Source organism: Pseudomonas sp. USTB-Z (assembly GCF_019691255.1).
GTDB classification, from domain to species: domain Bacteria; phylum Pseudomonadota; class Gammaproteobacteria; order Pseudomonadales; family Pseudomonadaceae; genus Aquipseudomonas; species Aquipseudomonas alloputida.
Genome location: NZ_JAECZP010000005.1, coordinates 171,246 through 228,916 on the forward strand (window position 1 = coordinate 171,246; position 57,671 = coordinate 228,916).

Annotated in this window: 49 protein-coding genes and 1 riboswitch (2 of these 50 cut by a window edge); of the genes, 32 read left to right on the forward strand and 17 right to left on the reverse strand. The window is 64.3% G+C overall.

All coding sequences use genetic code 11. From position 1 onward, the window contains the following. The 4 genes from I8746_RS08240 to I8746_RS08255 all read right to left on the reverse strand — a co-directional run. On the reverse strand, window positions 1-380 hold the start of the coding sequence (locus I8746_RS08240; RefSeq protein WP_012052130.1) for a helix-turn-helix domain-containing protein. Its footprint begins 577 nt before the window's first position; the window shows 380 of its 957 coding nt (coding positions 1-380); it begins with the start codon at window positions 378-380; the stop codon falls past the left edge of the window. 148 nt (window positions 381-528) lie between these two features. After that, entirely contained in the window at window positions 529-2,613 is a 2,085-nt protein-coding gene (locus I8746_RS08245) for a hydantoinase/oxoprolinase family protein (RefSeq protein ID WP_221100442.1), read from the reverse strand. A gap of 13 nt (window positions 2,614-2,626) precedes the next feature. Continuing rightward, entirely contained in the window at window positions 2,627-4,372 is a 1,746-nt protein-coding gene (locus I8746_RS08250; RefSeq protein ID WP_221100443.1) for a hydantoinase B/oxoprolinase family protein, read from the reverse strand. A 154-nt stretch (window positions 4,373-4,526) separates the two neighbouring features. After that, on the reverse strand, window positions 4,527-5,381 hold the full coding sequence (locus tag I8746_RS08255) for a LysR family transcriptional regulator (RefSeq protein ID WP_017148300.1): 855 nt from the start codon (window positions 5,379-5,381) through the stop codon (window positions 4,527-4,529). Window positions 5,382-5,473: 92 nt separating this feature from the next. Here I8746_RS08255 and I8746_RS08260 point away from each other — a divergent pair, with 92 nt between their 5' ends. Then, window positions 5,474-5,902: a multidrug/biocide efflux PACE transporter gene (locus I8746_RS08260; protein WP_221100444.1), complete on the forward strand. Its 429-nt coding sequence runs from the start codon at window positions 5,474-5,476 to the stop codon at window positions 5,900-5,902. A gap of 113 nt (window positions 5,903-6,015) precedes the next feature. On the opposite strand, the gene I8746_RS08265 is transcribed toward I8746_RS08260, so the two are convergent. From I8746_RS08265 to I8746_RS08280, 4 genes are all read right to left on the reverse strand, one after another. Next, window positions 6,016-7,035 (reverse strand): branched-chain amino acid aminotransferase, encoded by a 1,020-nt coding sequence (locus tag I8746_RS08265; RefSeq protein ID WP_003247906.1) that lies wholly within the window; start codon window positions 7,033-7,035, stop codon window positions 6,016-6,018. Window positions 7,036-7,171: 136 nt separating this feature from the next. Then, window positions 7,172-8,749: an ATP-binding cassette domain-containing protein gene (locus tag I8746_RS08270; RefSeq protein WP_221100445.1), complete on the reverse strand. Its 1,578-nt coding sequence runs from the start codon at window positions 8,747-8,749 to the stop codon at window positions 7,172-7,174. Window positions 8,750-8,920: 171 nt separating this feature from the next. After that, window positions 8,921-9,283 carry a hypothetical protein gene (locus I8746_RS08275; protein WP_014753366.1) on the reverse strand — a complete coding sequence of 121 codons (363 nt, stop codon included), beginning with the start codon at window positions 9,281-9,283 and terminating at the stop codon, window positions 8,921-8,923. After that, complete coding sequence (locus I8746_RS08280) at window positions 9,280-9,432, reverse strand: hypothetical protein (RefSeq protein ID WP_004577132.1); 153 nt, start codon at window positions 9,430-9,432, stop codon at window positions 9,280-9,282. The genes I8746_RS08275 and I8746_RS08280 overlap by 4 nt, the downstream gene beginning before the upstream one ends. A 100-nt stretch (window positions 9,433-9,532) precedes the next feature. Next, window positions 9,533-9,750: riboswitch (cobalamin riboswitch) on the forward strand. Window positions 9,751-9,849: 99 nt separating this feature from the next. Between I8746_RS08280 and cobW the strand changes: the two genes are divergently transcribed. The 4 genes from cobW (at window position 9,850) to I8746_RS08300 (ending at window position 16,365) form a co-directional block, all read left to right on the forward strand. Continuing rightward, complete coding sequence (cobW, locus tag I8746_RS08285) at window positions 9,850-10,917, forward strand: cobalamin biosynthesis protein CobW (RefSeq protein ID WP_221100446.1); 1,068 nt, start codon at window positions 9,850-9,852, stop codon at window positions 10,915-10,917. 3 nt (window positions 10,918-10,920) lie between these two features. Next, window positions 10,921-14,682 carry a cobaltochelatase subunit CobN gene (gene cobN / locus I8746_RS08290; protein ID WP_221100447.1) on the forward strand — a complete coding sequence of 1,254 codons (3,762 nt, stop codon included), beginning with the start codon at window positions 10,921-10,923 and terminating at the stop codon, window positions 14,680-14,682. A gap of 1 nt (window position 14,683) precedes the next feature. After that, the gene (locus I8746_RS08295; protein WP_088512696.1) at window positions 14,684-15,697 is read left to right on the forward strand and encodes an ATP-binding protein; all 1,014 of its coding nucleotides are present in this window, start codon (window positions 14,684-14,686) and stop codon (window positions 15,695-15,697) included. A gap of 77 nt (window positions 15,698-15,774) precedes the next feature. Continuing rightward, a complete protein-coding gene (locus tag I8746_RS08300; protein WP_012052138.1) occupies window positions 15,775-16,365 on the forward strand; it encodes a VWA domain-containing protein in 591 nt (196 codons plus the stop codon). 106 nt (window positions 16,366-16,471) lie between these two features. Here I8746_RS08300 and I8746_RS08305 read toward each other — a convergent pair whose 3' ends face one another. Next, window positions 16,472-16,738: a hypothetical protein gene (locus I8746_RS08305; RefSeq protein ID WP_003247923.1), complete on the reverse strand. Its 267-nt coding sequence runs from the start codon at window positions 16,736-16,738 to the stop codon at window positions 16,472-16,474. Window positions 16,739-17,079: 341 nt separating this feature from the next. On the opposite strand from I8746_RS08305, the gene I8746_RS08310 reads away from it, so the two are divergent. Continuing rightward, window positions 17,080-18,405 (forward strand): sigma-54 dependent transcriptional regulator, encoded by a 1,326-nt coding sequence (locus I8746_RS08310; RefSeq protein WP_010954363.1) that lies wholly within the window; start codon window positions 17,080-17,082, stop codon window positions 18,403-18,405. A 335-nt stretch (window positions 18,406-18,740) separates the two neighbouring features. Here the strand turns inward: I8746_RS08310 and I8746_RS08315 are convergent, their stop codons facing one another. Continuing rightward, a complete protein-coding gene (locus I8746_RS08315) occupies window positions 18,741-20,741 on the reverse strand; it encodes a U32 family peptidase (protein ID WP_003247926.1) in 2,001 nt (666 codons plus the stop codon). Between the two features lie 214 nt (window positions 20,742-20,955). After that, window positions 20,956-21,336, reverse strand: coding sequence for a RidA family protein (locus tag I8746_RS08320; RefSeq protein ID WP_004577524.1), 381 nt, complete (start codon window positions 21,334-21,336; stop codon window positions 20,956-20,958). A gap of 136 nt (window positions 21,337-21,472) precedes the next feature. On the opposite strand from I8746_RS08320, the gene I8746_RS08325 reads away from it, so the two are divergent. After that, window positions 21,473-22,165, forward strand: coding sequence for a tRNA (adenine(22)-N(1))-methyltransferase TrmK (locus I8746_RS08325; protein WP_060538852.1), 693 nt, complete (start codon window positions 21,473-21,475; stop codon window positions 22,163-22,165). 1 nt (window position 22,166) lies between these two features. Here I8746_RS08325 and I8746_RS08330 read toward each other — a convergent pair whose 3' ends face one another. Next, window positions 22,167-22,427 carry a DUF2790 domain-containing protein gene (locus I8746_RS08330; RefSeq protein WP_003247932.1) on the reverse strand — a complete coding sequence of 87 codons (261 nt, stop codon included), beginning with the start codon at window positions 22,425-22,427 and terminating at the stop codon, window positions 22,167-22,169. Between the two features lie 124 nt (window positions 22,428-22,551). Between I8746_RS08330 and I8746_RS08335 the strand changes: the two genes are divergently transcribed. Next, window positions 22,552-23,484 (forward strand): LysR family transcriptional regulator, encoded by a 933-nt coding sequence (locus I8746_RS08335; RefSeq protein WP_003247933.1) that lies wholly within the window; start codon window positions 22,552-22,554, stop codon window positions 23,482-23,484. Between the two features lie 101 nt (window positions 23,485-23,585). Here the strand turns inward: I8746_RS08335 and I8746_RS08340 are convergent, their stop codons facing one another. Both I8746_RS08340 and I8746_RS08345 read right to left on the reverse strand, forming a co-directional pair. Further along, window positions 23,586-24,737: an acyl-CoA dehydrogenase family protein gene (locus I8746_RS08340; RefSeq protein WP_014756960.1), complete on the reverse strand. Its 1,152-nt coding sequence runs from the start codon at window positions 24,735-24,737 to the stop codon at window positions 23,586-23,588. Between the two features lie 16 nt (window positions 24,738-24,753). Next, window positions 24,754-25,827, reverse strand: coding sequence for an enoyl-CoA hydratase/isomerase family protein (locus I8746_RS08345; protein WP_221100448.1), 1,074 nt, complete (start codon window positions 25,825-25,827; stop codon window positions 24,754-24,756). A 328-nt stretch (window positions 25,828-26,155) separates the two neighbouring features. On the opposite strand from I8746_RS08345, the gene mnxG reads away from it, so the two are divergent. The 24 genes from mnxG to I8746_RS08465 all read left to right on the forward strand — a co-directional run bounded on the left by mnxG (window position 26,156) and on the right by I8746_RS08465 (window position 53,822). Next, complete coding sequence (mnxG, locus tag I8746_RS08350) at window positions 26,156-31,999, forward strand: manganese-oxidizing multicopper oxidase MnxG (RefSeq protein WP_088512693.1); 5,844 nt, start codon at window positions 26,156-26,158, stop codon at window positions 31,997-31,999. Window positions 32,000-32,017: 18 nt separating this feature from the next. Then, the gene (locus tag I8746_RS08355; RefSeq protein ID WP_012052144.1) at window positions 32,018-33,994 is read left to right on the forward strand and encodes a cytochrome D1 domain-containing protein; all 1,977 of its coding nucleotides are present in this window, start codon (window positions 32,018-32,020) and stop codon (window positions 33,992-33,994) included. After that, a complete protein-coding gene (locus I8746_RS08360) occupies window positions 33,991-34,647 on the forward strand; it encodes an SCO family protein (protein ID WP_004577519.1) in 657 nt (218 codons plus the stop codon). Before I8746_RS08355 ends, I8746_RS08360 begins: the two co-directional genes overlap by 4 nt. Continuing rightward, a complete protein-coding gene (locus I8746_RS08365; RefSeq protein WP_012052145.1) occupies window positions 34,644-35,309 on the forward strand; it encodes an SCO family protein in 666 nt (221 codons plus the stop codon). The genes I8746_RS08360 and I8746_RS08365 overlap by 4 nt, the downstream gene beginning before the upstream one ends. A gap of 194 nt (window positions 35,310-35,503) precedes the next feature. Next, complete coding sequence (locus I8746_RS08370) at window positions 35,504-36,994, forward strand: ABC transporter substrate-binding protein (RefSeq protein WP_259674097.1); 1,491 nt, start codon at window positions 35,504-35,506, stop codon at window positions 36,992-36,994. A 12-nt stretch (window positions 36,995-37,006) separates the two neighbouring features. Further along, window positions 37,007-37,648: a SurA N-terminal domain-containing protein gene (locus I8746_RS08375; protein ID WP_004577516.1), complete on the forward strand. Its 642-nt coding sequence runs from the start codon at window positions 37,007-37,009 to the stop codon at window positions 37,646-37,648. A gap of 249 nt (window positions 37,649-37,897) precedes the next feature. Further along, on the forward strand, window positions 37,898-38,431 hold the full coding sequence (locus I8746_RS08380) for a response regulator (RefSeq protein WP_017148304.1): 534 nt from the start codon (window positions 37,898-37,900) through the stop codon (window positions 38,429-38,431). A 60-nt stretch (window positions 38,432-38,491) separates the two neighbouring features. Then, the gene (locus I8746_RS08385) at window positions 38,492-40,279 is read left to right on the forward strand and encodes a GspE/PulE family protein (RefSeq protein WP_227743092.1); all 1,788 of its coding nucleotides are present in this window, start codon (window positions 38,492-38,494) and stop codon (window positions 40,277-40,279) included. Then, window positions 40,263-41,042, forward strand: a complete 780-nt coding sequence (locus tag I8746_RS08390; protein WP_004577514.1) for a hypothetical protein — start codon at window positions 40,263-40,265, stop codon at window positions 41,040-41,042. Before I8746_RS08385 ends, I8746_RS08390 begins: the two co-directional genes overlap by 17 nt. A gap of 1 nt (window position 41,043) precedes the next feature. Then, window positions 41,044-41,586, forward strand: coding sequence for a pilus protein (locus I8746_RS08395; RefSeq protein WP_012052149.1), 543 nt, complete (start codon window positions 41,044-41,046; stop codon window positions 41,584-41,586). Then, window positions 41,573-42,136, forward strand: coding sequence for a type 4a pilus biogenesis protein PilO (pilO, locus tag I8746_RS08400; protein WP_014756951.1), 564 nt, complete (start codon window positions 41,573-41,575; stop codon window positions 42,134-42,136). Before I8746_RS08395 ends, pilO begins: the two co-directional genes overlap by 14 nt. Beyond that, complete coding sequence (locus I8746_RS08405; protein WP_017148307.1) at window positions 42,136-42,642, forward strand: hypothetical protein; 507 nt, start codon at window positions 42,136-42,138, stop codon at window positions 42,640-42,642. The genes pilO and I8746_RS08405 overlap by 1 nt, the downstream gene beginning before the upstream one ends. Beyond that, entirely contained in the window at window positions 42,639-44,504 is a 1,866-nt protein-coding gene (locus I8746_RS08410) for a secretin N-terminal domain-containing protein (RefSeq protein ID WP_012052152.1), read from the forward strand. The genes I8746_RS08405 and I8746_RS08410 overlap by 4 nt, the downstream gene beginning before the upstream one ends. After that, window positions 44,501-44,980, forward strand: a complete 480-nt coding sequence (locus tag I8746_RS08415; protein ID WP_003247963.1) for a type II secretion system protein — start codon at window positions 44,501-44,503, stop codon at window positions 44,978-44,980. Before I8746_RS08410 ends, I8746_RS08415 begins: the two co-directional genes overlap by 4 nt. Window positions 44,981-44,985: 5 nt before the next feature. Beyond that, window positions 44,986-45,360 (forward strand): type II secretion system protein, encoded by a 375-nt coding sequence (locus I8746_RS08420; RefSeq protein WP_003247965.1) that lies wholly within the window; start codon window positions 44,986-44,988, stop codon window positions 45,358-45,360. Next, window positions 45,335-45,862, forward strand: a complete 528-nt coding sequence (locus I8746_RS08425) for a type II secretion system GspH family protein (RefSeq protein WP_221100450.1) — start codon at window positions 45,335-45,337, stop codon at window positions 45,860-45,862. Before I8746_RS08420 ends, I8746_RS08425 begins: the two co-directional genes overlap by 26 nt. Continuing rightward, window positions 45,859-46,260 (forward strand): curli production assembly/transport protein CsgE, encoded by a 402-nt coding sequence (csgE, locus tag I8746_RS08430; RefSeq protein ID WP_003247969.1) that lies wholly within the window; start codon window positions 45,859-45,861, stop codon window positions 46,258-46,260. Before I8746_RS08425 ends, csgE begins: the two co-directional genes overlap by 4 nt. Continuing rightward, entirely contained in the window at window positions 46,257-46,670 is a 414-nt protein-coding gene (locus I8746_RS08435; protein WP_003247970.1) for a curli assembly protein CsgF, read from the forward strand. The genes csgE and I8746_RS08435 overlap by 4 nt, the downstream gene beginning before the upstream one ends. A 34-nt stretch (window positions 46,671-46,704) precedes the next feature. Then, window positions 46,705-47,556: a CsgG/HfaB family protein gene (locus tag I8746_RS08440; protein WP_012052154.1), complete on the forward strand. Its 852-nt coding sequence runs from the start codon at window positions 46,705-46,707 to the stop codon at window positions 47,554-47,556. A gap of 68 nt (window positions 47,557-47,624) precedes the next feature. Further along, window positions 47,625-47,861 carry a hypothetical protein gene (locus I8746_RS08445; protein WP_012052155.1) on the forward strand — a complete coding sequence of 79 codons (237 nt, stop codon included), beginning with the start codon at window positions 47,625-47,627 and terminating at the stop codon, window positions 47,859-47,861. A 342-nt stretch (window positions 47,862-48,203) separates the two neighbouring features. Next, window positions 48,204-50,114, forward strand: coding sequence for a sigma-54-dependent Fis family transcriptional regulator (locus I8746_RS08450; protein ID WP_012052156.1), 1,911 nt, complete (start codon window positions 48,204-48,206; stop codon window positions 50,112-50,114). A 1-nt stretch (window position 50,115) separates the two neighbouring features. Next, window positions 50,116-51,849, forward strand: coding sequence for an ABC transporter ATP-binding protein (locus I8746_RS08455; RefSeq protein WP_014756945.1), 1,734 nt, complete (start codon window positions 50,116-50,118; stop codon window positions 51,847-51,849). Next, window positions 51,839-52,516 (forward strand): S8 family serine peptidase, encoded by a 678-nt coding sequence (locus I8746_RS08460; protein ID WP_014756944.1) that lies wholly within the window; start codon window positions 51,839-51,841, stop codon window positions 52,514-52,516. The genes I8746_RS08455 and I8746_RS08460 overlap by 11 nt, the downstream gene beginning before the upstream one ends. Next, on the forward strand, window positions 52,509-53,822 hold the full coding sequence (locus tag I8746_RS08465; protein WP_088512692.1) for an NAD(P)/FAD-dependent oxidoreductase: 1,314 nt from the start codon (window positions 52,509-52,511) through the stop codon (window positions 53,820-53,822). The genes I8746_RS08460 and I8746_RS08465 overlap by 8 nt, the downstream gene beginning before the upstream one ends. Window positions 53,823-53,879: 57 nt before the next feature. Here I8746_RS08465 and I8746_RS08470 read toward each other — a convergent pair whose 3' ends face one another. From I8746_RS08470 to I8746_RS08480, 3 genes are all read right to left on the reverse strand, one after another. Beyond that, a complete protein-coding gene (locus I8746_RS08470; protein WP_060544951.1) occupies window positions 53,880-54,836 on the reverse strand; it encodes an RHS repeat-associated core domain-containing protein in 957 nt (318 codons plus the stop codon). 389 nt (window positions 54,837-55,225) lie between these two features. Beyond that, window positions 55,226-56,539, reverse strand: coding sequence for an alginate export family protein (locus tag I8746_RS08475; RefSeq protein ID WP_221100451.1), 1,314 nt, complete (start codon window positions 56,537-56,539; stop codon window positions 55,226-55,228). Window positions 56,540-56,678: 139 nt separating this feature from the next. Beyond that, window positions 56,679-57,671, reverse strand: the 3' portion of a protein-coding gene (locus tag I8746_RS08480; protein WP_161774042.1) for an aldehyde dehydrogenase. 501 nt of this gene lie beyond the right edge of the window; 993 of the gene's 1,494 nt are visible here — the last part of the coding sequence; its start codon lies off the right edge, out of view; its stop codon occupies window positions 56,679-56,681.

Sequence of the window (57,671 nt, forward strand, 5' to 3'; positions counted from 1 at the left end):
CACAAGTCGTTCTGCGTGCCGTAGTGGAAGCGGTAGGGTGCATCGCCGCGCTCGACGATGAAACCGCCCGGGCTGCAACTGATCGGGTGGCCGTCCTGTTCGAAGTGCACCTCGCTGCCATGCGGCACGGTCACCAGGTAGAACGCTTCATGGTCCTGGCCGATATGCGCGTTGCTGCGCGAGTAACCCAGCTGGCTGGACCGCAGGCGCGACAGGCTGAGCGGCGTGCTCGGCGTACTCCAGCGCTGCAGGTGGCCATCGAATGGCTGTCCGGCAGCAAATTCAAGGCTCAATGGGAAATAGGTGTCACTGATGGCTTCGGCCCAGCGTGCCTGGCGTTCAGGCTGTGGCCAGCCGTGGGTCGAGAGTTCTGTGGGCATGGTGGGTCCTTTTTCAAAGAGGGCAGCATTGAAAAAAGGAACTGCAGGCAAGCTACTCAAGCAGCTCTTGTTATTGTAAAAACCGCCCGGCAGCGCAAAACTGCCGGGCGGTTGTCAGGCCCATGATCGGCGCGCGCCGACCGCAAGATCAACCCCCGCGTGTCACTCGGTAGGTGGCCGAAGGCTCCAGGCGAGCCTGCCAGCCGGGTGGCAGGACAATGTTGGTGGTGTCTTCCTCGATCACACAGGGGCCATGCACGGTCTGCCCTGGCAACAGGTGGTTACCGTTGAACACCGGTGTGGGCTGCCATTCACCGTCGGCACTGAACAGCATCGGGCGGACGGATTGCGCGGTGGGGGCGGGGGGCTCGGCCGGTCCCTGCAGCTCGGGTTGCGGCGGGCGTGGCAGGTGGCCGATCACCGAGCACTCCAGGTTCACCAGCTCCACCGGGCTGTCGGGTTCGCTGTACGAGTACAGGGTCTGGTGGCGGCTGTGGAAGCGGCTGACCAGCGCGGCCAGCCCTGCCTCGTCCAGGCTGTGCTGCTGCAGGTCCACACTGCACTCATGAATTTGCCCCAGGTAGCGCATCTCCAGGGTGTAGTGACAGCTGCTGGCCTGGTCGCCAAAACCGTCTTCGCGCAGGTTGGCCAGGCCTTGCTCACGCAGTTCGGTGAGGGTCTGGTTGAGTTGCGCCAGGTCGACGTGCCCGGCGTCCAGGCGCATCGACAGGCTGGTGAGCTGGTCGTAGCGCACGTCGGACAGGATCTGGCCGAACGCACACAAGCCCGAGGCCACTTTGGGGATCAGCACGGTGTGCATGCCGATTTCTTCGGCCAGGCGCACCACGTGCATGCCCGCCGCACCGCCTGCGCCGATCAGGGCGAAGTCACGCGGGTCGTGACCGCGCTCGATCGATACGCGGCGGATGCCGTTGACCATGTTCAGGTTGACCAGGGTGGTGATGCCGAATGCCGCGCGTTCCACACTGATGCCCAACGGTTCGGCGATCGTGCTCCGGATGGCGTCCAGCGCGGCCTGGCGGTTCAGGCGGATACTGCCGCCCAGCAGTGCGCCGTCGGGCAGGTAGCCAAGTGCCAGGTTGGCGTCGGTGACCGTGGGTTCGCGGCCACCCTTGCCGTAGCACACCGGCCCAGGCATGGCGCCGGCGCTGCGCGGTCCGACCTGGAGCATGCCAAACTCGTCCAGGTGGGCGATGGAGCCACCGCCGGCACCCAGGGTCTCCGCCTGGATCATCGGCACGCCGATGCGCTGGCGCAGGAAGTCCACGTCCTTGCTGAAGTTGGTGCGTCCGGCGTTGGTCAGGGTGATGTCGAACGAGGTGCCGCCCATGTCCACGGTAATGACGTTGTCGATACCGAACGGCTTGGCTACTGCCAGCCCGGCTTGTGGCGCTGAGGCCGGACCAGAGTTGATCGCGTTGACGGCGCGCTCACGCATCAGGTGCCCGGGCGCCAACCCGCCGTTGGACTGGAAGTAGCGTACCGGCTGCTGTGCGCCAAGTGCCTGGAACAGGCTGTCGATGCGCGCCACGTAACGTGCCATTACCGGGCTGAGGTAGGCATTGACCACGGTGGTGGAGGTGCGGGTGTATTCGCGAATCTGCGGGAACACCTCGCAGCCGGTGCAGACGAACACCTCGGGCAGGGCAGCCCGTACCAGTTCGGCGGCCCGTTGTTCGTGGCTGGGGTTGCGCACCGACCATAGGAAGGAAATGGCCACGGCCTGCACGCCTTCTGCACGGAAGTAGTCGATGGCGGCATGGATGGCGGCTTCGTCCAGCGGGCTGTGCTCACGGCCATCGCCAAGGATTCGGCCACCGATCGGCCGGCGCAGGTGGCGTGGGGCAAGCATGTGTGCCGGCGGGTAGTGTGCGTCGTAGCGGTGGCCCTCTTCCTTGTGGCCCAGGCGGATTTCCAGGCTGTCCTCGTGCCCCTCGGTGCACAGCAGGCCCACCTTGACCCCGGTGCGCTCGATCAGCGCGTTGAGGGCCACGGTGGTGCCGTTGATGCACAGGTCACAGTTGGCGATCAGTTCGGCCGGACTGCGCCCGGTGGCGTCGGCGATCTGTGCCAGGCCGGCGCGAATGGCCAAGGTGCCGTCCTGCGGCGTGGAGGGGGCCTTGAACAGCTGCACGCCGCCGTCGCGATCGGCCAGGATGAAATCGGTGAAAGTGCCGCCGGCGTCTACGCCCAGGCGATATTGGTTACGCATGCGTGTTCTCCGGTTAGCGCGGGGCGCGGGCAAGGCGGGTGGCTGTTTCGTCCAGTTGGCCATCGGCATCGAGGACCACGCCATATTCCAGGGCTGAGCCTTGTGGCGAGACCAGGCCGTTGCGCACGTCCTCCAGTACTGCTGCGACCCGACGGCGCAGTGGGTCGCCGTAGCCACCACCCCCTGGGTTGATGTTGATGATGCGTTCGCCGGGCTGCAGGGTGAGCATGGGGTTCTGCGTGTAGTGGTCTTCGCGGCGATCGGCATGGCGATGGATCAGCCGGCCCAGTTTGGGCTCGAGCAGGGCATTGCGAGCCCCGGCGGCACCAGCGGTGGGCAACTGGCGGCCCTCGCCGAAGCCGACCACGGTCATGGCGTGGTCCAGGGGCTCGATCTCCAGGCGGGTGCCCGAACCACCGCGCAACTCACCGGCGCCACCACTGTCGGCCATCAGGCTGTAGCGGTGGATCAGCACCGGATAAGCGTGTTCGAGCAGCTCGATGTCACCGCTCATCAGCGCCCCGAAGCAGCACAGCGGGCCGCAGGCGTGCCAGCCATCCATCACCTTGTTGGCACCGGCACCGGAAATGATCGAGGCCAGCACCATCGTCACGTACTCGCTATTGCCGTTGCGCGGGTCGCGGCCGGCAATGTTGATGCCGCTGGTATGCCCCCAGGAGGCCGTTACCCGCTGTGGCGAGGCCTGTTCCAGTGCCGTGCGCACGGCATCGGCGAGGGTTTCCATCGGCGTGGTGGTGCAATTGACGTGAGGCGCGGGTTCCTCGGCATTGCACAGCGTACCCCTGGGGCCGACATCGACCGTTACGCAGCGATACAGGCCTTCGTTGTAAGGCGGCGCCACCTGGGCGAACATCATCAGCCCCAGGTAAACCCCGGATACCGAGTTGCCCTCATAGGAATTGATGAAGTACGGCACCTGCGGCGGGCTTTCGATGCGCACATGGGCCTGGTCGCCACGGATCTGCACATGGGCGGTGATGGCCAGTTCACCCAGGCCGTGGCCGGCATCTTCGAGCACGGCGGTGCCGCTGTAGTCACCATCCGGCACATCGCGCAACAGCGCCCGCATGTGTCGGTCGGCCATGTTCTTCAGTTCGGCGATGCAGGCACGCACCTGTGCCACGCCGTACTTGTCCAGCAGCTCCAGCAGGTGCCGCTCGCCGACCTTGCAGGCACCATACTGGGCATTGAGGTCGCCTTCCTGATAAGGGCGGGCGCGCATGTTGGTGAGCATGAAGTTGATCACGTCCTCACGACGCTTGCCCTTTTCCCACAGCTTGACCGGTGGAATGCGCAGGCCCTCGGCATAGATCTCCTTGGCATCGGGGTTGTAGCCCGCCGGCACCGGGCCGCCGATGTCGGTCAGGTGGCCCTTGCAAACGGTCCAGAACACCAGCTCGCCCTGGTAATACACCGGTTTGTACATGCAGCAGTCGAGAATATGGCTGCCCTTGTAGGCGGGGTCGTTGTGGTAGATCACGTCGCCTTCGGCGATGTCGTCGCCGAAGAACTCGGCCACGCATTTCATGGCCGGTATCAGCGAGCCCAGGTGGATGGGAATGTCCTGGCCCTGCAGGATCATTTCCGGCAAGTGGTCGAACAGCGAGTTGGAATAGTCGTGTGCCAGGTTGAACACACTGGAGCGCCCGGTCTTTTCCAGGGTCAGGGTCATTTCGCGTTGCGCTGTCTCCAGCGCACCCCGGACAACCGCAAGGGTGATCGGATCTACTGTCTGCATAGGTCACCAACGTTTGTTCTTGTGCTTTTTGGGTGCGTGCCGCAGCGGGGCGGCGCGTGGTGACAGGCTAAGGGGCGGGGTGGGGGGAAGGCTTGTCGCTGGGTGTACCGGTTGTTGTGTCTGGGCGCACTTCAAGTTCGGGCAGGCGACACAACTATTGCCCCAACATCTGTCGCACCAGCCATTGCCCGGCCGGCCCCAAGGCACGCCGGCTCGACCAGGCCACATCCATATCCACCCGTCGGGGGTAACCCGCTATCTGCAACTCCACCAGCTCGTTGCCAAACCGTTTTACCAGCGCCCTGGGCAGCTCGGCCCAGCCAAACCCGCGCACGGCGAACTCCAGCAGGGTAAGGTAATCCGGTGCCGACCACGCTTGGCCACGGCCATGGTGCAGGCTGGGGGCATAGGTCTTGATATACAGCTGTCGTGCGTTCTCCAGATGCTGCGCCTTTACCTGCGCCAGGCTTGCCAACGGATGCTCGCTGGCGACATACACGCCGAACTCTGCCTGCTCCGGCAAGCGCGCCACGGCCACGTCGGCGGGGTAGCCGGGCTGTGTGGCAAGGATGCCGACATGGGCCAGGCCCTGCTGGATCATCTCGATTACATCAGCGTCCTCCGCCGGGCCGCAGCGTAGCTCGGTATGGGGGTAGTGCTGGGCGAAGCGAGTCATCACCGCCCCCTGGAACGTTACGCTGTAGCTGTCCGACATCACCACAGATACCAGCGCCTCGACATTTTGCGCCAGTCGCACTGCCAGCGCATCGAGCTGGGCGCTGGCCTCGAGAATTGCTTCGACATGGCTCAGCACCTGCCTGCCCGCCTCATTGAGCGTGGGGTGGCGGCCATTGCGGTCAAACAGTGGGCAGCCGATATCGGCCTCGAAATTGGCGATGGCGATGCTGACAGTGGACTGGCTTTTGCGCAGCTTGCGCGCCGCCGCAGAAAACGAACCGAGTGAGGCGGCTTCGGTAAAGGCGACCAGAGCTTCGGGAGAGTAACGCATGGTATTGATAAAACCGATGGTAGCTATGTCGCGAGTATCAGTTCTATCAAAGAAAATGGGAAGCACGACTCCCGCAATGGATGGAATGTGCAATGAAAAACGTGTCTTTCACCGAACGCCTGGTCCACGCTGTTGGCTATGAAGTGTTTGCGGTACTGCTGTGTGCGCCGCTGCTGTCCTGGTTCATGGGCAAGTCGTTGGCAACGGCGGGCGCGCTGGCGGTGACCCTGTCGGTGATCGCCATGCTGTGGAACATGGTTTACAACGCACTGGTTGATCGCTGGGTGCAAACCGAACGCATCAACTGGAAGGCCAGTACGCGTTTCGTGCACGGTCTTGGCTTCGAAGCCGGCCTGGTGGTGTGGTGCCTGCCGGTGGCGGCTTGGATGCTGGAGATTTCGCTGCTGCAGGCGTTCATGGTGGAGCTGGGCTTCTTCGTGATCATCCTGCCCTACACCGTGGTCTACAACTGGGCGTTCGACAAAGCCCGGCACCTGCTGGTGCAGCGGCGCCTGGCATGAATGCCCCGCGTCGCCTGCTTTGCGGGTACAACCGCCCAAGGTGACCGTATAAACCCATGAAAAACGGGGCATGCCATCGCTGGCATGCCCCGTTTTCATACAGCTGATGCGCCTCAGGCGACCTTGACGATCCAGCCTGCCGGTGCCTCTACATCGCCGCTCTGGATACCGGTCAGCTCGTTGTAGAGCTTCTGGGTAACCGGGCCGACCTTTTCCAGGTCGTGGAACACGTGCAGCTTGCCGTTGTACTCGATGCCGCCGATCGGGGTGATCACGGCTGCGGTACCGCAGGCACCGGCTTCGACGAAGCGGTCCAGCTTGCTGATCTCGACATCGCCTTCGATCACGGTCAGGCCCAGACGCGATTGCGCCAGTTCCATCAGCGAGAGGCGGGTGATGCCTGGCAGTACCGAGGCCGATTTCGGGGTGACGAACTCGTTGTTGGCGGTGATGCCGAAGAAGTTGGCCGAACCGACTTCCTCGATCTTGGTGTGGGTCAGCGGGTCGAGGTAGATGGCGTCGGCGAAGTTGGCCTTCTTCGCTTCAGCACCCGGCTGCAGGCTGGCAGCGTAGTTGCCACCGACCTTGGCCGCGCCGGTGCCCTGTGGGGCAGCACGGTCGAAGCTGGAAATCTGGAAGTTGTGCGGCTTCATGCCGCCCTTGAAGTACGAACCAACCGGGATGGCGAACACCGAGAAGATGAACTCGGGGGCGGTGCGCACGCCAATGTTGTCGCCGGTGCCGATCACGAACGGGCGCAGGTACAGGGCGCCTTTGCCGTGCGGTGGCACGAACTTTTCATTCGCCTTGACCACTTGCTTGCACGCTTCGATGAACACATCGGTCGGCACGTGCGGCATCAGCAGGCGTGCGCAGCTGCGCTGCATGCGGGCCGCGTTCTGGTCCGGGCGGAACAGGTTGATCGAGCCGTCCTTGCAACGGTAGGCCTTCAGGCCTTCGAAGCACTGCTGGCCGTAGTGCAGGGCCGTGGAGCCTTCACTGATGTGCAGTACGTTGTCTTCGGTCAGGGTGCCCTTGTCCCACTCGCCATTGCGCCATACGGACAGGTAGCGTTTGTCGGTCTTGATGTAGTCGAAACCCAGCTTGTCCCAATTAATGCTTTCGTTGCTCATGACACCCTCATTGTCTTGCAAGTGCCCGATCGCTCGGGCTGCTGTTATATGCGCACCATGCCACCTTAAACCATCCTTGGCGGATCGGGAACGGCCAGTCACGAATTGATAGGCTGCGATGCTTTTTTTTCGGTGTCTACAACAGCAAGTACTCATCCAGCGCCAGGTTTTCCAGCAATACCGCATCATGGGACGCCACTATCAGCGCCCCGCGAAACTGCCCAAGCATACCTTCCAGGGCTGTCAGCGATGGCAGGTCCAGGTGGTTGCCGGGTTCGTCCAGCAGCAACAGATCGAGCGGCCGTTCGCGGTACAGCACGGCGGCCAGCGCCGCCTTCATACGCTCGCCGCCGCTCAGCAGGCTACTGGGCAGTTCGATACGGGCTGCATCCAGGCCCAGTTGCGCCAGGCGGCTGCGCAATTTTCCCTGGTCCAGCGTCGGGTTGGCTTGGTGCAGGTGTTCGAGCACGCTGCGGTTGCCTGCCAGTGTGCTGCAGTGCTGGTCGAGTAGGGCGGTCTCGCCACTGAGGCGCACATTGTCGGGCGATGCTGGCAATTCCCCATTCAGCAGCCTGAGCAGGGTGGACTTGCCACTGCCATTGGCGCCGATCAGCCCTACGCGCTGGCCCAGGCACAAGCGCAGGTCAAGCGCTTTGCGGGTGCCATGGGGCAAGCAAAGTGCCTGCAAGGCCAAGACCTCTCGGCCCGGATGACGCTGAGGAGTGGGCGCGTGCAAGGTAATAGCGCTGTCTTGCTCCACCTCGCGGGCGGCGTCACGCACTTTGCCCAGTAGCGTTTGCCGAGCATCGCGATGGTCGCGGCGCTGCTTGCCAGCAGTGGCCTGGCTGCGCTCCTGCTTGCGGTCGACCAGAATCTTGGCCTGGTTGGCGTGCTTGGCTTGGCGCCCGGCCCGGGCCTGATGGCGCTCCAGGTCTTCGCGTTGGCGCTGCAGTTCACGGGCCTGGCGTTGCTGCTCCTGCTTCAGCCGGGCAAGTTGCTGCTGGGCCTGCGCCGTCTGGTTGGCTTTTTGCGCACTATAGAGGCTGTAGTTGCCACCGTAGGCCTGCAAGCCCAGGCTGGATAATTCGACAATGCGTGCCATGTGCGCCAGCAGGCTGCGGTCGTGGCTAATCACCAGCAAGCCACGGTCCCAGGCTTCGATCATGCTCAGCAGCTGGGCACGGGCGTTGCTGTCCAGGTGATTGCTTGGCTCGTCGAGAATCAGGTAATCGGCATCGCTGAGCCACGCGCCAATCAGCGCCACGCGCATGGCTTGGCCACCGCTCAGGGTCCGTGCGGGCTGGCGCCAGTCGAGTTGACCCAGCCCGTGGCCCTGAAGCTGCAGCTGCAATTGCTCGCGGATATCCCAGCGCTCGCCAACGGTGTCGAAATCCTGGGGCTTGATGCTGCCTTGCTCAATGCGCTCCAGCGCCGCAATCACCGGCCCCACTTGGGCCAGGTCGGCCAGCGTGGCGCTGCGCGCGATGACTTGCTGGTCCAGCAAATGGACAGGCCCGAGGCGCCGACAATGGCCGCTGCTCGGTTCACGCCGGCCGGCAAGAATCTGCCCTAGCAGGCTTTTGCCCACGCCATTGCGCCCGACCAGGCCGGTGCGGCGTTGGTCGAAGGTTTCGTTGAGGTTGCTAAACAGCGGCCTGCCATCAGGCAAGGCCAAGGAGACGCTGTCCAGCGTCAGAATCGACGTGTTCGTCATGCACAACTCCACAAATGCCGCGACATCTCCGGAACGAACCGGAGGCTGAAGACTGGCCGTCGAACGGACGGCGGCATCAATGGCGCATTGGACGAACACCTCGTCATTTAGAGAATGCATAGCCTAACGGACCGTCTGGGGCCGGGTAAAGCACCGGCTGCCGGTTGGGGCTCAGCGCTGCGTCTGCAAGCGCTTGGCCCAGTCTCCGCCGTGGCCGTGCGCGCAGGCTTCTTCACTGTCGAATCGCACATGCCAGGCCGGATGGTCCAGCTCAATGCCGGCTTGCTCCAGCGCCAGAGCGGTAAGTGCCAGCATGCGCGCCTTCGCATCACCGACCACGGCCGCTGCCTTGTCGGCCTCTTGCTCGAATACCCAGGTAATACGCAGGCTGCTCGGAAAGTCCTCCGGGTTGAGGCGATGGGTTAGCCAACTGAAGCCGACAATCTCCGCCTTGGCGGTTTCGCAGGCATCGGTCAGGCATGCCACCAACTCCCGCTCCAGGCGGCCTATTTCGCGTTTGCCCAGTGCCTTCATGGGTTGGCCTCGTCATCGATCTGCTGGCAAAAGCGCAGGTGGTTGTCTAACGGGGCCTGCCCCTGCACCTGCAGACAATCCAGGTAGAAAGCCTTGGCCTTGTCGGCCGAGAACATGCGCAGTACCGGTAGGGCGGGGGCGAGGGGCATGGGGCGTCCTTGTCCGTTGAAAAGGTGCCACTGTAGCGCAGTTGCTCCTCTTATGGTCGACCAGCCGGCAGCAATGGTTGACCACCCGCCAGCCACTGCGTAGCCTTGCCCACTTCGAGGTTCTTCGGCCTGGCCGAAGCTAAGACGGGAACGCGGTACAAGCCGCGGCTGCCCCCGCAACTGTAAGCACCGACAACGGATCGACACAGCCACTGCGCCAGCGCGCGGGAAGGCGTCATCCCGCCAGCCCGCTGTTCGACTGAACGGGGACATGGAACGGTGCAAGCCAGGAGACCTGCCTCGTCACGTTTTCGACTTTCAACCGGGCGGGGTGATCCGGTGGCGAACAAGCCCGGCCGGCCTAGCCTGCGGCTGTCGTCCTGCATGCCCGCGCCACACTGCCAAGGGCAATGCGACATGAAAACACTGGCCAAGCTCCCCGTCACCATCGTCACCGGCTTCCTCGGCTCGGGCAAGACCACCTTGCTGCGCCACATGCTCGACAACGCCCAGGGGCGCCGCATTGCGGTCATCGTCAACGAGTTCGGCGAACTGGGCATCGATGGCGAGATCCTCAAGCAGTGCAGCATCGGGTGCTCCGAAGAAGAAGCCAGCGGCCGCGTCTACGAGCTGGCCAATGGCTGCCTGTGCTGCACCGTGCAGGAAGAATTCTTCCCGGTGATGCGCGAGCTGGTGGCCCGCCGTGGCGACCTCGACCACATCCTCATCGAAACCAGCGGCCTGGCCCTGCCCAAGCCATTGGTACAAGCGTTCCAGTGGCCGGAAATCCGTAACGCCTGCACCGTCGATGCGGTCATCACCGTGGTCGACAGCCCGGCCGTGGCCGCTGGCACCTTTGCTGCCTACCCGGACCAGGTCGATGCCCAGCGCAAGCTCGACCCTAACCTGGACCATGAATCGCCCCTGCATGAGCTGTTCGCTGACCAGTTGGCCAGCGCCGACCTGGTGGTGTTGAACAAGGCCGACCTGATCGACGCCGAAGGCCTGGCCAAGGTGCGTGCCGAGGTGGCCGAAGAACTGCCGCCGGCGGTGAAAGTCATCGAGGCCAGCAGCGGCAAGCTGCCACTGGAGGTGCTGCTGGGCGTGGGTGCCGAGTCCGAGGCGCATATCGATGGCCGCCGAACCCACCACGATTCGCATCACGACGGCGACGATCATGACGATCATGACCACGACGCTTTCGACTCCATCTCCATCGACCTGCCGGAAGCCGACGAAAGCCTGCTGCTCGATGCATTGACCCAGTTGGTGGTGGAGTTCGGTATCCTGCGCGCCAAAGGCTTCGCCGCCATCCCGGGCAAGCCGATGCGCCTGCTGGTACAAGGCGTGGGCACCCGTTTCGACAAGCACTTCGACCGCGCCTGGCGCGCCGATGAGCCGCGCATCACTCGCCTGGTGCTGATCGGCCAGGACCTCGATGCTGCCCAGCTGGAAGCGCGCCTGCGCCAGGCACTGGGCGCCTGACCCATGCACCTGCTGCGGACCCAGCCCGGTGGTTTCGTACCGGATGACAGCATTGCCGACCTCGGCCAGACACCCGCCGAGCTGGTGATTCTCTGCAGCGGCGATTCACACCTGGCCTTGCTCGCCGACACCGCCGAGCAATTGCCCGAAGACTTTCCCAGCCTGCGCCTGGCCAACCCGATGCAGGTGCAGAACCATGCCTCGGTCGACCTGTATGTCGACCAGGTGCTGCGCCACGCCCAGGTCATCCTGGTGTCGCTGCACGGTGGCGTTGGTTACTGGCGCTATGGTGTCGAACAACTGGTCGAGCTGGCCGCCCGTGGCGTGCAGCTGATTCTGGTGCCGGGCGATGACCGCCCGGACCCGGAGCTGACCAGCCTGGGCAACGTCCGCGGTGAGCAGGCCGAGCGGCTTTGGCATTACCTGCGCCAGGGCGGCAAGGCCAACGCCATCAACCTGTTCAACTGCCTGGCCAGCCAATGGCTGGGCCGCGACTATGCCTGGGACGAGCCGCAGCCTTTGCCGCGAACGGCGGTCTATCACCCCGCCAAGGGCAGCGCGACACTCGAGGACTGGTACCCACACTGGCACCCCGACCAGCCAGTGGCACCGCTGCTGTTCTACCGTTCGCACCTGCAAGCGGCCAATACCGCGTTCATCGACGTGTTCTGCCAGCGCCTGCAGGCTGCCGGCCTGAACCCGTTGCCGATCGCCGTGGCCAGCCTCAAGGAAAGCGCCTGCCTGGAACAGGTCGAAGCCTGGCTGGACGAGGTCGGCGCTGAAGTGCTGGTCAATACCACCGGTTTCGCCTTGTCCAGCCCCGAGCGCCCCAACCTGCGCCCGTTTCGCCGCGACATCCCGGTGCTTCAGGCAATCTGCGCGCAGGACAACCAGCCAGGGTGGGAAGCCAGCGAGCAGGGCCTGGGCGCGCGCGACCTGGCCATGCACATTGCATTGCCGGAGCTGGACGGGCGCATCATCACACGCCCTGTCAGTTTCAAGGACATGGCTTGGCGCAGCGAGCGCAGCCAGTCCGACGTTGTCTGCTACCGCGCCCACCCCGAGCGCATGGACTTTGTCGCCGAGCTGGCCCGCCGCTGGGTCGAGCTGGCCCGCCTGCCCAACGCCCAGAAGCGTGTGGCATTGGTGCTGGCCAACTACCCGACCCGGGATGGCCGCATTGGCAATGGCGTCGGCCTGGACACGCCCGCCGCCGCACTCAACATCCTCAAGGCGCTGCAGGCCGAAGGCTATCCGCTGGCCGAGTTGCCGGGCAGCGGTACGCAACTGATCCACCAGCTGCTCGGTGGCGTGACCAACGACCTCGACCATCTCGACCAGCGTCCCTGTGCCCAGAGCCTGAGCCTGGCCGATTACCAGGTGGCGTTCGAGCGCCTGCCGCAGGCCAACCGCCAGGCAGTACTGGAACGCTGGGGGCCGCCCGAACAGGACCCGATGTTCCGCAGCGGCCGGCTGATGGTTGCCGGCCTGCGCTTTGGCTTGACCTTCGTCGGTATCCAGCCGGCGCGGGGCTACCAGGTGGACCCTAGCGCGGTGTATCACGACCCTGACCTGGTGCCACCGCATGGCTACCTGGCATTTCACTTCTGGTTGCGTCACGCATTTGCCGCCGATGCGGTGATCCACGTCGGCAAGCATGGCAACCTCGAATGGCTGCCCGGCAAAGGCGTCGGGCTGTCGGCGCAGTGCTGGCCGGACGCGCTGCTGGGTCCGCTGCCGAACATCTACCCGTTCATCGTCAACGACCCGGGCGAAGGTGCCCAGGCCAAGCGCCGCACCCACGCGGTGATCATCGACCACCTGATGCCGCCGCTGACCCGTGCCGAAACCTATGGCCCGCTGCGCCACCTGGAACAACTGGCTGACGAGTTCTATGAAGCGCAGTTGCTCGACCCTCGACGTGCCCGCGAGTTGCAGCGTGACATCCTCGAGCTGGTCAAGGCCAACCACATCGACCGTGAGTTGCAACTGGAAGGGCAACTGGACGATGCGGCGCTCTGGCTGCCGCGCCTGGACACCTACCTGTGCGACCTGAAGGAGTCGCAGATTCGCGATGGCCTGCACGTGTTTGGTCAGTCACCTGAAGGGCGGCTACGCCTGGATACGCTGCTGGCGTTGTTGCGGGTCGAGCGTGGCGACGGTCGTGGGGGTAATGCCAGCCTGCTGCGGGCTTTGGCCAAAGCACTGGTGCCGGGCTGGGACCCGCTCGACTGCGACCTTGGGCAGCCGTGGCAGGGCATACGCCCTGAACAGCTGCAGGCCATGAGCAATGAACCTTGGCGCACCTGTGGCGACACCCGCGAGCGCCTTGAGCTGCTGGCACTTCAGGTGATCGGGCAGGCACTGGAGGGCACGGCACAGTTACCCGACCTGAGTGAGTGGCAACCGGTGCACGCTGTAGTGCAAGCCCTGCGTGAAGCGGTCGCACCCAGCCTGGACGCCTGCGGCACGGCTGAAATGCATGGCCTGCTGGCGGCACTGGCCGGGCGCTTCGTGCCCGCCGGCCCCAGTGGTGCGCCTAGCCGAGGGCGCCTCGATGTGCTGCCCACTGGCCGCAACTTCTATACCGTGGATGTGCGCAACCTGCCCACCACCACAGCCTGGCGCCTGGGCTTCGCCTCGGCCAGCCTGATCCTCGAGCGCCATCTGCAGGACCACGGCGATCACTTGCGTCAGCTCGGCCTGTCGGTGTGGGGCACGGCGACCATGCGCACCGGCGGCGACGACATCGCGCAGGCCATGGCGCTGATGGGCGTGCGGCCTGTCTGGGCCACCGGCAGCCAGCGCGTCGACGACTTCGAAATCTTGCCGTTGAGCCTGCTCGACCGCCCGCGGGTGGATGTGACGTTGCGCGTTTCCGGCTTCTTCCGCGATGCCTTCGGTAACCTGATCCGCCTGTTCGACGCCGCCGTGCAGGCCGTGGCCGCGCTGGACGAACCTGACGACCTCAACCCCCTGGCTGCCCGCGTGCGCAGCGAACGGGCCACGCTGCAGGCTCAAGGCGTGGATGCCGAGCAGGCTGCACGTCAGGCTGGCTGGCGGGTGTTCGGTGCCAAACCCGGCGCATACGGTGCCGGGGTCCAGAACGCCATCGACGGGCGCTTGTGGCACAGCCGCGACGACCTGGCAGAGGTCTACCTCAACCACGGCGGCTATGCCTACGGCGGCAGCGACGACGGCACCCCGGCCCGCGCCCAGTTCGCCCAGCGCCTGGCCAAGGTGCAGGCGGTGCTGCAGAACCAGGACAACCACGAGCACGACCTGCTCGATTCCAACGATTACTACCAGTTTCAGGGCGGCATGCTGGCGGCCTCGGAAACCCTGTCCGGGGCGGTGGTGGCCAGCTACCATGGCGACCACAGCCAGGCCGACCGACCGCGCATCCGTACCCTCAAGGAAGAGCTGAACCGGGTGATCCGCGCCCGTGCGCTCAATCCCAAGTGGATCGACGGGGTCAAGCGTCACGGCTATAAGGGTGCCTTCGAGATGGCCGCGACAGTCGACAACCTGTTCGCCTTCGACGCCACCACGCACCTGATCGACGACCATCATTACCAGGGGCTGGCCGATGCCTATGTGCTCGACCCGGCAACCCGCGATTTCATGCGCGAGCACAACCCCGAGGCCCTGCGCGACCTCACCGAGCGCCTGCTGGAGGCCCAGCAGCGCGGCTTGTGGCAGGCGCCGGGCGACTACCGCGAAGCCCTTGAGGAACAACTGCTCGATGGCGAGGAACAGGCTTGAAATGAGTGAACCCGTACAATTTCCGCTGGCGGCCGTGGTCGGTGCAGACGAACTCAAGCTGGCGCTGTGCCTGACCGCCATCGACCCCAGGATCGGTGGTGTGCTGATCGAAGGGCCGCGTGGCATGGCCAAGAGCACCCTGGCCCGTGGCCTGGCCGACCTGCTTGGCGAAGGCCCGTTCGTCACCTTGCCATTGGGCGCCAGTGAAGAGCGGCTGGTCGGCACCCTCGACCTGGATGCCGCGCTGGGGCAGGGCAAGGCGCAGTTTTCCCCGGGCGTGCTGGCCCAGGCCGACGGCGGTGTGCTGTATGTCGATGAGGTCAACCTGCTGCCCGACACCTTGGTCGATCTGTTGCTTGACGTGGCTGCCAGCGGCACAAACCGCATCGAGCGTGACGGTATCTCGCATCGGCACAGCGCCCGCTTCGTACTGATCGGCACCATGAACCCGGAAGAGGGCGAACTGCGCCCGCAGTTGCTCGACCGTTTCGGATTGAACGTGGCGCTGGAGGGCTTGCCGGAGCCCGAGGCCCGGCAGCAGATCATTCGCCGCCGTCTGGCCTTCGACAGTGACCCTCAGGCGTTCTGCGCACACTGGGCCCAGGCCCAGGCGCAACTGCGCGAGCGCTGCCACGCGGCGCGCCAGGCCTTGGCCGACATTGCCCTGGATGACCAGGCGCTTGCCTGGATTACCGAGCGCTGCTACGCCGCCGGCGTGGACGGCCTGCGTGCCGACCTGGTGTGGCTGCGCGCTGCGCGCGCCCACTGTGCCTGGCGTGGGGCTGCAGCTATCGAAGAAGTGGATGTCGAGGCGGTGGCCGAATTCGCCTTGCGCCATCGCCGCCGTATGACGCCCCAGGCCAGCCCGCCGTCGGCGCCACAGCCGCCTGACCAGCAGCCTGGCGCCGGCAACCCGGGCGAACAGGGTGGGCAGGGCGACTGGGGGGCATTACCGGCACAGCCGGTAGCCAGCGGCGCCCGCCGCGAGGTGCCGAACTGGGCAAAAAAGCCCTGAGCATCCCCCAGCCACCAGCCAACGGGGCGGATGCCAGAACGGGCATAGGCAAGCAGAACGGTACCCGCCGTGGCCTCGTGCGAAATGCGGCGGCCGGCCGGGTAGCCTGGCTGCCGACCTTGCTCAAAGGGCGGCCACGCCAGCGACAGGACCTGTGCTGGCAGCAGCGCCAAGGCAGGCCGGCAGAATTGTGGCTGGTGATCGTCGATGCCTCGGCTTCAACCCGGCGCCATCAGGCGCTGGCACAGACCAAAGGGCTGCTGGCGGCATTGTTCGACCAGGCCTACCGCCAGCGCGCCCGCCTGGCCCTGCTGACTGCCAGCGGGCGCACACCACAGTGGCAGCGCCACGGGCTGAAGGCATCCGCTGCCTTGCAACCCTGGCTGCAGGCCTTGGGAGCAGGTGGGGGCACGCCGCTGATCGCCGCCCTGGAACAGGCGCGGCACTGGCTACAGGCGCGGCAGCGAGCCCATCCGCAAGAGGCCTTGCGTTGCCTGGTGTTCACCGACGGTCGCCTGCAGCACAGCAATACCGTGCAGCCGATGCCATGCGCCACGTTGTTGGTCGATATGGAACTGGCGCCCGTGCGCCTGGGACGCGCGCAGCGTCTGGCAGAACAATTACAGGCTGATTACCAGCACTTGCAACAATTCAAGGTGGTGGATTGAACTGGCAGGTTGCGACACGTTGTCGCAATTGGGAAAGTTGCCACAACAGCAACAGAGAAGTTGTACAAGTGCGTGACCATGCACGCACTTGTTGTGCTGGCCGATCTTACTTCGGCATCGACCACGGTTGCAGGTCGTAGCCCTTTTCACACAATTCGGCGCGCACTTCTTCGATCAGGCTGGCCCACTGGGCCGGGTCGGAGTAGATGCGCGACGACACTTGCTTGGCGCCGATGCGGGTGCTGGTCCGGTCGATCACTGCCAGGCTCAGTTCACCAGTACCGTTGGGTGCATCCCAGGCTACGCACTGGAAAGGTTCGAAGGCGTGGTCGGCAATCAGCAGTGCTTCGTTGACACGGAGCGGGGCATTCATGGTTCGGTCTCTCTATGGTCCCAAACATCGAAGTGAAGTCCGCGTTGCTTCAAAGTCGCCTCATTGATCGCGAAATGCAGCGCGGGGTTATGTCTACTGATGCTCGTTGTTCGTGGGTAAGTCACACATTGGCTGTAAATTTTTTTTCAGGGTCGACGCTGTTCTTGCCTGCGCCGCCATGTGATGTCGATAAAGTGCGAAAATTCCCGTGGCGGTTTGTAAAAAAATGATTCGGCAGACAGACGGTACTGGGCACCGTCAACTTCGTTGCTACTGTTAAACGGGCGCCACAACTTGCTGTTTTACTTCAAAAAACCAAAAACTGGCGCCAAGGATCGGTCATGCAGCAGCCTGCCGCTCAACGCCGTTTGCTTATCGTCGACCCCTGCGACGATTGCCACCGCTTGTTACCTGGCCTGCGCAACGCAGGCTGGGATGTGGACAGCTGTATGCTCGGGGCCGCGCTGGACCACACGTGCGATGTCGGGCTATTGCGCTTGCAGGCTTCGCACCTGAGGCACCCGGACGCGGTCAAGGACATGATCAAGCGCAGCAACACCGAATGGATTGCCGTGCTCAGCGCCGATCAGTTGCGCATGCCGGCGTTCGGTGATTTTGTGTGTGAGTGGTTTTTCGACTTCCATACCCTGCCGTTCGACGTCTCCCGCGTGCAGGTAACCCTGGGCCGGGCCTTCGGCATGGCGCGCTTGCGCGGCAAGGGGGCCGTCAAGGTCGATGAGGCAACCCATGAGTTGCTCGGCGAAAGCCGGCCTATCCGCGAGTTGCGCAAGTTGCTGGGTAAACTGGCACCCACCGAATCGCCTGTGCTGATCCGCGGAGAAAGCGGCACCGGCAAAGAGCTGGTGGCGCGCACCTTGCACCGCCAGTCGCAACGCAGCGAGCAACCGTTCATCGCGATCAACTGCGGGGCGATCCCCGAGCACTTGATCCAGTCCGAACTGTTCGGCCATGAGAAGGGCGCCTTTACCGGTGCCCACCAGCGCAAGACCGGGCGTATCGAAGCGGCCGATGGCGGCACATTGTTTCTTGATGAAATCGGCGACCTGCCGTTGGAATTGCAGGCCAACTTGCTGCGTTTTTTGCAGGAGAAGCACATCGAGCGGGTGGGTGGCAGCCAGCCCATACCGGTGGATGTACGGGTGCTGGCGGCCACCCATGTGGACCTCGAGCGGGCCATCGAGCAAGGGCGTTTCCGCGAAGACCTGTATTACCGCCTGAACGTCTTGCAGGTGGTGACCGCGCCGTTGCGCGACCGGCATGGTGACCTGTCGATGCTGGCCAACCATTTTGCCCATTTCTACAGTGTGGAGACCGGGCGTCGGCCACGGTCGTTCAGCGACCATGCCCTGGCGGCGATGGGGCGGCATGACTGGCCGGGCAATGTGCGCGAACTGGCCAACCGCGTGCGCCGCGGGTTGGTGCTGGCCGAAGGGCGGCAGATCGAGGCGCAAGACTTGGGGTTGCAACTGCTCGACCCGGAACAACAACCGCTGGGCACGCTGGAAGAATACAAGCAGCGCGCCGAGCGCCAGGCGCTGTGCGATGTGCTCAACCGGCACAGCGACAACCTGAGCGTGGCGGCCAAGGTGCTGGGCATTTCACGGCCGACGTTCTATCGGTTGTTGCACAAGCACCAGATACGCTGAGCGCTGCTGAGGTACGCTTGCGCTGTTCTTTGAAGCCGCTCTTACACAAGCCCGTGTAGGAGCGGGTTCACCCGCGAAAGGGCCGGGCCTGCTGGCCAATTTCCACCCGCCGTTCACCGTTGTCGCGGCTACCGTATTCGCGGCTAAAGCCGCTCCTACCGGGGAACCACAAGCCTGTGTAGGCGCGGGTTTACCCGCGAAAGGGCCGGGCCTGCTGGCCAATGTCCACCGGCCGTTCACTGTTGTCGCTGCTACCGTATTCGCGGGTAAACCCGCTCCTACACCGGGGGTGGACACACATCGGTTTAGCCGCGAAGAGGCCCTGCCCGGCGAACTCAGTGCGGTCCGCGCGGGATGGTCTTGAGCAAGTCTTCGGGGCTGATATGCCCCACCACCTGGGCCACCGCGCTGCCCGGGGTCGGCAGGTCGATGATGTGGCTCTTCATCTTGCCGATCACATGCATCTCGCACGGCTTGCAGTCGAACTTCAGGGTCAGCACTTCGTCACCCTGAATCAGCTGCATCGGTGCCACCTTGGTACGCACGCCGGTCACGCCCTTGGCCTGCTTGGGGCACAGGTTGAAGGAGAAGCGCAGGCAGTGCTTGGTGATCATCACCGGCACTTCGCCGTGTTCTTCATGCGCTTCATAGGCCGCATCGATCAGTTGCACACCGTGGCGGTGGTAGAAGTCGCGGGCCTTCTGGTTGTATACGTTGGCCAGGAACGACAGGTGCGACTCGGGGTACACCGGCGGTGGCGTGGTCTCGGCCTTGCGCCCGCCACGCGGATGCGCCTGCACGCGTGCTGCAGTCAGTGCCTCGATGGCTTCGCGGCGCAGGGCCTTGAGCTGCGAGTTGGGAATGAAGTACGCCTGCGGGGCATCCAGTTCGATGCGGTCGGCGTGGTACAGGGTGGTGCCCAACTGGCCGAGCAGGTCGTGCAACTGCTCCAGTGCTTGCTGCGGCTTGTTGGCTACGCCGAATGGGCCGTCCAGGGCCACCTGCACGCTTACGCCTTCTTCACTGCTGAGGGTTAGCATCAAGCGCTGCTCGCGCAGGACGGCGTGCCACTCCACGCCGACCCGGCGTTCGGAGGAGGTGCGTTGCAGGGCCTGTTGCCAGTTGTGGTCGAGGTTGCGCGACAGCGGGTGGTTGGGCCGCAGCTTGTGCAGGCCTTCGGGCATTTCGTTGGGCTCGACGCGATAGCGGTAGCGCTTCTGGCCGTCTTCTTCGAATTCGCCACGCGGTTCGGCGATGTTGGCGCGGAAGCCCACCACTTCGCGCTTGACCAGCACATTGAGGCCGTCGCCGTTGGTCAGCGGTACGTCGGTGACCACTTGCATGTCACGCTTGCCGACCTTCTCCACTACGCCCACCGGCAGGCCGGTGAAGGTTGGCGAGTCGAAGGCGCCGATATCGACCTTGCGGTCGGTCACGAAGTAGTCGGTGCTGCCGCGGTGGAAGGTTTTATCCGGGTCGGGCAGGAAGAAGTGTTCGGTACGGCCGCTGGACGCGCGGGCGTACTGAGGGCGGTCTTCAAGGATGGCATCGAGCTCTTTGCGGTAATGGGCGGTGATGTTCTTCACATAGCCCATGTCCTTGTAGCGGCCCTCGATCTTGAACGAGCGCACGCCGGCATCGACCAGGTCAGCCAGGTTGGCGGTCTGGTTGTTGTCCTTCATCGACAGCAGGTGTTTCTCGAACGCAACCACGCGGCCCTGGTCATCTTTCAGCGTGTAGGGCAGGCGGCAGGCTTGCGAGCAATCACCACGGTTGGCGCTGCGGCCGGTCTGCGCATGGGAAATGTTGCATTGGCCAGAGAACGCCACGCACAGCGCGCCGTGGATGAAGAACTCGATGGCGGCATCGGTTTCGGCGGCGATGGCGCGGATTTGCTGCAGGTTCAGCTCGCGCGCCAGTACCAGTTGCGAGAAGCCAGCCTGGTCGAGGAACTTGGCCCGTTCCAGGGTGCGGATGTCGGTCTGGGTGCTGGCATGCAGCTCGATCGGCGGGATGTCCAGCTCCATCACCCCAAGGTCTTGCACGATCAGCGCGTCAACGCCGGCATCGTACAGCTGGTGAATCAGCTTGCGCGCCGGTTCCAGCTCGTTGTCGTGCAGGATGGTGTTGATGGTGGTGAACACGCGTGCATGGTAGCGATGGGCGAACTCGACCAGCTCGGCGATATCGCTGACTTCGTTGCAGGCGTTATGGCGCGCGCCGAAGCTCGGGCCGCCGATATAGATGGCGTCAGCGCCGTGCAGGATCGCTTCACGGGCGATGGCCACGTCACGGGCAGGGCTGAGCAGTTCCAGGTGATTCTTTGGAAGGGACATGTCGTTATATTTTCGGGCTGTCACGGTTTAGGCGGGCATTGTAGCGGTGAAACGGGCTGGCGGCATCATTGGGGTGCCGAGAGGTGCGGGATTGGCTGCGGGTACGCGCAACTGTGGGAGCGGCCTTGCGTCGCGAAAGGGCCGCAGAGCGGCCCCGGCGATGTTGCGGTCAGTCAACGATGTTGGGGGCGCTGCGCACCCCAACAAGCGCAGCTCAGCGCTTGGCAGCCATCGCCGTCACTTCCACACGCATGCCTTCAAAGGCCAGTGAAGCCACACCCACCGCCGCACGCACCGGCCAGGGCTTGCTGAAGAAGCGCTGGTACACCTCGTTGAACGCTGCGCGGTCGGCCATGTCGGTCAGGTAGATGGTCAGGTGCAGCACGCGGTCCATGCCGCTACCGGCCTTTTCCAGGGCCACTTTCAGCGCCTGCAGGGTGCATTCGCTCTGCTCGACGATGCCGCCCAGTTCCAGGCTGCCGTCGGCGTGGGTCGGGATTTGCGTGGTGACCAGCACGCCGTTGTACTCGGCAACGTCCGAGGAAATCGACTCGGCGTCCGGGTCCGGGGTGTAGATGATGTCTGCATGTGCCATGGTGTGTCTGCCTTGCAACGGAAGGAAAACGGCAAGCCTACGCGAGCACACCAGCCCGGTCGAGGGTGCCTCGGCGTTTGAAATGCGCGGCGTTCGCCGTCAGAATCGCGGGCGATTGCAAAACCAGAGGTTTACGTTGAACGAACAGACTTTGTCCAGGCGCCTGGAGCGCGTGGCCGCCCATGTACCGCAGGGGGCGCGCCTGGCCGACATTGGCTCGGACCACGGCTACCTGCCGGTGGCCTTGATGCTGCGTGGCGTGCTCGAGGCCGCTGTAGCGGGTGAAGTGGCGCAGACGCCGTTCGCCTCGGCCCAGCGCAATGTGCGCAGAAACGGCCTGCAAGCGCAGGTAACCGTACGCCTGGCCGATGGGCTGGCAGCGGTCGAACCGCAAGACCGTATCTCGGTGGTGAGCATCTGCGGGATGGGCGGCGACACCATGTGCGAGATACTCGAAGCCGGCAAGCAGCGCCTTGGCGGCGTCACGCGCCTGGTACTGCAGCCCAATGGCGGTGAGCGCGAACTGCGCCAGTGGCTGGCGGGCAATGGTTACCAGATCGTCAGCGAAGAGCTGCTACGGGAAAACCGCTTCGATTACGAGATCATCGTCGCCGAGCCGGGCAGGGGGGTGTATAGCGCTGAACAGCTGTACTTCGGCCCCGTGTTGATGCAGGAGAAAAGCGAGGCGTTTGTGGTCAAGTGGCGGCGCATGCTGCGGCAGAAGCAGCAGACCCTGGCCAATTTCCAGCGGGCCCGCGGTGCGGTGCCTCAGGCGAAGATCGACGATTTCAATCAGCAGGTGGGCTGGATCACCCAGGTGCTGGCCTGACTCACTGCTGCGAGCAGTTGCCCATTTCCCGGTAGTCGATTTCGCGCTTCTGGCCCTGATGGTCGACGTACACCATGTGTGCGGTGCCTACCTGGCAGTCGGCTGCGTTGCTGGCCGGTGTGATGGAGATGACCTTGGCCACGTCCAGCGGCATGCCGTATTCATATTGGCTGCTGACTGGCTGGTTGTTGCCGGCATCGGCAAAAGCACCGAACGAGGCGAAGGCAGCGGCAATGGCAAGGACAGCGATCGAGCGTTTCATGACAGGCTCCTTTTTTAATGGATGGCTAATGATCTATTCATTGGTCATCCACAATAAATGGGCTAAACCGTGATAGATTCCTGCCTGTAACGCAAGAATAAGACAAAGAAAGGAGCACACCTTCATGGACATGCTGCATGCCATGCGTACCTTCACCCGTGTGGTGGAATGTGGCAGCTTCGCTGCAGCTGCCAATGCTCTGGATATTTCTGCAGCGCAGGTTTCGCGCATCGTTGCCGAGCTGGAGAACCAGCTGCAGACCCGCCTGCTGCACCGCACCACCCGGCGCTTGCGCATGAGCGAGGCGGGTGAGCGGTTTCTGGAGCGTGCACGGCAGATCATGCTGCTGACCGAAGAAGCCGTGGGCGAAGCGCGAGGGGCGCACCTCACGCCTCGCGGCCATCTGCGTTTGCACTGCCCGCACGGCATGGGGCTGTTGCTGATGCCGCTGGTGGCCGGCTACAACACGCTATACCCGGAAGTGGTGATCGAGCTGACGCTGTCGCAGCGCAACCCCGACCCGCTGGCAGAAGGGCATGACGTGGTGATCACCGTGGACGGTGCGCTGCCGGATTCGCAGCTGATCGCTGTGCCGCTGGGCAACATTTTCAGCATCCCCTGCGCGGCCCCCGGTTACCTGGATACCCACGGTGTACCGGAGCGCCCCGAAGACTTGCACGGCCATCGCTGCCTGCGCATGGCTTACCCGATGTACGAAGGCGACTGGGTGTTCCCGCAAGGGGTTGACCAGTGCGTGATTGCGCCGAATGACAGTTTTTCCACCAACGTTGCCGACGCCATGCTGGTGGCCAGCGAGCTGGGCATGGGCATTGGCCTGCTGCCGTTCTACACCGCCAGCGAGGCGATCGAGCAGGGGCGCTTGCGCCGGTTGTTGGCACCGTATCGGTTGAGGGAGAGTGCGCTGTATGCGATGTATCCGTCACGCCACTACCTGGATGCCAAGGTGCGCACCTGGATCGACTACCTCAAGGAGCAGTTGCCGGCGCTGTTCGAGGGGCATGCCAGGGTGGTGGATGACGCGCGGTATTGGCGCTGAGGCGAGAGGGTCCTGTGGGAGCGGGCGCGCCCGCGAACACCGGCAAAGCCGGTGCCAGCCACAGCGTCGCCCGCGCCCCCAAGAACCGCGTTGCCTTTGCGTTACAGCGGATAGTTTTTCAATTCCCGAGCAATCAGCATGCGCTGGATCTCGCTCGACCCTTCATAGATCTGGGTAATCCGCGCATCCCGGTAGTAGCGCTCCACCGGGTAATCTTCCAGATAGCCGTACCCACCATGCACCTGAATGGCCATCGAGCACACCCGCTCGGCCATCTCCGAAGCGAACAGCTTGGCCTGTGACGCTTCCGACAGGCACGGCTTGCCGGCGCTGCGCAGGCGGGCGGCGTGCAGGATCAGCAAACGTGCGGCGTTCACCTGCACCTGCATGTCGGCCAGCAGGTTGGCAATGCTCTGGTGTTCGTTGATCGGCTTGCCAAACTGTATGCGGTCACGCGAGTAGACCAGCGCCGCTTCGAATGCGGCGCGGGCGATGCCCAAGGCCTGGGCGGCAATGCCGATACGGCCGCCTTCGAGGTTGGACAGGGCAATGGCCAGGCCCTTGCCACGCTCACCGAGGATATTGGCGGCAGGAATGCGGCAGTTGTCGAAGGTCACTGCGCAGGTATCGGAGGCGCGAATGCCCATCTTGTGCTCACTGCGATCAACCTTGAACCCAGGGTTGTCGGTGGGCACCAGGAACGCCGACAGGCCTTTCTTGCCCAGCTCCGGGTCGGTCACTGCGAAGACGATCGCCAGGCCGGCACGGCGGGCATTGCTGACGAACTGCTTGGCACCGTTGATGACCCACTGGCCATCCACCCGCTCGGCGCGGGTGCGCAGGTTGTGCGCCTCGGAGCCGGCCTGTGGCTCGGTCAGGCAGAAGCAGCCAATCACCTCGCCGCTGGCCAGGCGTGGCAGCCACTGCTGTTGCTGGTCGGCGGTGCCGTAGGCCAGCAGCGGGCCGCAACCTACCGAGTTGTGGATGCTCATCATCGCCCCGGTGGCGCCGCAGCCGGCGGCGATCTCTTCCACGGCCAGGGCATAGGCGACATAGTCGGTGTAGCTGCCGCCGAAGTCCTCGGGCACCACCATGCCCAACAGGCCCAGTTCGCCCATCTTGCGCACCACGCCATCATCGATCCAGCCGGCCTTTTCCCAAGCCTGGGCATGGGGTGCGATTTCGCCACGGGCAAAGTCCCGGGCCATGTCGCGGATCATGATCTGTTCTTCGCTCAGTTCGAGGTCTTGCATCTGTGTACTCCCGGGCTCACAAGCCTTCGAAGAATTGTTCGACCCGCTGGCCTTGCAGCGCGGCCAGGGTCGGCGGGTTCCAGCGGGGCTGCTTGTCCTTGTCGATGATCAGGGCACGCACGCCTTCGATGATGTCGCCATGCTGGAACCACTGGCGGTCCAGGTGCAGTTCCATGGCAAAGCAGTCGTCAATGCCCAGCTCGCGCCCCCGGCGCAGCATCTCCAGCGTAACCGCCATGGCCAGAGGCGAGCGGGTTTCCAGCTGATCGGCGGTGGCCACCGCCCAGGCGTGGCTGTCGCCAAGGCTCACCGCACGCAGTTGCTCGACGATGGCTGGCAGGTCGGGCAGGGCGAAGAAGTGGTCGATGGCCGGGCGCAGCTTTTCCAGTGGCGCGTCATCCAGTACCTGGGTACCGAGCCTGGCCAGCAGGTTTTGCAGGTCCTTGAGCGGGTGGTCGCTGAAGTCGAGCTGGTCGAGGCCCTGGTCGAGGGCAGCGAGCTGGTCGCTGGCCAGGTACCAGTCGGCCAGGCCGCAATACAAGGCGTCGGCCGCCTGGATCTGGGCACCGCTGACACCCAGGTAGATGCCCAGCTCGCCGGGGATGCGCGAGAGGAAGTAGCTGCCGCCCACGTCCGGGAAGTAGCCGATGCCGACCTCGGGCATGCCCAGCCGGCTGCGCTCGGTGACCACGCGCAGGTCGCAGCCCTGGGCCAGGCCCATGCCGCCACCGAGGGTGAAGCCGTCCATCACCACCAGTATCGGCTTGCGGTAGCGGTGGATGACCAGGTCGAGGGCGTACTCTTCGACGAAAAAGGTTTCATGCAGCGTGTCGCCGGCCTTGAAGCTGTCGTACAGCGAGCGGATATCGCCACCGGCACAGAACCCCTTGGGGCCTTCGCCGCGCAGGACCACGGCGCGTACGTGCGGGTCGTCGGCCCACTGGTCCAGGTGCTGACGCAGGCTGCGCACCATGTCCAGGGTCAGGGCATTGAGACCGGCTGGGCGGTTCAGGGTCAGGTGGCCGATCTGGTTGCGGACCTCGGCCAGTACATGGTCGGTTGCTGCCGGGGTATGAGCGTGTGCAGTCATTGCGTTCTCCCTGCTTTGTTATTGATTTTCCAAGTGAAGTCTGGAGTTCGCTGGAGGATCGCAGGATCCTGGCATGCGAATTTGCCTTGCACAATCGACAATTGTGCAAGGGTACCGTGCGTTTTTACCTTGTGTGAGGCCAGCGCGCGCTTGTGAAGCTGCCTTTGCCCCCACGGGATTCCGTCCCCCGATTCGGGGGAACCTGCTGGGGGATCCTCCCCAATCCGTTGCGGTTGATCGTACAAGTTATTGATTAATATTGAACTTTTCTTCTGGCACACACCTTGCTCCAGCTCCCCGCAGAGATCCTGTGTCCCGGAGGTGCAGCATGTCGACGCCGCTCAAAGGCCCCATCCTGTCATCACTTGTACTGGCCTTGCTTGGCTGGGAAGCAACCAGCGAGGCGGCTGTGCAGTGCCAGCGCACCCTGGTCGCCAACGTGGTGGCACTGGACCAGCCACTGATGTTCAACCGCCTTGGCGCGCAAAACGCCAACGGCATGATGTTTGCCCTCCGTGAGGACGTGGTGGACGACAAGCACGTCCCCCTCAGCAAGGGCGGGGCCGCGGTACCGGGCAAGGTCACCCTGCGCCCCGACAAGCGCCCGCGGCCTATCGTGCTGCGCGTGGCGGCCGGTGACTGCCTGACGGTCAACCTGACCAACCTGCTGGATTACAAGGCGAACCCCAACAAGCACGGCATCGAGGCTGAAGAGCCCGAGGGTGAGGAAGAGGGGCCGGAGGTTGAAAACGAAGGCGGCGAAGGCTTTGTCGCCGACGAACAGGTGGCCGAGCGTATGGTTGGCTTCCAGGTCAACGGGATGCAGGCGGTGAACAGCATTGCCGATATTTCCGCCTATACCGGGCGTAACGGCAACTTCTTCGTCAGCCCCGGCAGCACCCGCAGCTACACCCTGTATGCCGAGCGCGAAGGGGCCTTCGCCGCCACCAGCAAAGCCGCTACGTTCGGCGGCGAGGGCACGGCGGGCAATGTCTCCAACGGCCTGTTCGGCCAGGTGGTGGTCGTGCCCAAACTGGGCCGTACCTACCGCAACACCCTCACTGAAGAAGAAATGCGCCTGGCCACCACGGGTCGAACCGCCACCGGCCAGCCCGTGATCGACTACGAAGCCCGTTATCCGCAGGTCGAACCGTGGATCGCCGAAGGCAAGGCCGGCAAACCGATCATTGCCATGGTCAACGGCAACGAGATCATCAGCAGCGAAACCGATGCCATCGTCATGGGGCCCAACCCTGACGGTAGCTTCCCCAGTTCCACTTACCCGCTGGAAAGCGCGGGCAAACGCAACCCGGCGCTGCCCAACCGACTGGAAGCGTTCCGTGATTTCGCCTCGCAGTTCGCCGACGAGGTTGCCGGTACCCAGGCCTTCCCTGGCTACTGGGCCGACCCGGTGATGGGCCACGTGCTGGAGCCGGCGCGCGATTCGTTCATGATCAATTACGGCTCTGGTGGCATGGGTGCCGAAGTGGTGGCCAACCGCTTGGGGGTGGGCCCGATGCACGACTGCCTGTCGTGTGCCTATGAGGAGTTCTTCCTCAGCGCCCACACGGTCGGCGATATAGGCACCCTGGTGGATGTACCGGCCAACGTTGGCCTGGAACACATCCGTCCGGGCGAGGTGCCGCCGGCCAGCGCCGTCGGGGTCAAGGCCAGCATGGCCCTCTACCCCTCAGAGCCTGCCAACGTGCACCACAGCTATATCGGTGACTTCACCAAGTTCCGCAACACCCACAACGGGCACGAGCAGCACATCTTCCACTTGCACGGCCATCAGTGGTTGTTCAACCCCAATGACGACAACTCCGACTACATCGATGCCCAAGGCATCGGCGCCGGTGTCGGCTACACCTACGAAATCGCCAACGGTGGTTCGGGCAACCGCAACCGCGTTGCCGGCGATGCCATTTACCACTGTCACTTCTACCCGCACTTCGCCCAGGGCATGTGGGCCATGTGGCGGGTGCATGACGTGTTCGAAGAAGGCACGCGTCTGGAGGTAAGCGGGCAGGGCGAGAATGGCTTCCACAGTACCCCGTTCGCCCTGCGTAGCGGTAAGCCGGCCGTTGGCGCCCGGGCCCTGCCCGATGGCGAGATCGTTGCCGGTACGCCGATTCCGGCCATTGTGCCGTTGCCCGGCAAGGCCATGGCGCCCATGCCCGGCAAAGTCGTGGTCGTGCCCAAGCTCTCCGAAGCGTTGGTTGCCGCCAACGATGATGACCACGAAGACGAGGATGATGACGACCACGCCAGCGAGGCGCCCGTGCGCAAGGCCGTGGGCTCGCTGGCGCTGGTCGATCGCACCGAGGCCAACCGCAATGCCGACGGCACGCTGAAAAACCCAGGCTACCCGTTCTGGATCGGCGGCATGGAAAGCAGCGTGGGCAACCGCCCGCCAACCCCGCCCCTGGACATGCTCGACCCGGCCCTGGCCCGGCAACTGAAAGACAGTGGTAAAGCCCTGTGGGCCAACCTGGATGCGAACCAGGTCGATGGCTGGGACGGCGGCCTTGGCCGCCATGCACTGGACGGTGTGTCCGCCGGTGGCGTGGCGGAGACCACCACCACCAAACTGGACTTCACCAAGGTCGTGCACAAGGCCAAGCCCATCTACCTGCCGGAAGAGGGCACCGATGTCGAGCAGGCCGCCATGCAGTTCCACGCCATGGCTGAACACCCCAGCTATGCATTGATCCCCGGCAGCCAGCCAGTGGCCAGTGCGTTCCGCACCAACGGCGCCTTGCCGACTGCGGGTGCGCCGTTCTACGAGCCGTGCATGGATGACCGTGGAAAACGCCTGACCCAGTCTTCCGGGGTAGGGGAGTTCAACAGTGGAGAGAGCCTGACGGGCGTGAACTTCCGTGGCGCCTCGGCCTTCACTGCCGACCGCCCACGCATCTACAAAGGGGCCAACATCCAGTTCGACGCGGTGTACAACAAAGTGGGCTACCACTTCCCGCAGGCACGCATCATTGCCCTGTGGGAAGACGCTTGGCCGGTCATTACCAAGCAGCGCCCGCCAGAGCCGCTGGTGATGCGCATGAACACCTTCGACTGCGCGATGTACCAGCACACCAACCTGATCCCGAACATCTATGAGATGGACGATTACCAGGTGCGCACCCCGACCGACGTGATCGGCCAGCACATCCACCTGCCCAAGTGGGACCTGACCGCTGCCGACGGCTCGGCCAACGGCTGGAACTACGAAGACGGCATTCTTTCGCCCGGTAGCGTGGTCGAGCGCGTGCATGCCATTCGTACTTACAACGGTTGCACTGATGGGGATAGCCGCGATGGCACCGCTGCCTGCCCGAAAGCCAGACAGCACCCGTACTTCGGCCGCTTTGGTCGCGCCGACTGGCTGGGCGCGCGTACAGCCATGCAGCGCTGGTTCGCTGACCCGCTGGTGAACGTGCATAACGTCGACCGTGGACTGGGTACCATCTTCACCCATGACCACCTTGGCCCATCGACCCACCAGCAACTGGGCCTGTATGCCACCGTGCTGGCCGAACCGGCCGGCTCCACCTGGTACCACGCCGAAACCGGCGAGCAACTGTACAACCCGGCCACGCGCCAGGACGGCGGCCCGACCTCGTGGCAGGCGGTGATCCAGACCGGCGACCACGATGGCGACGGCAAGAACGACAGCTACCGCGAGTTCTTCCTGGAGTACAGTGACTTCCAGCATGCCTATGAAGCCGGGGTGTACGTAGGCGCAGGGCCGGACGGCATTCCCAATGCCCAGTCGTACCCGGCCACAGCCGACAGCTTCCGCTACGCCATCAACCCGCCCGTGCGCGGCAAGGCGTCGAACCTGCTCGAAGCCATCGTCGAGAAACGCGGCGGTCTCAACCCGGGCTGCCCAAGCCGGCCATGCCCGCAGGCGATCTCGGTGGATGACCCGGGGATGTTCGTCGTCAACTACCGCAACGAACCGCTGGCCCTGCGCGTGTATGACCCGAACAAGGTCGGCCCGGACGGCAAGCGTGGCATGCAGGCCGACGGCCTGGCCGGCGACCTCAGCTATGCCCTGCAAACCCGTACCGACCGCGCCATCCCGGCGATGAACCTGTCGCCATCGGCGATTACCTCGGCAGTCGGCCCTACCGGCGGCACTACGCTGTTCCCGCCGCATATCAACACGGCTGGCGCCGAGCCGGGCGACCCGTTCACCCCGTTGCTGCGCACCTATTCCGGCGACAACGTGCGCCTGCGCATGCACGCCGGTGGCCATGAAGAGGAGCACAACGTCACCCTGCACGGCGTGAAATGGCTGCAGAACGGTTCTGGCTTCGGCAACAGCTCCAACTCGGGCTGGAAGTCGTCGCAAATGATCGGCATCTCCGAGCAGTTGGGCTTCATGGCGCCGGTGTCGATGATCTCCAGTTCGGCAGCCACCAACGGCGACTACCTGTACTCGCTGGACGCGGCCCTGGAGGGCTATTGGAACGGTATCTGGGGCATCATGCGCAACTACACCGCGCAGCGTGCCGACCTGTTCCCGCTGCCCAACAACCCGCAGCCGGTGGCCATGCGCAACACCGTGAACTTCAACGGCATCTGCCCGAAAACCACGGCCAACCCGAACGGCATCGGTACCCGCACCACGGTCAAGCGCAGCTACGAGATCGTCGCAGCGCTGGCCAACGACATCCTCGAAAACCGTAACGGCGTCAGCATCAACGACCCGGCGGGCGTCGGCCAGCATGTCGGTGGCGCGCTCAAGGCCAACGGCGGCACCCTGGTGTTCAACAGCCGTAGAACCGCCATCCCACTGGTGAGCGGGGTAGACCCCGAAGATGGGGAGCCTTTCACCATCGGTGGCCACAGTGCGCCGCTGCATGACCCGACCGCGATCCTGTACGTGCGCAAGGCTGACCTCGATGCCACCACCGGCAAGCTCAAGGCGGGTGTCCCGGTAGAGCCGCTGGTATTGCGCGCCAATGCCGGCGACTGCATCAGCATCACCCTGGAGAACCGCTTGCCACTGGTGATGCCAGACCTGCCGAGCACTGCAGTGATGCACAACGTGGTCAAGCGTGACCGCTTCGACAGCGAAGGCTCCACCGCCTTTGCCAACAACCTGATGCGGCCGTCCAGCCACGTGGGCCTGCATGCGCAACTGCTGGCCTACGACATCACCAAGTCAGACGGTGCCAACGTTGGCCTGAACCCGGTGCAGACCGTGCCACCACGTGCCGGCACCAGCGGCGCTTACCCGACCAAGGAGTACCAGTACTACGCCGGCCACCTGGAGCGTGAAGGCAAACCGGTGTCGCAGCTGGGCCGCACGGTGGACAACATAAACACCACGCCTATCGAGTTCGGCGGCCTCAACCTGACCCCGTCAGACTTCATCAAGCAGCCGCAGAAAGGCCTGGTGGGCGCCATGAGCATCCTGCCGCAAACCGCCACCTGGACCGAGGATACTGCTACCCGTACCCAGGCCACGGTGAAGGTCAGCGGCCAGCCGGACTACCGCGACTTCGTCACGGTGTGGCAGCGCGCACTGAACATGCGCTGGGCCGATGGCCGTCCGGTAGAAGGCATCAATACCGAAGGCAACGGTGCTGCCGGTGACCCGCAAGACAACGGCAACATGGCGGTCAACTACAAGACCGAACCGTTGTGGCTGCGCTTCGGCATGGCGCCCGACTCGCCATTCGGCCGCGCCAATGGCCTGGGCTTTGGTGATGTACCCAACGCCCACATGGCCTACGCCAACGCCCTGGTCGGTGGCGACCCGCAAACCCCGGTGCTGTACGCCAAGCCTGGCCAACCGGTGCGCAACCATATCGTGATGCCCAGTGGTGGCAGCCGCGGCATGGTCTACCAGCTGGACGGGCACGTATGGCCACTGCACAACTACCAGGCCGAGAAGAGCGATGCGGACGGTTACCCGATTGGCCTGCCTGGTATCGGTTCGGTGCGCTTTGGCTACAACCCGATGGCCATGTACATCGGCGCGCAGGAAAGCGTACTGCCAGCGGCGCACTTCAGCTTCATGTTGCCGAGTGCTGGCGGTGCCAACGCGGTGGCGGGTGACTACCTGTTCCGCGACTACGCCGCCTACGGCAACCTCTCGGGGCTGTGGGGGATCTTGCGGGTGACCAATGAAGCGCCGCCGGCAACGGCCCCGGCGCAGTGACGGAAGGGGAACGCGAGCATGAACAAAAAGACTCGCCCTGCTTACCTGGGGGTAGTGCTGGGGGTAGCGCTGATCGGCCTGGGCGTGGCGTACGAAAAGCTATGGTGCGACCCGCGCGAGCTGTTGCAGGAACGGGGCGGCTCGCAGGCCTTGCACCGGCTCAGCCGGGACGGCGTGAACGTGGAGTTCGAGGCCCGGCCATTGGCCGGCGGCGAACTGAAGGAGGGCGGCTTCGCCAACATCCGCTTCAAGCTCAGCGACCAGACCAGTGGCCAACCGCTGTCGGGCATGGCCCCGGGGGCGTGGATCGACCCGGCGCAGTCGGCCCCGGCCGGGGACCGCGAGCAGAGCTGCAAGGCGCGGGTCGCGCTGTTTCTCAAGAGCAGCATCGGGGCCCGGCCGCTGCTCGACCTGAACAGCTACTTCTTGCTGATGTTGAACAATGACGCCAGCCTGACAGTGATCGACCCGACGGTGTCGGTGGGGGGCGTGACCAGCACCATGGCCCGCATCGAGCTGCCAGGGCGGCCCATGGACTGGGCGGCCACCAGCGACGACAAGCAGGTTTTCGTGTCGATACCCGAGCGGGGCAAGGTCTCGGTGATCGATACCGAAACCTTCACCCGCGTGGCCGACCTGGACGCCGGCGACCAGCCGCTTCGCGTGGCCCTGCAGCCTGACCAGCATCGGCTGTGGGTTGGCAACAACAGCAGCGACCCGGGCAAAGGCGGGGTAACAGTGATCGACGTGCCGGGGCGCAGCGCCATGAAGCACTTCAACACCGGTACCGGGCACCACGAAATCGCCTTCAGCGCCGACTCGCGCTATGCCTATGTCAGCAATCGCGACAGCGGCACCCTGAGCGTCATCGACATCCCGGAAATGCGCCTGGCCAAGACCATCAAGGTAGGCCCGCACCCGCTGTCGGTCAGCTATTCGGCGCTGTCCCAGGCTGTGTACGTGGTCGATGGCGAGGAGGGCAGCGTACGGGTGTTCGATGCCCGCAGCCATCAGTTGCGCCACACGGTCCAGGCCGAACAGGGCCTGGGGCCGATGCGCTTCAGCCATGATGGCCGCTACGGCCTCGTGCTCAATACCCTGGAGAACCAGGCCCTGGTCATCGACGCCAGTACCGACAAGCTGATCCACCGCATCCCGGTGGCGGCCGAACCGTACCAGCTGACGTTCACCAAAGGCTATGCCTATGTGCGTGGCCTGGCCTCGCCGAAAGTGAGCATGATCAATCTGGCCAGCCTGGGCGAGGGGCGTGCGCCCATCGTGCAAGGCTTCGAGGCTGGCCCGGCAGCGCCGCGCCAGGCCGGCGACCTGCCACTGGCCCAGGGGCTGTCGGTATCGCGTGATGACAATTCGGTGTTCGTGGTCAACCCGGTGGACAACACCACCTACTTCTATGCTGAAGGCATGAATGCCCCGATGTCCGGCTACAACAACCGCGGCCACCAGGCCCGCGCCGCCATCGTCGTTGACCGCAGCCTGCGCGAAGTGGCCCCCGGGGTGTATGGCTCGACGGTGAAGCTGCCCGCCGCCGGCAAGTTCGACGTTGCCTTCCTGCTCAACCAGCCGCAAATCATTCATTGCTTCAGCACCGAAGTGGCCGCAGGGAGCGATGCCAGCAAACGTAAAGGTGCGCGTGCCGAGTTCATTGGCCTCGACCAGCCGCTGCCGCAGCACAGCGACTTCACCGCGCGGGTACGGATTGTCGGTGACGACGGGCAGCCGCGCCTGGGCCTGAACGACTTGAGCCTGCGCTACTTCCTGGCGCCATCGTCGATGCCGCGCAACCTGCAGCTGCAAGAGGTGGGCGAGGGCGTCTACCAGGCAGCGCTGAACTTGCCTGAGGCCGGCGCCTGGTACCTGCATGTGCAGTCGCCCTCGTTGGGGCGCAAGTTTGCCGAAGAAAACTACACCAGCCTGCGCGTTCTGCCGGCTGCTGCAACCAACGCCTCCCAGACTGACGTGAGGAATGTGCGATGAACGCCAAGCCTGCTTGCACACTGTTGGCCCTGAGCCTGGCATTCGCCAGCCACCTGGCCATGGCCCACGCCGGTCACGCGCATGACGGCCATGCCGGGCAGCCCCCGGCGGCGCATCAGGAAAAGGCCAGTGTGCGTTTTGCCGATGTGTCGCTGCTGAACCAGGAAGGCATGCCGGTACGTCTGGAGAAAGACCTGGTGGGTGACCATCTGGTGGTCATGGGCTTCATTTACACCAGCTGCACCACGGTATGCCCGGTGGTGTCGTCAATCATGGGCAAGGTCCAGCAGCAGCTGGGCGGCCGGGTAGGCGAGGAGGTTCGCCTGGTGTCGATCAGTGTCGACCCTCAGCGTGACGACGCCAAGCGCCTGCAAAACTATGCCAAGGCATTCCAGAAAGGGCCGGGCTGGAGCTGGCTGACCGGTACCCCGTACGCCATCACCGAAACCCTGAAGGGGCTGGGCAGCTTCAACGCCGACCTCAGCCAGCACCCGCCGCTGATACTGGTGGGTGACGGGCGTAGCGGGCACTGGACGCGTTACTACGGCTTCACCGACCCGGGCGTATTGATCGAAGAAATCAACCGCCTCAGTGCGCGCCGGGTACATGCCAAGAGCACCGCCATTGCCGACCATCACGAGGTGCAACCATGAGCACTGCAACCTCCCACCGCGCTGGGATGCGCGCATTCGACTGGCTGGTACTGGGTGGCTGCCTGTGGATCCTCACGTCGGTGGCGTTCGCCCACGAAGGCCATGCGCCGCAACCCCCCGAGCCGCAGCCAGCACCGCAGGCGATGGCCAGTGGTGGCGGTACACGCGACGCCAAGACCTGGTTCACCGACACCGTGCTGAAGGACCAGAATGGCCGCGAGCTGCGCTTTTACAGTGACGTGCTCAAGGACAAGGTGGTGATGCTCAACGTGATCTTCACCCATTGCACCGATGCCTGCCCGTTGATCACCCGCAAGCTGCGCGAGGTGCGCGAGGCCATGGGGCCAGCCCTGGCCGCCCAGGTGACCTTCGTGTCGATCAGCAGTGACCCGCTGAACGACACCCCCGAGGCGCTGAAGGCGTTCGCTGCCAAGCAAGGGGTGGATGGGCCGAACTGGTTGTTCCTGACCGGTGACAAGGCCAATGTCGACCTGGTGCTTGGCCGTATAGGGCAGTTCCTGCCGAGTCCCGAGCAGCATTCGACGCAGCTGATTGCCGGTGATGTTGCAGGTAAACGCTGGAGCAAGATTCGCCCGGATGCACCGCCAGCGGCGATTGCCCAGCGCATGCAGCTGTTGACCCAGCCGCTGGCAGGTCGGTAAGTATCATGGGCCGCCTGGGGAACTGGCCTCTGTGGCATCACCTGTTGTGGGAGCGGTCTTGCGTCGCGAAAGGGCTGCGCAGCAGCCCCGGCAGTGGCAGCTTAAGCGCAGAAAGAGGGGCGCGCTGCGCGCGCCTTTCGCGACGCAAGGCCGCGCCCACAGGGCTTGCGATATGGCTCACATGCGTGCTTGGCATGGCATCTTCGACCTCAGCCCTGGCCCTGGACCTGACCGACCACGAACAAGCCGGCAAACGCCTTTACCGCGAGGGCGTTTCCAGTAGCGACGCTCAATTGCAAGCCCGGGTAGGCGCTAGCGGTATCACAGTCCCCGCCAGCGTGCTGCCCTGCGCCAGTTGCCATGGCAACGACGGCCGTGGCCGTGCCGAAGGTGGTGTTCGCCCCCCCAGCCTCGACTGGCAACACCTGGCACTCGGTCAGGGCTCGCGCGAGGCCAACGGCCGCCGCTACCCGGCCTACACCGACAGCAGCCTGGCGCGGGCCATCCAGCAGGGTATCGACCCGGCTGGCAATCGCCTCGACCCGGCCATGCCACGCTTCGAGTTGACCTTGGCCGACCAGCGCAACCTCACCGCCTATCTCAAACGCTTGGCCGAAGAACGTGACCCTGGTGTGGAAGAGGGCGTGCTGCGCCTTGGCACGCTGCTGCCTGCGAGCGGTCCGCTGGCCGACGCCGGGCAGGTGGTGCGTGCCGTGCTGGAAGACGGCGTGGGTCAACTCAATCAGCAAGGCGGCATTCACGGGCGGCGCCTGGAACTGGTGGTGCTTGACCCAGGTTCTGACCCAGTCAGTGCCGAACGCGCCTTGCAACAGTTGCTCGAGCAAAAGCGAGTGTTCGCCCTGATCGCGCCATTGGCGCCCATGCTCGACCAGCGCCTGACGACCTTGCTGGCGCCACAGAACGTGCCGATGATCGGCAGTACCCCGCGCAGCGGCGGCAGTGCACAGATCTTCGACCCGCTGCCCGGCTTGCCCGAGCAATTGCTGAGCCTGGCAGGCCATGCCCGTGTGGCGCTGGGCTTGGCGCCGGATGAGTTACGCGTGGTGTATGCCGGTAACGAACACGCCGCGTTGGCCGAGCAGGTGCGCGAGCGTTTACGACAGCAGGGCTGGGTGCCACCCGCTATCCAGGCGTTCGACGGCCAGGCGGTGGACGGGCAGGGCATCGTCTTCCTTGGCCGCGCCCAGGCCTTTGCCGAGTTGGCGGCGGCGTTGCAGGTGGCGGGCCGCGAGCCCTACCTGTTCGCCGCTTCCAGTCAGGTAGCCGGCGCTGTGGCGCGCTTGCCGGCGCAGTGGTCGCAGCGGCTGTTTCTGGCCTACCCCTACGTGCCAGAGGACTGGACCGAGCAAGGCCAGGCTACGCTCGCCGGGCTGCAGCAGCGCCAGGGCCTGGACCCGCGCCAGGTGTCGTTGCAGGTCAATACGCTGTGCGCGTTGCGCCTGCTGAGCGAAGCGCTGAAGCAGATTGGTCGGGATGCCAGCCGCGAGCAACTGATCGCTGCGCTCGAAGGCCTGCACGATGTGCCCACCGGCCTGACCCCGGCACTGGGCTTTGGCCCAGGTCGCCGCCAGGGCATGGCAGGTGCCCATGTGGTGGCGGTGGCCCTGCCCGGGCCACGCTTTACTGCGGTCACCCCCTACCGGCCAGTGCCGGTCAGCCCTTGAGCGGAGGTTGTCATGCGGATCGTGTGGTTGTGCCTGTTGCTGGTGCTGACCAGCGTGAGCTGGGCCGATGTGCCAGCGGCGCGGGTCAATGGTGTCGAGATCGGGTTGATGCGCCTGGAGCGCTACTTCAGCGAGTACCTGGACGCCCAGGGGCGAGCGGTGACCAGCATCCGCAACCCAGGCCTGTACAAACGCCTGCGTGACCAAGCGCTGGACGAGCTGATCGACAAGGAGTTGTTATGGCAGGAAGCGCAACGCCAAGGCATTGCCGTCAGCGATGAACACGTGTCGGCACAGGTTGGCGAGATAGAAGCGGCGTTTGGCAGCCCGGCGTTATTCGAAAGGCGACTGGCAGAGGCGGGCTTCGACAGGGCGCAGTACACTGAGTACACCCGGCATGAGATGGCGGCCCAGCAAGTGTACGCCCTGCTCAGCGCGGTCGACGCGCCGAGCCAGGGCGAAGTGGAGGCATTTTATGATGCCAACCAGCAGAGACTGCAAGGAGCGCAGAACCAAAGTGATAATCCATCGGTCATACGCGAACACGGTCTGGCCTTGGCCAGGGCAACGCTCATCGGGCAGCGGGAGGCGCAGGCGCGCCAATCCGTGCGCCAACGTTTGCGCGAGTCCGCTAAAGTGGAGATCGCTGACTGAGGCCGTTGATGGCGCTTGCCCCAATGCTGGGGAATTAGGGTTTGGCAATGTGCCATCATTTTCCCCGCTTGTGGGGAACAGGGTGGGTGCGCCTGCTCAGCGTAGGTGGGTTGCTGGCCAGCACCCTAGTAAAATCAGTGGCTTACAGTGGTGCAACATGACTATTCACGCCTGGCACGAAGCCTGCTCAAGTCTCTACAAGGGCGCACTTCGCAGACCGGGGAACCGGGCAGTATTGGGGAGTCGACCTTGGTGAACAGAGTATTGGTAGTCGATGACGAACAGACTCTTGCGCAGAACCTGCAAGCGTATCTGCAGGCGCAAGGCCTGGAAGTTCATGTTGCCCACGACGGTGCCAGTGGTATCGAACAGGCTGATAGCCTGGCACCGCAAGTAGTTGTGCTGGATTACCGCCTGCCCGACATGGAAGGTTTTCAGGTTCTGGAGGCTGTACGCAAGAACAGGCAATGCCACTTCGTGCTGATCACCGCCCACCCCACCGTCGAGGTGCGTGAGCGGGCCGCCGAACTCGGTGTGAGTCACGTCCTGTTCAAGCCGTTCCCACTGATGGAGCTGGCGCGTGCGATCTTCGACCTGCTGGGCATCGAGCGCCGGCGCAGGGCCACGGACAACCCGGCCGAAGGGTTCGTCGAACGACGCCAGAACAGGAACGAATCGTTCCCCCTGCAGTTGTACGATGGAAGCTGGGTGTTGGCCGACCGCCGCCGTAATGGCGCCAAGCCACCAGGGCCCGACGACGATCAACTGCTCACAGGGGAATAGCGGCGCCCGCACCCCTGGCCGAGCCAGCCTGCGACGCGCCCCTGAGCGGAGTCGCAGGCCATGCCAGAAGCATTCGATGCAACCCCGGAATCTGCAAAGCCTGCACCGGCCCTTTCGCGGGTGAACCCGCTCCCACAGGATTGCACTGAACCTGTAGGAGCGGGTTCACCCGCGAAAGGGCCGGCACCGGTAAACCCGTGCCAGACCTACCCCCGCGAACTGCTGGCCCAGGCCCGTCTGCAAGCCACCGACGAGCGCCTGCTCGACTGCCTGGAACGCCTGGCCTGCGACACCCCCGACACCTTCACCCAGCGCCTGGGCCTGACCCTGCATTACCCGGTACTCGACAGCCACAGCCTGCTGGCCAGCACCCCACGCTTCGACAAGCTGGCCTTGGCCCAGTGCCTCAAGCGCGAATGTGTGCTGATCGAGCAAGGCGGCCAACTGCTGGGCGTGTTCGCCGACCCCTTCGACCACGCTCGCCTGGCCTGGATCGACGACGTACTGCAAGGCGCGCCGCTTTACCTGGCCCACGCCGCCGATCTGGCCACCTTCCTGGCCCGTCATGAAGAAAGCTTCCACGCAGTCGATGCCCTTGACCACGACGCCGACGCCAGCAGCGAAAGCGACCCGCTGCAACGCCTGTCGCTGGCCAGTATCAGCGAAGACCAGAGCCGCGTGGTCAAGCTGGTCAACTCCACCCTGTACGACGCCCTCAAGCTGCACGCCAGCGACATCCACCTGGGCATGACCGGCCAGGGCCTGACCATCAAGTACCGCATCGACGGCGTGCTCAACGGTGCCGGCAAGGCCAGTGGCAGCGCCTTCGCCGACCAGGTGATCTCGCGCATCAAGGTCATGGCCGAGCTGGACATCGGCGAAAAACGCGTGCCCCAGGACGGCCGCTTCAAGGTGGCCGTGGGCGACCGGCAAATCGACTTTCGGGTGTCGATCATGCCTAGCATCTTCGGTGAAGATGCCGTGCTGCGGGTGCTCGACAAGCAGGACTTGTCCGACCGGGTCAGCGGCGTGCAACTGCAAGCCTTGGGCTTTGCCGACGAAACCTTGCGCGCCCTGCGCCGGTTGGCGGCAGAACCCTACGGCATGATCCTGGTCACCGGCCCTACAGGCAGCGGCAAGACCACCACCCTGTACGCCATGATCAGCGAGATCAACCATGGCGTGGACAAGATCATCACCATCGAGGACCCGGTCGAGTATCAACTGCCCGGCGTGCTGCAGATCCCGGTCAACGAGAAGAAGGGCCTGACCTTCGCCCGCGGCCTGCGCTCGATCCTGCGTCACGACCCGGACAAGATCCTGGTCGGTGAAATCCGTGACCCCGACACGGCCCAGATTGCCGTGCAATCGGCGCTCACCGGCCATCTGGTGTTCACCACCATCCACGCCAACAACGTGTTCGACGTGATTGGCCGCTTCAGCCAGATGCAGGTCGACCCCTACAGCTTCGTTTCTGCGCTCAACGCGGTGCTGGCCCAGCGCCTGATTCGCCTGGCCTGCCCGCACTGTGCCACGCCCTGCGAACACGATGACGACACCCTGTATGGCTCAGGCCTGACCCGCGAGGGGGTGGCCGGCTGGACATTCGTCCGCGTCAAGGGCTGCGGCCACTGCCGTGGCAGTGGTTACCGCGGCCGCAGTGCCATTGCCGAACTGCTGCACCTGGATGACGACCTGCGGCAAATGATCGTGGAGCGCCGCCCGCTGGCGCAGATCAAGACGCTTGCCTGCCAGCGCGGCCTGCGCCTGCTGCGAGCCTCGGCCCTGGACCTGGTCCGCGATGGCCGTACCACCCTTGAGGAGATCAACCGTGTCACATTCATCTGACCGTTACTGCGCCGTATTGGGCGCCGAGGGTGTCGGCCTGGGTCGCTGGCACAACAATCACCACCAATGGCTGGGCAGCCGCGCGTTCAGCAGCGACGCCACCCAACCGACCTGGGATGCTGCCGTCGACGGGCTGGCCGCACTGCTGGCCGAGCATGCGGTACGTGGCGCCCAGTTGCGGGTGTTGCTGTCGGCCCGCTACAGCCGCTTCTGTCTGGTGCCCTGGAGTGACGCCATCGGCCACCCTCGCGAGCTGGACGCCTATGCCCGCGCTTGCTTCGAAAACCTCTACGGGCAGCCGTTGGACGACTGGCGCATCGTGCTGTCACCGGAGCCTGCCGGTGCCGCCCGCATCGCCACGGCGCTGCCCGAAGCCTTGCTGCAGCGGCTGCAGGCACTGGGCCGGGAAAGCCGCCTGAGCCTGCGCTCGGTGCAGCCATACCTGATGGCTGCCTACAACCGTTGCTGGTCACAGCTGGAGCAGGGTGACTTCCTGTTCGTGCTGGCCGAGCCGCGCCGCAGTGTATTGCTGCTGGCCGCCGGCGGTGCCTGGCAACAAGTGCTGGCGCAAGGCTGCGCTGACAGCGACCAAGCCCTGCAAGCACTGATCGAGCGTACCTGTGAGCTGTACGGCGAGCACCTGCCGCGGGTGTACCTGCATGCCCCGGGCCGCTGCGACGTGCCGCAACTGGCGGCCGTGCAATTGTGCCAGCCGGCCAGCGAAGCCGACCCGCTGTGCGCCATGTGGCGGGCGGTGGCCTGACATGCGCCGCCTCGACCTGGAATTCCAGCCACGGCGCAGCGGACCGCTGGTTTGGTCGCTGCTCATCCTTGCCTGCGCCATGGTCGCCGGCCTGGTGCTGCTGCAGCAACGCTTGCAGACCGAGCACGTGGCGCTGGAAGCCAGCGTCCATAGCCTGGAACTGCAACTGGGCCGGCGCCCGGCCATCGCACAACCCAATAACAGCGCTGCCAGCCGGGAGCAGGCTGAGCGCCTGGCACAAATGCGCAGTGTTTCGCAGCAACTGCAACGTCCTTGGCAGCAACTGTTCGCCATGCTTGAAGCCATGCCGCAGGACGACGTCGCGCTGCTCGGCCTGACGCCGGATGCGCGCAAGGGCCAGGTGCGCATTGCCGCCGAGGCGCGCAACCTCGAAGCGATGCTGCAGTACCACCAGCGGCTGGAAGCCAGCGACGAGCTCAGCGACGTGTCGCTGCTCAACCACGAAGTGCTCGCTGCGCGGCCCGAGCACCCGGTGCGCTTCACCCTCACCGCCACCTGGGAGACCGGCCATGCGCGCCCTTGAATCGTTCAGCAGCCTGATCCTCCAGGAGCGCCTGCGCGTTGTCGGCCCGGTAGGCCTGGCTGCCATAGCCGTGGGCCTGCTCGCCATTGGCGTGGGGTGTGCCGGTGTGCTGCCGCAATGGCAAAGCGTACGCGAACTGCGCGCCAGCGAAGCTCAGGCCAGCGAACAGGTGGGGCGTGTCAAGCGGGGTGAGCTGAAGATTGCGGTCCAGCCCGAGCAGCAGGCCCTCGACAGCCTGCGCCAGCAACTGCCCGGTCAGCCCCAGGCCAGCGAGCTGATCGAGCGTCTGTACCGCCTGGCCAGCGCCGAGCGCATCAGCTTGGCCCGCGGTGAATACGCGCTGGGCATCGACCCCAAGACCCAGCTGGCCCGCTACCAGATCGTGCTGCCAGTGCGCGGCAGCTACCCGCAGATTCGCGGCTTTATCAAGGGCCTGCTCAAGCAACTGCCGACGCTGGTGCTGGAAGACCTTGAGCTGCAACGCAAACGCATCGGCGACAGCGAGCTCAATGCCCGCCTGCGCATGACCCTTTACCTGTCGAGGTCATGATGAACACACAACGTGCAGTCATCTGGGCCGGCTTCCTTGGCGTGAGCGCGGCGCTGGCCTGGGCACCGGACCATTGGTTTGGCCAGGACGATGGCGTCGCGGCCTTCGCGGGTAAACCCGCGCCTGCAACAGAAAGCGCTGCGTCCATGGTCGGCGCGGGCTTACCCGCGAAAGGGCCGGAACAGGCCTCCCGCGACCTGTTCCCAACCCAGCAATGGACCACACCCAAAACCCTGGCCACGGTCACCGAACAACCCGTCATGACGGCACCTGTCGTCGCCGCGGCCCCGACGGCCCCGGAACTGCCTTTCCAGTTCATCGGCCGCATGGGTGACCGCGACGACCTGCAGGTCTTCCTGCAGAGCGGCGAAAAACTCTACGTCGTGCGCCAAGGCGACGTGATCGAAGACACCTATCGCCTCGATCGGGTATCGGCCAGCGAGCTGAACCTGGTCTACCTGCCTTTGCACCAGTCGCAGACCTTGTCTGTCGGGAGCGCACCATGAAGTCGTCAAAGCTGTGCAAGCCTGCTCCGTTTCTGCTCGTGGCGCTGTGCGTGGCCATTGCCGGTTGCGGCTCCAGTGCGGTTCGCCAGGACAGCGACCAGTTGATGAAAGAGGGCCAGTACGAGGCCGGCATCGCCCGCCTGGAAGAGGCCCTGCGCGACGACCCGCGTGACACAGAGCTGAATATCGCCCTGGCCCACAGCCGCCAGGCGGCAGTCGAGGCCCTGATTAGCCAGGCCGACAGCGACCGCGTCCGCCACGACTTCGCCAATGCCCGCATGGGCTATGGCCGGGTGCTCACCCTGGAGCCGAACAACCGCCGCGCCCAGGATGGCATTCGCCAGCTGGAGCTGATCCGCACCCTGGACGATCGCGTAGCGCTTGGCCAGGCGGCGCTGCGCCAGGGCGACCTGTTCGGTGCCGAACGTTACATGCGCGAAGTCTTGCGTCTGGACCCGCAGAACCAGAAGGGCATAACCCTGCGCAGCGACATCGAAAACGTGCAGGCACGCACCGCGCAGCCGTACCCGCAATTGCGCAGCAAGCTCGAGCGGCCGGTCACCCTGGAGTTTCGCGATGCCAACCTGAAGACCATCTTCGAAGTGCTGTCGCAGGTGGCCGGCATCAACTTCATCTTCGACAAGGACCTGCGCCCGGACATGAAAGCCACCATCTTCGTGCGCGAGGTGCGCATCGAGGACGCGATAGCGCTGCTGCTGGAACAAAACCAGCTGCGCCAGAAGATCGTCAACGACAACACCGTCATGGTCTACCCCGATTCGCCGCAGAAGACCAAGGACTACCAGGAACTGGTCATGCGTACGTTCTACCTGACCAGCATCGACGCCAATACCGCGTTGAACATGGTCAAGACCATGCTCAAGACCCGCGACGTGTTCGTTGACGAGCGCCTCAACACCCTGACCATGCGCGACACGTCGGACGCGGTGCGCATGGCCGAGAAGCTGCTGCAGTCGCAGGACCAGTCCAACCCCGAGGTGGTGCTGGAAGTGGAGGTGATGGAGGTGGCCACCTCGCGCATCCTCGACCTTGGCCTGCAATGGCCGAACACCTTCGGCGTGCTGAGCGACGATGGCAACCCGGTCAGCGTGCTCGACCAGCTCAAGGGCATCAGTTCCAGCCGCATCAGCATTGCGCCGGCGCCGCAGGCCAAGATCAACGCCCAGGACAAAGACATCAACACCCTGGCCAGCCCGGTGATCCGCGTCAGCAACCGCGAGCAAGCGCGCATCCACATCGGCCAGCGGGTACCGATCATCAGCGCCACCTCGGTGCCGTCGACCCAAGGGCCGGTTATTACCGAGAGCGTCACCTACCTGGACGTCGGCCTGAAGCTTGAAGTGCAGCCCACCGTGCACCTGAACAACGAAGTGGCGATCAAGGTGGCGCTCGAGGTCAGCAACGCCACCCCGCTGGAGGCCACCCGCCAGGGCACCATCCCGGTCCAGGTCGACACCCGCAACGCGCAGACCAGCCTGCGCCTGCATGACGGCGAAACCCAGGTGCTGGCAGGCCTGGTGCGCAACGACCACAACGCCAGTGGCAACAAGATTCCCGGCCTTGGCGATATCCCGGGCCTGGGCCGGCTGTTCGGCAGCAACAAGGACGACATGAGCAAGAGTGAGCTGGTGCTGGCGATCACCCCGCGCATCGTGCGTAACCTGCCGTACCAGAGCCCGTCGGACATGGAGTTTTCCACGGGCACCGAGTCGGCCATGCAGGTGCGCCAGATGGCGCCACTGCCGCCGATGGACGTACCCGGTAATGCGCCGACCACCGATGAACCGGTCGTGGACAGCCAGATGGCGGTCGCCCCGGTCAACGGGAGCCCACGGCCATGAACGCGCGGCGTCGCATGCACGGCTTCAGCCTGATCGAGGTGGTGCTGACCCTGGCACTGCTCGGGTTGCTCGCCAGCATGGCCGCGCCGCTGACCGAAACGGTGGTACGCCGCGGCAAGGAGCAGCAACTGCGCGAGGCGCTGTACCAGATTCGCGACGCCATCGATGCCTACAAGCGGGCCTTCGACGCCGGCTACATCGAGAAGCGCGTGGACAGCAGTGGCTACCCGCCGAACCTGCAGGTGCTGGTAGAGGGCGTGCGCGATGTGCGCAGTGCCAAGGGCGCCAAGTTCTACTTCCTGCGGCGCATCCCGCACGACCCGCTGGTGGCGGCAAAGGATGAAGACGAAGGCGGCTGGGGCCTGCGTGCCTACGACAGCAGCCCCGACAACCCGCGCGACGGCGAAGACGTGTTCGACGTGTATTCCAGGGCCCGCGGCAAAGGCCTGAACAATATCCCTTACGGACAATGGTGACAGCCATGAAACGCAGCAAAGGCTTCACCCTGATCGAACTGCTGGTGGTGATGGCGATCATCGCCACGCTGATGACCATCGCCATGCCGCGCTACTTCAACAGCCTGGAAAGCTCGCGCGAGGCCACCCTGCGTCAGAGCCTGGCAGTGCTGCGCGAGGCGCTGGACCACTACTACGGTGATACCGGCCACTACCCCGATTCGCTGGAACAACTGGTGGAACAACGTTACCTGCGCAATACACCGGTCGACCCGATCACCGAGCGCAGCGATGCCTGGCAGCTGGTGCCGCCGCCCGAGGGTGTGGCGGGCGGCGTGGCCGACATCAAGAGCGGTGCCACAGGGAGGGCGCGTGATGGCAGCCTCTTCGCTGAATGGTAAGGCCAACGGCGGCTTCACCTACCTGGGTGTGCTGCTGCTGATTGCGGTCAGCAGCGTGGCCCTGGCGGCCATCGGCACGATCTGGGCGAGCGCCGCCCAACGCGACCGCGAACGCCAGTTGCTCTGGGTCGGCAGCCAGTATGCCCAGGCGTTGCGCAGCTACTACCGCGCCTCGCCAGGGCTGGCCCAGTACCCCCAGGACCTGGCCGACCTGCTGCAGGACAACCGTTTCCCGCAGGCCAAACGGCACATCCGCAGGCTTTACCCTGACCCGATCAGCAACAGCGACGAATGGGGCCTGCTGCGCTCGATCGACGGCCGTATCACTGGCGTCTACAGCCGTTCGGACGCCACCCCTTTCAAGCGCAGTGGCTTCAGCGCCGAATGGAGCGGGTTCGAGGGGATGGAGCACTACAGCGACTGGCAGTTCGTCGCCGAGCAGGCCTTTACCGAAAGTGCACGCGGTGTGCAGACGAATGTAGGCCCGGGAGACACGCCATGAAGCGCCTGACTGCGCTGTGCCTGAGCCTGCTGCTGATGGCTGGGGTGACCACCTGCGCCAAGGCGGGTGCTGAAGACGAGATGCAGGGTTTTATCGTCGACAACACCATCTCGCACATTGGCCACGACTTTTACTACTACTTCGCCGACCGCCTGCGTGCCACCAGCCGTCTGGACTTCAACCTGGTGGTACGCGAACGCCCGGATGCCCGCTGGGGCAGCCTGGTGACGGTGGAGTTCGAGCGTGAAGTGGTGTACCGCCGCTTCCTGCCACCCAATACCACCGAGCTCAAAGACGAGGCCGTCGCCGCTGCCGACCTGGTCAAGCAGCAGATCATTCAACGCAAGCTGCAACGTCTGCTACAGGACACCACCGACTTGGAGAGGGACGAGCTATGAACCACCGCATACCCCGTTGCATTGCCGCCTGCCTGCTGGCCAGCGCCTGTGCTGCCCAGGCCACCGAGCTGGTGTACACCCCGGTCAACCCGGCCTTTGGCGGCAACCCGTTGAACGGCACCTGGCTGTTGAACAACGCCCAGGCGCAGAACGACTACGACGACCCGGACCTCAAGGACCGCGCCTCGGCCTTTACCGGCACCACGGCCCTTGAGCGCTTCAGCAACCAGCTGGAGTCGCGGATGTTGTCGCAGTTGCTGGACAACATCAGCAACGGCAACACCGGCAGCATGGCGACCGATGCGTTTCTCATCGACGTCATCGACGATTCCGGGGCCTTGAGCATCAAGGTCACCGATCGTGCCACAGGAGAAATTTCGATCATTGAGGTCAGCGGCCTGAACCCCTGAGAGGGAAGGGCTTTTATGTTGGGGAGAGAACACCATGAAACGTCTGCTGAGCGCGCTGCTGATCCTCACCGCCCTGGGCCTGCAAAGTGGTTGCAGCCTGCGCGAACCCATGTCGGCCGAACAGGACTCGGAAACCCCGACCCTGACCCCTCGGGCCTCGACCTACTACGACCTGATCAACATGCCACGGCCCAAAGGCCGGCTGATGGCCGTGGTGTACGGCTTCCGCGACCAGACCGGGCAGTACAAGCCGACCCCGGCCAGCTCGTTTTCCACCAGCGTCACCCAAGGCGCGGCCAGCATGTTGATGGACGCCTTGAGTGCCAGCGGCTGGTTCGTGGTGCTGGAGCGTGAAGGGCTGCAGAACCTGCTGACCGAGCGCAAGATCATCCGCGCGTCGCAGAAAAAGCCGGATGTCGCGGAAAACATCATGGGCGAACTGCCCCCGCTGCAGGCCGCCAACCTGATGCTGGAGGGCGGCATCATTGCCTACGACACCAACGTGCGCAGCGGCGGCGAAGGCGCCCGCTACCTAGGCATCGACATCTCCCGCGAGTACCGGGTGGACCAGGTCACCGTCAACCTGCGCGCTGTGGACGTGCGCACCGGGCAGGTGCTGGCCAACGTGATGACCAGCAAGACCATCTACTCGGTAGGGCGCAGTGCCGGCGTGTTCAAGTTCATCGAGTTCAAGAAGCTGCTGGAAGCCGAGGTGGGGTATACCACCAATGAACCGGCGCAGTTGTGCGTGCTGTCGGCGATTGAATCGGCGGTGGGGCACTTGCTGGCGCAGGGGATCGAGCGGCGGTTGTGGCAGGTGGCGGGGGATCCAGCTGATGGCAAGGCCACGGTGGACAAGTTCTTGAGCCAGAATCAGCAGCCTTGAAGCAGATTCAACGGCACCTGCGCGGTCGATGTGTGGGCCTTTTGTCGCGATAATGCAGCCATCCACCGTTGTTCGCCGTTCGTTCGGGCGTGGATTACGAAGATGCGCTGGTGCGCCTGTCCACGCTGCTGAAAGGGGCGTTTGCGACCAACCTCAAGGCGCTGGAACTGGCCAAGGGCACCTGCCGTGATCTGTTGTTGAGCAATGACCATGGGTTGGATTCGGCCAAGGCGGTGGTGGAGGCGTTGCTGGATGGGGTTGAGAGGCAGCAGCTGGCTGGGCGGAAGGCGGCGTCGAGTGCCTGACGGGGCTTGGGTATTGGTGATAGCGATCGATATCCCTGATTGACCTCGAGGGCCTCTTCGCGGGCTCGCCCGCACACACAGGTATGCGCAGTCCTCAGGCTTGGTGCCACCCTGTGGGAGCGGGCAAGCCCGCGAAGCAGGCGACGCGGTGTATCGCACCGGCAACGCCGGTGATCGCCGGCAAGCCAGCGCCCACAGCAATTGCGCCCGCTTACAGTAACCTGGCCAGCTACACCCCAATCCATCCACTACCAGATGACGGCCAGCCATTTCTCCCGCACACTGCGGAAAATTCCCAAGCCCGTACCCTGCCAACGTTGCAGGGCACAGCCGGAGTAGAAAATGGCGCGACAACTTATAACAAACGCCCACGACCCGCTGCACGAATCCCGCGAGGCCCGCCTGAAGCTGGTCAGCGAAGGCGAACTACCGCTGGGCATGCTGCGTGATGAGATCGACGCTTCCTGGCGCCGCAGCCTGGGCCACGGCCTGGATTGCCTGCAGGGCGAACAGGTCGGCTTGGGCTTGGAACAGGGCCATGACCTGCGCCTGCTGCTGGCGCGCAACCGCCTGTTGATCGATGCCGTTACCCCCGAACTCGACTACCTGGTCGCGCGCCAGGGCAAGGCTGGCATCGTCATCCTCGGCGATGCCCAGGCCAACGTGCTGGCCATCGAAGGCCAGAAGCACGTGCTGCAACGCGAAGGCCTGCGCGATCTGCACCCGGGCAGTTGCTGGAGCGAATCGCTGCGCGGCACCAATGCCATCGGCACGGCCGTGGTCGAAGGCCGGCCGACGCTGATCAACTGCGGCGAACATTACCTTGACCGCCTGAGCCCGTTCTCCTGTACTTCCGTGCCACTGCGCGACCCGCGGGGCGAGGTGATCGGCGTGCTCGACATCACCCGCGAAGGGGTGATGGCGCAACCGCAGGACAGCCTGTCGACCCTGATGCTGGCGGCCGGCAACATTGAAAGCCGCCTGTTTGGCCTGTGCCACCCGGACCAGTTGGTGCTGGCCTTCCACAGCCGCCCGCAGTACCTCAACAGTGCCTGGCACGGCCTGTTGGCCCTGAGCCTGGACGGCGAAGTGCTGGCTGCCAACGACAGTGCCTGCCAGCTGTTGCAGGTGCCGCGTCACGAACTGATTGGTCGGCGCAGCACCGACCTGCTGGGCGAACGTTCCCCGGCCTTTATCGCTCGCCTGTGGCAGGGTGGGGTCAGCAGCGTGCAGACCGCCAAGGGCGAGTTCTATTTCCGTGCCCTACAGCTGCCGCGCCATGGCCGGGTAACCCCCAGCACACCATCCAGCAAGCCGGCCTTGAGCAAACAGTCACCTGCACTCGATGCTCTGGCCGGTGGTGATCAACGCCTGGCGCGCAACCTGCGCATGGCTCGCCAGGGGCTGGGCAATGGTTTGCCAGTGCTGCTGCTGGGCGAAACCGGTACCGGCAAGGAAGTGGTCGCTCGCGCCTTGCACCAGGCCAGCCCGCGTGCCGACAAACCGTTTGTGGCAGTCAACTGCGCGGCCATTCCCGAAGGGCTCATCGAGTCCGAGCTGTTCGGCTATCGCGAGGGCGCCTTCACCGGTTCGCGCCGGGGTGGCATGGTCGGGCGGCTGATGCAGGCCCATGGTGGCACGCTGTTCCTCGACGAAATCGGCGACATGCCGCTGGCCCTGCAAGCACGCCTGCTGCGGGTGCTGCAGGAGCGCCGCGTAGCACCCTTGGGGGCGGGCGACGAGCAGGACATCGACGTGGCGCTGATCTGCGCCACCCACCGCGACCTCAAGCGCCTGGTGCAGGAGCAGCACTTCCGTGAAGACCTGTTCTACCGGGTCAACGGCGTGTCGCTGCGCCTGCCGGCCCTGCGCGAACGCGACGACCTGGCGGCGATCATCCAAGGCCTGCTGGACAAGGCCGATGCGCGTGGCGTAACCCTCGACCCGGCGTTGACCGCGTTGCTCGAAGGCTTCGACTGGCCAGGCAACATCCGCCAGCTGGAAATGGTGGTGCGCACCGCCCTCGCCATGCGCGAGGATGGCGAGCAGGTGCTGACACTCGATCACCTTACCGACTGCCTGCTGGACGAACTCGCCAGCAGCGCAGCGCCCTCCGGCAGCCTCAAGGACAGTGAACTGGAACAGATTCGCGGTGCTCTGGCGCGCCACCAGGGCAACGTCTCGGCCGCCGCCGCGGCACTGGGTATCAGCCGGGCGACGCTGTACCGCAAGCTCAAGCAGTTGCGCGGCTGACGTGGGCGGCCTGTTCGCAAGGCTGGTGGATTCCAGCGACCCTGTACTCATGCGCCAGGCGTTGGCCTGGCTGTATGGTTTCGTGCGCCCACACCGACGTGCCATCGGCCTGTTGCTCGGCTTATCGCTGGGTGCATCGCTGCTGGCGCTGGCGCAACCCTGGCTGGTCAAGACCCTGATCGACGAAGGGCTGTTGGCCAAGGACTACCAGACCCTCTGGCACATGGCGGCAATCATGATCGGCGCGGGCCTGCTGGGCACTGTGCTGGCCGGCGTCAACCGCTACCTGCATACGCGCCTGTCGGGGCGCATCCTGTTCGCCTTGCGCGATGACCTTTACCGCCATCTGCAGCAATTGTCACCGACCTTCTACGGGCGGCGGCGTATCGGCGACATCCTTTCGCGGCTGGATGGCGATGTGGCAGAGATCCAGCGCTTTGCCGTGGACTCGCTGTTCTCGGCGGTGTCGGCGGTGATCGGCCTGGTGGGTGCGGTGACGTTGATGCTGATGCTGTCGTGGCAGTTGTCCCTGTTGCTGGCGGTGCTGGTGCCGATCGAGGTGCTGTGGCTGCGCTGGATGCGGCGCAAGGTGGAACGCGAAGTGCGCAACCTGCGTGAGCGCTCGGCGGATGTGTCGTCTTTTCTGGTCGAGACCCTGCCGGCGATGAAGTTCATTCAGGCGGCCGGCCAGCAAGGCCGGGAAGCAGGGCGCCTGGACCAGCTTGGGCAAGGTTACATGCGCCAGCTGCTGAAGGTGCAGGTGACCGAATTCTTCACCCAGGCTATCCCCGGCACGCTCACCTCGTGGTGCCGCGCCTGTGCGTTCCTGATCGGTGGCTGGTGGGTGATCCAGGGTACCTGGCAGTTGGGCGCGTTGATCGCCTTTTCTACCTACATGGGCATGGCCGTGGGGCCGGTGCAGAGCCTGCTGGGCCTGTATGTGGCGGTGCAGCGCATGGCCGTGAGCCTGGGGCGGGTCATGGAGCTCAAGCGCGAAGCGGTGACCGTGCATCAGGCAGTCAATCCGCAGCCCATGCCTGACGGCCCAGGCGAGTTACGCCTGGAGGCGCTGAGCTTTGCCCATGAGGGGCGCCAGGGTGCGGTACTGAACAACGTGCAGGTGAGTATCCCGGGTGGCCTGAAAGTCGCCATCAGCGGTGCCTCCGGCGTGGGCAAGTCAACCCTGATCGACCTGCTGCAGCGCTTCTACGACCCGGACGCCGGGCGCATCCTGCTGGACGGCGTCGACCTGCGCGACCTTGACGTGGCTGCGCTGCGCAGGCGAATCGCCGTGGTCAGCCAGGACATCGTGCTGTTCCGTGGCACCCTGGCGCAGAACCTGGCTTATGGCGTGCCCGAGGCCAGCCGTGATGAACTGGAACGGGTGGTGCGCCTGGCGCGGCTGGACAGCCTGGTCGACAGCCTGCCGCTGGGCCTGGATGGCTTGCTGGGCGAGCGCGGCCAGCAGTTGTCCGGGGGGCAGAAACAACGCATCGCCATTGCTCGTGCAGTGTTGCAGGCCCCGGCGATTCTGGTGCTGGACGAGGCCACTTCGGCGGTGGACGAAGCCACCGAACGTGAAGTGATCGCGGCCATCGACCAGCTGTTCGCCGGCCGCACGCGCATCCTGATCAGCCACCGGGCTTCGACCCTGGCCGATGCCGACCTGCATCTGCAACTGCATGACGGTCAGTTGCAGGTACTGGCGCAGGAGGTGATCAAGCATGGGCACTGACGTGCGCGTTGGCATCATCGACAGCGGCTGCTCGCCGGAGCAGGCCAACGGCTTGCGGGACGCCCGCCGTTTCTGGCTGGAAGACGGCCAGTTGCGCGAAGGTGAAATGCTCCCAGACCAACTTGGGCACGGCAGTGCGGTGCTCGCCAGCTTGCAACACGAGGCCGGTCCGGTGTCGGTGCTGGTGGCCCAGGTGTTCAGTGCTCAGGCCAGCACCAGTGCGTTGCAGGTGGCTGCCGCATTGCTGTGGCTGGTGGAGTCGGGGGCGACGCTGATCAACCTCAGCCTGGGCTTGCAGCAGGACCGGCCCGTGCTGCACCAGGCCTGTGCCGAGGCTTTGGCCGCGGGTGTGCTGTTGTGTGCATCCAGCCCGGCGCAGGGTGGGCCGGTGTTCCCGGCCAGCTACCCGGGTGTCATTCGGGTCACTGGCGATGCCCGCTGTGCACCGGGCCAGTGGTCGTGGCTGGGTACTCGACAGGCGGATTTTGGCGCTTACGTGGGGGCGGGTGAGCGGGCGGGTGCGAGCCTGGGTTGTGCGGCGTTGAGCGGGAAGATTGCCGCCTTGCTGCGTGATGCCCAGGGAATGGACCGCCAGCAAGTGCATGACTGGTTGCGTGAACATGCGGCCTTCAAAGGGCCCGAGCGGCGAGGTGGCCGCCATGGCTGAGCTGCGCATCGTGGTGCTGGGCGCCGGCCCTGCGGGGGCCGCCACGGCCATTGGCTTGCGGCGGCTGGGTTACACCGTGACGGTGGTGTCGGAGTGGCGCCGTTTCGCGGCAGTTGAAGGTGTTTCGCAGCGGGTGCTGGAGGGCTTGCGTCATGCAGGCCTGGGTGGGGCCTTGAGCCAGGCGGCCATGCCGGCCACCCGCCAGGTACGCTGGAACGGCCAGCACCTGCACATGAACCAGGAGTTTTTGCTCGACCGGCAACGTTTTGACCAGGCGCTGCGCGAAGACCTTCAGCGCGCAGGCGTGAGTGTGGTCGAGGCGCGGGTGCGTGAGGTCGTGCCGGGGGGCGGTCATCATGTGCGCCTGGACGATGGGCAGGTGCTGACTGCTGATTTCCTGGTCGAGGCTCGAGGCCGTCAGGCGCCCCTGGCCACAGACCGCCTGCGTGGGCCGGAAACGGTCAGCCTGCTCAATGTCTGGCAGGGTAGCCCGGGTGCGCCTGCGTCGGCGGTGGAGAGCCTGGAGGATGGCTGGGCGTGGATGGCACGGCTGGAAGATGGCCGCTGTTACTGGCAAGTCACCCAGGACGCTGCCGGGCTGCCGGCAAAGGCTGGGCTGGCAGCGTACTGCGTGGCGTTGCGGGGCCGCAGCGCGTTGGTCGCTGAACTGTTCGACGATCAGGCATTGATACCGGCACAGGTGCATGCACGCAGCAGTACCGCCATTCTGGCGGGTGAATGTGTCGGGCAGGACTGGATCCGGGTGGGGGATGCCGCCATGGCCGTTGACCCGCTGTCGGGCAACGGGATTTTTCAGTCGCTCTCTTCGGCATTGCAGGCGCCGGTGGTGATCAATACGTTGCTGCGCAGGCCTGAACGGGCCGAGCTGGCGCGGCAGTTTCACCAGCAGCGGGTCGAGCAGCTGTTCTTGCGTTTTGCCCGCATTGGCCGGGATTTTTATGCCCAGGAACAAAGCCGGGTGGGGCAACCGTTCTGGGCCCGGCGCCAGGGTTGGCCGGATGCGGAACCCCTGCATCAGGCGGCTGATTGGCAAGCGGTGCGGGTTGAGCGGCGGCCGGTGCTGCGTGACGGGCTGGTGGATGAAGCCGAGGTCGTGGTGACAGCGGATCAGCCGTTGGGGGTGTGGCATTTGCAGGGGGTGGAACTGGCGCCGGTGGTGCGACAAATGCGCAGTGGGCGGCCTGTTGAGGCGGTATTGTCGGGGCTTGCGGGTGAACAGCAGAGGAGCGTGCGGCGGTGGCTAAGGGAGCAGGGGTTGGCTTGGTTTGAGACCAGGAGGCGGTAAATCAGCCCTACTGGACACCGCACTTGAGGTTTGGGTCATGGGGGGGCACGTTCACTCTTACAGCCGTCTGATGTTATTGCTTAATGAGTAATTATCCCTGGGATGAAGAGCTAAGGCCTCCGTATTGCCTGGAGAAATTGTCACCGGATGGTAGAGAAATTTCTTATGGTTTTCTGAGCCTGGCTTGAAAGTGTTGGACTCGACAATTTCGATTGCATAGCGGTCAGGGGTATACACCTCACGGACGTGTACGGGGCCCTGATATCCCGTCACAGATGATTGAGTCTTGTTCATGAGTTGTTCCATCATCGAAAGTCCACCGCCATGAGGACGGTTTGCAGAGTAACAGGAGATTAGATGGATGGGTTGTTGGGAAGCATCGATGCCCAGCTCATCGTTGAGGGCCGCTAGCATCTTGGTACCCGATATCAGGTTACCCCGACTCATCTGAATTTTTCCTGGTGCTCCATGCCCGTAGATGTTCAAGACGAGCCCGGTGGGACTTGACAAGTCCGAGGTCCAGAAAACTGCAAGATCATCCAACCTCGCAGCCCAGCCTTCATAGCTAAAGGCTATTTTTCCGATACCGATGGGTTGATGCCCAGAAGGGTCTCGTAAGTTTATGGGGTCGCCCAACACGTAGGTATAGGCATTAATTCCACCCCGATCGAATGGAGCATCATGATCGGGACTTTGGAATCGCATAATAACCGGATTGTATAGCCTGTAGCCGTTGCCCAGAAGATAATTTCCCGTGAGTGTATCGCGGTATTCTCCTTTGAATCCGAAATGGATGGGGTTTTTCAGTCCGTCATGGCCATAAGGGGAATAGGCGATAGCTCTGCGTTCATGTTCAAAAACGGAGTTGGCCACGTCTGTTGGCATTAACGATGTACGCGGCAGCAAACCTGATTGCTGCAGTGCGAGCAGTTGCTCGCCCTGGCGAAAAGCTGTACGGGCAGTGGTTTTCTCGATGCAGCTATGTTGATGTGCGCCTTGATAAAAAAATCTCATGTCAATCTCCGGTTCTCTCAGAAAATCATCCATGGGAGATGAATGATGTGCAGCTTGAGAGACAAGAAGCTACTGGCAAAATTGACAGGGTCTATGGAGGCATTGCTTGCTGAAGCTCAGACCCCACTCGTTCGTGGCTCGATCAATACATTCACCCCGGTTGATTGTCGAGTGTTAAATTGCTACCTACATTGCCCGAAGATATTAAAGTCTGGGCGCGACAAGGCGGACCACGAGCGTATTACCCAATATATGGGGGGCTTCCTCGCGGTGTGCCGGTCAGGTACTGCAAGATGAAAAGTATGAGCAAAAAATTGGCGAGCCATTACGCTTGAGCGCCTGGTTTGGCAGATGTGCTGATGGGCCGCAAAGCGGCCCGGGATTTCTAATCAGAAAAAGGTCCCGACAATCAATTGCAGGTAAGTCCCGGTATCCCGCCCACCCAGCTGCGTACCGCCATTGGCCGCACTGCGCTCCGGCTTGTAGAACCCCACCACCGGGCTGATCAGCAAGTGGTCGTTGACCATCCATTCCACATACAGATCCAACTCGCGCCCGCCAAGGTTGCCCTGGTCGGTGTCCAGCGTGTCGAAGTCGAAGTACAGCGCGCCGACGGTCAGGTTGTCCCGTGGCTTGCCCTTCAGCGCTACATGGTGCACTTGGCTGTTCTTGTTGAACGGCCCGGCATAGTTGGCTGCCACTTCACCCTGGAACCAGGTGCCGTAACCCCGGCTGAGGCCATAGAACAGTGGGTCGAAGCCTTCGGAGAAGCGGCTGTAGCGGTAGGTGGTGGTGGGTGACCAGGGCAGTTGGGAGAAGGTCCAGCTGCCCTCCAGGTACCAGGCATTCTCGCGCCCGCCGGTCTTGTCCTGGGTCACGTACTCGGCGGCCAGCTCCAGGTCTTTGACGCCCAGGTTGCCGCGCCCGCGCAGGCTGGCGGTGTCCATGCCGTCGCGGTGTTCCAGGCCCATGATCTGCGCGTAGCGCTGGTCCACGTCGAGGCCGCGGATCCAGCTCAGGCCGACGGTACCGGTATCGGCGACGTGCTCCAGGTTGGCGACCGCCAGGGAAGTGTCGGCCTGGTAATGGTTGTCGGACTTCAACCACATCAGGTCACCGCGCCAGCCCTGGTTGCCGCCCAGGCGCAGCACGGCGGTGCGGTCGAAGGCCTTGCGTGCGGCCAGGTAGTAGGCACCGCCGCGATCGAAGTTGGCCCCCAGGTCGACCTTGCCCAGGTTGACCGGGTCACCCTGGATCAGAAAACCATCACCCAGGGTGACGACCTGGCGGCCACCGGAAATGTCCACGCCATCTTCGCCCAGCGCCGGGAACAGGTTGGCCGAGCGCCAGCCCAGGTACAAGTCTTCGATGGCGGTGCGGCGTTCGTCGCCCAAGGTCAGGCCGGCGGCGTCGCCATCGCCCCAGGTGGCGGAACTGAGCAGGCTGAAGGCCCCGTAGAGGGTGCCGCTATTGGCCAGGGTCTGGCTGCCGTTGAGGCCGTATTTGACGTAGCCTTCCTGCCAGGCGGTGCTGCCCGGTTGGCGGTTGCCGGCCTGGTTGAAGCTTTCGTCGCTGTGGAAGACGCCGAACAGGGCTTCGAGGTTGGCGTTGAGGGTGGTGCCATCGTGGTTGTACAGCTCGTAGGCTTGGCTGGCGGGGGCGGTTAACAGCAGGGCCAATGTGCAGGCGAGTGTGTGCCTCATGGGTTTGCTCCATGGTTTTTATTGTTGTTTTTTTGTTGCCTGTGCCGGCCTCTTCGCGGGTGACCCCGCGCCTACAAGGCACGTGATACCGGGTGTAGGAGCGGGTTCACCCGCGAAGAGGCCGGTACAGGAAAAAGGATCAGAGCTTGATCAACACCGATTTCAGCTCGGTGTAGTGCTCGATGGCCGCTGAGCCCATCTCACGACCAACGCCAGACATCTTGTAGCCACCAAACGGCAGCGCCGGGTCCAGCGCGCTGTGGCAGTTGACCCACACCGAGCCGGACTTGATGCGCGGGATCATGCGGTGCACAGCGGCCAGGTCGTTGGACCAGATACTTGCACCCAGGCCGTAGGGATTGTCGTTGGCCATGCCGATCACTTCGTCGATGTCATCGAATGGCATCGCCACCAGTACCGGCCCGAAGATTTCTTCCTGTACCAGGCGGTGACGCTGGTTAACATCGACAAGCACCGTCGGCTTGACGAAGTAACCAGGCCCGAAACCTTCACCCCCGCAGGCGATGGTGGCGCCCAGTTCGCGGCCAAGCTCGATGTAGCCGGTGACGCGGTCCTGCTGCTTGGCTGAAATCAGCGGGCCCATCTGCACCGCCGGGTCCAGCCCGTTGCCCAGCTTCATGGCATTGGCAATTGCGGCGATGTCGGCCACCACATTGTCGAAGTGCTTGCGGTGCACATACAGCCGCGAGCCTGCGCAGCACACCTGGCCCTGGTTGAAGAAGATCGCCGTGGCCGCACCGGCTGCGGCCTCCTGCAGGTTGGCGTCGGGCATGACGATGGTCGGCGATTTGCCGCCCAGTTCCAGGGTGACGCGGGTCATGTTGTCCATGGCCGCCTTGCCGATCAGCTTGCCGACCTCGGTGGAGCCGGTGAAGGTCAGTTTGTCTACGCCGGGGTGGCGGCTGAGCGCGGCGCCGGCGTTCAGGCCAGTACCGGTAACCACGTTGAACACGCCGGCCGGGTAGCCGGCCTCGTCGACCAGCTCGGCCAGCTTGAGCACGCTCAGTGGGGTTTCATCGGCAGGCTTGAGCACCACGGTGCAGCCGGTGGCCAGTGCCGGGCCGAGCTTCCAGCAGGCCAGCAGCAGTGGGAAGTTCCAGGCAACGATGGC

What these genes read in the sequence shown, in the direction of transcription:
- I8746_RS08255 (WP_017148300.1), bottom strand. Translation starts at nt 5,381, where the DNA reads ATGCGTTACTCTCCCGAAGCTCTGGTCGCCTTTACCGAAGCCGCCTCA.
- csgE (WP_003247969.1), top strand. Translation starts at nt 45,859, where the DNA reads ATGAAGCGCCTGACTGCGCTGTGCCTGAGCCTGCTGCTGATGGCTGGG.
- I8746_RS08465 (WP_088512692.1), top strand. Translation starts at nt 52,509, where the DNA reads ATGGCTGAGCTGCGCATCGTGGTGCTGGGCGCCGGCCCTGCGGGGGCC.
- I8746_RS08265 (WP_003247906.1), bottom strand. Translation starts at nt 7,035, where the DNA reads ATGAGCAACGAAAGCATTAATTGGGACAAGCTGGGTTTCGACTACATC.
- I8746_RS08270 (WP_221100445.1), bottom strand. Translation starts at nt 8,749, where the DNA reads ATGACGAACACGTCGATTCTGACGCTGGACAGCGTCTCCTTGGCCTTG.
- I8746_RS08305 (WP_003247923.1), bottom strand. Translation starts at nt 16,738, where the DNA reads ATGAATGCCCCGCTCCGTGTCAACGAAGCACTGCTGATTGCCGACCAC.
- I8746_RS08330 (WP_003247932.1), bottom strand. Translation starts at nt 22,427, where the DNA reads ATGAAACGCTCGATCGCTGTCCTTGCCATTGCCGCTGCCTTCGCCTCG.
- I8746_RS08435 (WP_003247970.1), top strand. Translation starts at nt 46,257, where the DNA reads ATGAACCACCGCATACCCCGTTGCATTGCCGCCTGCCTGCTGGCCAGC.
- I8746_RS08340 (WP_014756960.1), bottom strand. Translation starts at nt 24,737, where the DNA reads ATGCAAGACCTCGAACTGAGCGAAGAACAGATCATGATCCGCGACATG.
- I8746_RS08395 (WP_012052149.1), top strand. Translation starts at nt 41,044, where the DNA reads ATGCGCCGCCTCGACCTGGAATTCCAGCCACGGCGCAGCGGACCGCTG.
- I8746_RS08250 (WP_221100443.1), bottom strand. Translation starts at nt 4,372, where the DNA reads ATGCAGACAGTAGATCCGATCACCCTTGCGGTTGTCCGGGGTGCGCTG.
- I8746_RS08310 (WP_010954363.1), top strand. Translation starts at nt 17,080, where the DNA reads ATGCAGCAGCCTGCCGCTCAACGCCGTTTGCTTATCGTCGACCCCTGC.
- I8746_RS08420 (WP_003247965.1), top strand. Translation starts at nt 44,986, where the DNA reads ATGAAACGCAGCAAAGGCTTCACCCTGATCGAACTGCTGGTGGTGATG.
- mnxG (WP_088512693.1), top strand. Translation starts at nt 26,156, where the DNA reads ATGTCGACGCCGCTCAAAGGCCCCATCCTGTCATCACTTGTACTGGCC.
- I8746_RS08315 (WP_003247926.1), bottom strand. Translation starts at nt 20,741, where the DNA reads ATGTCCCTTCCAAAGAATCACCTGGAACTGCTCAGCCCTGCCCGTGAC.
- I8746_RS08375 (WP_004577516.1), top strand. Translation starts at nt 37,007, where the DNA reads ATGCGGATCGTGTGGTTGTGCCTGTTGCTGGTGCTGACCAGCGTGAGC.
- I8746_RS08450 (WP_012052156.1), top strand. Translation starts at nt 48,204, where the DNA reads ATGGCGCGACAACTTATAACAAACGCCCACGACCCGCTGCACGAATCC.
- I8746_RS08260 (WP_221100444.1), top strand. Translation starts at nt 5,474, where the DNA reads ATGAAAAACGTGTCTTTCACCGAACGCCTGGTCCACGCTGTTGGCTAT.
- I8746_RS08295 (WP_088512696.1), top strand. Translation starts at nt 14,684, where the DNA reads ATGAGTGAACCCGTACAATTTCCGCTGGCGGCCGTGGTCGGTGCAGAC.
- I8746_RS08370 (WP_259674097.1), top strand. Translation starts at nt 35,504, where the DNA reads ATGGCATCTTCGACCTCAGCCCTGGCCCTGGACCTGACCGACCACGAA.
- pilO (WP_014756951.1), top strand. Translation starts at nt 41,573, where the DNA reads ATGCGCGCCCTTGAATCGTTCAGCAGCCTGATCCTCCAGGAGCGCCTG.
- I8746_RS08280 (WP_004577132.1), bottom strand. Translation starts at nt 9,432, where the DNA reads ATGCCCCTCGCCCCCGCCCTACCGGTACTGCGCATGTTCTCGGCCGAC.
- I8746_RS08245 (WP_221100442.1), bottom strand. Translation starts at nt 2,613, where the DNA reads ATGCGTAACCAATATCGCCTGGGCGTAGACGCCGGCGGCACTTTCACC.
- I8746_RS08320 (WP_004577524.1), bottom strand. Translation starts at nt 21,336, where the DNA reads ATGGCACATGCAGACATCATCTACACCCCGGACCCGGACGCCGAGTCG.
- cobW (WP_221100446.1), top strand. Translation starts at nt 9,850, where the DNA reads ATGAAAACACTGGCCAAGCTCCCCGTCACCATCGTCACCGGCTTCCTC.
- I8746_RS08385 (WP_227743092.1), top strand. Translation starts at nt 38,492, where the DNA reads ATGCCAGAAGCATTCGATGCAACCCCGGAATCTGCAAAGCCTGCACCG.
- cobN (WP_221100447.1), top strand. Translation starts at nt 10,921, where the DNA reads ATGCACCTGCTGCGGACCCAGCCCGGTGGTTTCGTACCGGATGACAGC.
- I8746_RS08440 (WP_012052154.1), top strand. Translation starts at nt 46,705, where the DNA reads ATGAAACGTCTGCTGAGCGCGCTGCTGATCCTCACCGCCCTGGGCCTG.
- I8746_RS08335 (WP_003247933.1), top strand. Translation starts at nt 22,552, where the DNA reads ATGGACATGCTGCATGCCATGCGTACCTTCACCCGTGTGGTGGAATGT.
- I8746_RS08425 (WP_221100450.1), top strand. Translation starts at nt 45,335, where the DNA reads ATGGCAGCCTCTTCGCTGAATGGTAAGGCCAACGGCGGCTTCACCTAC.
- I8746_RS08475 (WP_221100451.1), bottom strand. Translation starts at nt 56,539, where the DNA reads ATGAGGCACACACTCGCCTGCACATTGGCCCTGCTGTTAACCGCCCCC.
- I8746_RS08460 (WP_014756944.1), top strand. Translation starts at nt 51,839, where the DNA reads ATGGGCACTGACGTGCGCGTTGGCATCATCGACAGCGGCTGCTCGCCG.
- I8746_RS08470 (WP_060544951.1), bottom strand. Translation starts at nt 54,836, where the DNA reads ATGAGATTTTTTTATCAAGGCGCACATCAACATAGCTGCATCGAGAAA.
- I8746_RS08355 (WP_012052144.1), top strand. Translation starts at nt 32,018, where the DNA reads ATGAACAAAAAGACTCGCCCTGCTTACCTGGGGGTAGTGCTGGGGGTA.
- I8746_RS08365 (WP_012052145.1), top strand. Translation starts at nt 34,644, where the DNA reads ATGAGCACTGCAACCTCCCACCGCGCTGGGATGCGCGCATTCGACTGG.
- I8746_RS08410 (WP_012052152.1), top strand. Translation starts at nt 42,639, where the DNA reads ATGAAGTCGTCAAAGCTGTGCAAGCCTGCTCCGTTTCTGCTCGTGGCG.
- I8746_RS08415 (WP_003247963.1), top strand. Translation starts at nt 44,501, where the DNA reads ATGAACGCGCGGCGTCGCATGCACGGCTTCAGCCTGATCGAGGTGGTG.
- I8746_RS08345 (WP_221100448.1), bottom strand. Translation starts at nt 25,827, where the DNA reads ATGACTGCACACGCTCATACCCCGGCAGCAACCGACCATGTACTGGCC.
- I8746_RS08275 (WP_014753366.1), bottom strand. Translation starts at nt 9,283, where the DNA reads ATGAAGGCACTGGGCAAACGCGAAATAGGCCGCCTGGAGCGGGAGTTG.
- I8746_RS08405 (WP_017148307.1), top strand. Translation starts at nt 42,136, where the DNA reads ATGAACACACAACGTGCAGTCATCTGGGCCGGCTTCCTTGGCGTGAGC.
- I8746_RS08360 (WP_004577519.1), top strand. Translation starts at nt 33,991, where the DNA reads ATGAACGCCAAGCCTGCTTGCACACTGTTGGCCCTGAGCCTGGCATTC.